This window comes from Microbacterium oleivorans (assembly GCF_001644225.1).
Taxonomy (GTDB): Bacteria; Actinomycetota; Actinomycetes; order Actinomycetales; family Microbacteriaceae; genus Microbacterium; species Microbacterium gawkjiense.
In genome coordinates this window covers 344,312-401,982 of record NZ_LSTV01000005.1, presented here as the reverse complement: position 1 = coordinate 401,982, position 57,671 = coordinate 344,312, and the positions used below count along the sequence as shown (strand labels likewise).

Below are 57,671 nucleotides of genomic sequence, written 5' to 3'. Positions count from 1 at the left end.
CCGCTGCCCCAACCGCGGGAGGTGACGGGACCCTCGCGCTACCCCGCGTCGGACGACCTCGACGACTGGGGTCTGCTGCCCACCGCACCGGACTGGGCGCAGGGCCTGCGCGACACGTGGGAGCCGGGCGAGCCGGCGGCCCGCCGCCGCCTGCGCGAGTTCCTCGACGAGGACCTCGGCCACTACGGCGACGCCCGCGACCGCCCCGCCGCCGGGGCGACCTCGATGCTCTCGCCGCGCCTGCGGTGGGGCGAGCTGAGCCCGCACACCGTCTGGCACGCCGCGGTCGAGGCGACCGGCGCCTCGCAGTTCCTGTCCGAGATCGGCTGGCGCGAGTTTGCCTGGCACACGCTGTACCACTTCCCCGACCTCGCGACGAAGAACCTCCGGCGGGAGTTCGATGCGTTCCCCTGGCCGCGCCTGAAGCCCTCCGCACTCGAGGCCTGGCAGAAGGGGCGCACCGGCTACGCGATGGTGGATGCCGGGATGCGGGAGCTCTGGGAGACCGGCTACATGCACAACCGCGTGCGGATGATCACGGCATCCTTCGTCATCAAGAACCTGCTCATCGACTGGCGCCGCGGCGAGGAGTGGTTCTGGGACTGCCTCGTCGACGCCGACGGGGCGAGCAACCCGTTCAACTGGCAGTGGGTCGCCGGGTCGGGCGCCGACGCCGCACCGTACTTCCGCGTCTTCAACCCGGAGCTGCAGGCCGACAAGTTCGACAAGAACCGCGAGTACGTCGGGCGGTGGGCTCCGGAGTACCGGGATGCCGACGGACAGCCGCCCCTGCCGATCGTCGACCTGAAGGCGACCCGGCAGAACGCGCTCGACGCCTACGAGAAGGTCAAGCAGGCCTCGCGCGAGTCCTGACCGAACGCGGCCGCGCCGCGGGTCGGAGCCCGGAGGCCCGACCCGCGGCGCGGATGCGTGGTGTCAGCGAGCCATCACTCGGAGACGGGGATGGACTGCGCCTTGAGGGCGTCGACCGTCTTGGTCTGCGCCGCCTCGAGCGCCTCGAACAGCGTGCCCTGGCCGGTGGCGGCCTTCTGGAAGCCGTCCGACACGTCGGCGTAGGTCTGCGTCATGGTCGGGCCCCAGACGAAGTCGGGGTTGACCTGCGCGGCGGCCTCGGCGAAGACGTCGTAGATCTTCTGCCCGCCGTAGAACTCGACACCCTCCTGCAGCGACGGCAGGGTCAGACCCTCGGTCGTGGCAGGGTAGATGTTCGCCGACTCGTTGAGGGCGGTGAGGGCCTCGTCGGACGTGTTCAGCCACAGCGCGAACTTCGCGGCCTCGTACGGGTGGTCGGTGCCCTTGAAGACGGCGATCGACGATCCGCCCCAGTTGCCGGCGGCCTTCTCGCCCGCCTTCCACTGCGGCGACGGCGCAACCGACCACTTGCCGGCGGTGTCAGGAGCACCGGACGAGATGGAGTTGGCACCCCACACGGCCGAGTTCCAGGTCCAGACCTCACCCGAGTTGTAGGCGTTGTTCCACTCCTCGGTCCAGGCCGGGTAGGTGGAGACGAGGTCCTCGTCGATGAGCTCCTGCCAGTAGTCCGCGACCGTCTTGGACTGGTCGCCGGTCAGGTTGACCTTCCAGGAGCTGCCGTCGTTGGAGAACCAGTCGCCACCGGTCTGCCAGACGAAGCCGGCGAACTGGTTGATGTCGGCGGTCGAGAAGTTGGTGATGTACCCACCGGCCTCGCGCACCTTCTTGGCGGCCTCCTTGTACTCGTCCCACGTGGTGGGGACGTCGATGCCGTTCTGCTCGAACAGGTCGGAGCGGTAGAACAGCGCCATGGGGCCGGAGTCCTGCGGGATGCCGTAGACGCCGTCGGTGCCGAGCGTGACCTGGTTCCAGGTCCATGGGATGAACTCGTCCTTGGCGGCGGCGACGTCCTCGCACGCGGCCAGGTCCTCGAGACCGTCCTGCACGCGGAAGCTCGACAGCGCGTCGTACTCGATCTGGCCGAGGTCGGGCGCGTTGCCGGCCTCGAGCTGGCTGAAGAAGCTCGAGTAGGTGCCGGAGTTGCCGTTGGGGCCAGTCTGGACCTTGACCTGGATGTCGGGGTTCTCGTCGTTCCACATCTTCACGACGTCCTCGATGCCGGGGATCCACGAGGTGAAGTCGAGGGTGACCTTGCCGTCCGACGGGGCGCAGGCCGCGGGGTCGGCTGCGCCGCCGCCGCCGTTGCCGGTGCCGCCATTGCCGCCGGCGCAGCCGGCCAGGGTGAACGCCGTGAGCAGTGCGACGCCGGCGACGACTGCCTTCTTGGTGTGCTGCATGGGATTTCCAATCTGATCATTGATCGGGTGTGACAGGAACGGGTACTGCAGGGATGCCGCGGGGTCCGCCCGCGGCGGGAACTCACTTCACGGAACCGGTGCCGAGTCCGTTGCGCCAGAAGCGCTGAAGCAAGAGGAAAGCGACGATGAGCGGCACGATCGACAGGAACGCGCCGACCAGCACGTAGGTCCGCAGCTCGGGGATCTGGTTGAGCTGCGTGTTCCACGTGTAGAGGCCGTACGTGACCGGGAACAGCTCCTGGCTGCGCAGCATGATCAGCGGCAGGAAGAAGTTGTTCCAGATCGAGACGAACTGGAAGAGGAAGATCGTCACGAGCGCCGGCGCCATGAGACGTGTCGACACCGTGAAGAACGTGCGCACCTCGCCCGAGCCGTCCAGGCGCGCCGCCTCGATGAGCTCGTCGGGCACCGACGACGACGCGTAGATGCGGGCCAGGTAGACGCCGAACGGGCTGACGATGCTGGGGAGCAGCACCGACCAGAATGTGTTCGTCAGGTTCACCTGGCTGAACAGCAGGAACAGCGGCAGGGCGAGGGCGGTCGCAGGGACCAGCACGCCGCCGAGGACGATGTTGAAGAACGCCTCGCGGCCGCGGAAGTTGTACTTGCCCAGCGCGTAGCCCGCCATGCCGGCGAAGACGGTCGCGAGCAGCGCCCCGAGGCCGGCGTAGGCGAGGCTGTTGAGCAGCCAGCGGAAGTAGATGCCGTTGTTGTACGAGACGAGGTCGCCGATGTTGGCGAACAGGTTCCAGTCGGCGAACCACAGCGCGTTGGTGGTCAGGAGCTGGCCGCGGTCCTTCGTCGAGGCGATGAACAGCCACCAGATCGGCACGAGGAAGTAGAGCGTGAACACGCCCATGACCAGCAGGGCGGCGGTGCGCGACAGGATGCTCTCGCGCGGTCCGCGGGTCTTCGGCAGGTCGGTCGCCAGGGCGCCGTTCGTACGGGTCAGGAGGCTCATTGCTCGGCCTTCCGCTGGGTGAGCTTCAAGAACGCGAACGACAGGACGCAGGTGGCCAGGGCCAGCACGACCGAGAAGGCCGCCGCGAGGTACGGGTTCGGCACGGCGCTCGTGGCGTAGATCGTCATGTTCGGGGTGTACGTCGAGGAGACCGCCGAGCTGAACGAGCGGAACACCTGCGGCTCGGCGAGCAGCTGCAGCGTGCCGATGATCGAGAACACGGCCGTGAGGATGATCGCGGGCGCGACCATCGGGATCTTGATCGACCAGGCGATGCGGATCTGACCGGCGCCGTCGAGGCGTGCCGCCTCGTACACCTCGGCGGGGATCGCGAGCAGCGCGGAGTAGATGATCAGCATGTTGTAGCCGACGAAGACCCACGTCACGACGTTCGCGATCGACCACAGCACCATCTCGGGCGAGAGGAAGTCGACCGTGCGGGTGACGTCGGTGAAGGGCGACAGGTTGGGCGAGTACAGGAAGCCCCACATGATCGCGGCGATGACGCCGGGTACGGCGTAGGGCGCGAAGAAGGCGAGGCGGAAGAACCGCTTGCCCTTCAGGACCGGCGAGTCCAGCAGCAGCGCGAACAGCAGTGCGAGCCCGAGCATGACCGGAACCTGCACGACGCCGAACAACAGCACGCGCCCGACCGACTCCCAGAACGGCGCGTTCTGGAACACCTGGATGTACTGGGTGAGCCCGCCGAACACCTCGGTCGGCTCGCCGTACAGCCCGTCGCGCTGGACGACCAGGAGGGACTGCCAGATCGCGTACCCGATGGGGATCAGGTAGAAGAGCAGAAAGAGGATGCCGAACGGTCCGGTGAAGACCGCGATCGCCCCCTTGTGCGGGGTCTTGGCCCGCGGGATCCGCTTCGCGCGCGGCGGCTTCGCCGACGAACGCGTCACGAGGACTTCCGTGGCGGTCATGCGGCCGCCTCCTCTCTGATGATGCGCACCGCTCCCGCAGGAACGGTGACGTGGCCGGCGACGGATGCGCCGGTCACGAGGTCGACGCCGTCGGAGTCGACGTGGACCTCGGTCTCGCCGTGGTTGATCACGAAGAGATACGACGCCCCCTCGCCGCGTCGGCGGACGATCTCGAGATCGCCGGTGCCGGGCTGGGCGTGGGCGGCGGGGGCGATCCCCGCCTCGGCGGCGAGGCGCGCCGCCAGGTCACGGTAGTCGGCGTCGCTGAGAAGCGTCGCGAGATAGTGCGCCGTCCCGTCACCCCACGCGTTGCGGGTGACGGCCGGCATCCCCTGGGCGGGTCCGTCGGTGAAGGACGCCTCGACCCGGGCCGTCGTCGGGCGCGAACGCTCGGACCACAGCCGCGCGGTGGACCCGTCGCTCAGTGTGAGCGCGGCGTCGGGGGCGACGGGAGCGAACTCCTCGATGTGGAGGCCGAGCGCCTCGCGCAGCGGACCGGCGTACCCGCCGGTGTAGACGCGGTCGTTCTCGTCGACGATGGCGGTCGAGAAGGTGATGAGCGCGGTGCCGCCCGCCGCGATCCACGCGGTGAGGACCCCGGCATCCGCTTCGGTCATGAGGTGCAGACCCGGCACGACGACGAACCGGTAGGCCGACAGGTCGGCGCCGGGGGCGACGACGTCGACGGTGAGACCGTTCGCGTGGAGCGCCCGGTAGGCGGCGTGGACCTGGTCGAGGTAGCCGAGCGACTGGCTCGGACGGGTCTCGCTCTGGCTCGCCCACCAGGACTCCCACGAGAAGAGGAGGGCGACGTCGGTCTCGACGCGCGAGCCGGCGACCTCGCCGAGGCGGTCGACGATGCCGCCGAGCTCGACGACCTCGCGCCAGACGGCCGAGTCGGTGCCGGCGTGCGGCAGCATCGCGGAGTGGAACTTCTCGCTGCCCTGCACCGACGCCCGCCACTGGAAGAAGCAGACGCCGTCGGCGCCGCGGGCGACGTGGGTGAGAGAGTTGCGGATCATCTCGCCCGGCGCCTTGGGCTTGTTGAGCGGCTGCCAGTTGACGGCGCCGGTCGAGTGCTCCATGAGGATCCACGGGGCGCCCTGCGCGAGGCCGCGCGAGAGGTCGGCAGCGAAGGCGAGCTCGGACCGGGGGTCGCCGAGGCGGTGGTCGAGGTAGTGGTCGTTCGCGATGACGTCCATCTCGCCCGCCCACGACCAGTAGTCGAGGTTCTCGATGTGCGCCGTGACCATGAAGTTGGTCGTGACCGGCACGTCGCTGTGCGCGCGGATGGCCTCGGCCTCGGCGCGGTAGTGCTCGAGCAGCGCGTCGCTGCTGAAGCGGTGGAAGTCGAGGACCTGACCCGGGTTGCGGCTGGAGAGCGTGGCCTTCGGGGTGAGGATCTCGTCCCACTCGTAGTAGGTCTGGCTCCAGAAGGCGGTGCCCCATGCGCGGTTCACCTCGGCGACCGTGCCGTAGCGGGCCTGCAGCCAGGTGCGGAAGGCGGCGGCGCTCTCGTCGCAGTGGCACAGCGCGTTGTGGCATCCGAGCTCGTTCGAGACGTGCCAGAGCGCGACGGCCGGGTGCGCGCCGTAGCGGGCGGCGACGGCGTCGACGAGGGCGAGGGCGGCCTCGCGGTAGACGGGCGAGCTCGGGCACCACGCCTGGCGTCCGCCGGGGTAGCGACGGGTGCCGTCGTCGACGACGGGGAGGATCTCGGGGTGCGCCGTCGTCAGCCATGCGGGCGTCGACGCGGTGCCGGTGCCGAGGTTCACCCGGATGCCGGCGGCGTGCAGCCGGGCGATGATGTCGTCGAGGCGGGCGAAGTCGTACTGCCCCGCGCGCGGCTCGAGGTGGGCCCACCCGAAGATGTTGATCGCGACGAGGTCGACGCCGGCCTCGCGCATGAGCGCGATGTCCTCGTCCCAGACGTCCGGCGTCCACTGTTCGGGGTTGTAATCGCACCCGAACGCGATGCCGTCGTGCTCGAAGGGGCGGGCGGGGACCGACATGTTCTCCTCTGGATCCTGTGAACGTGCACAGGTCCGAGCGGTGTTCCTCCGCGTTGAGGCTCTGTGAACGTGTACAGAGTAGAACGGCCCGCGATGGCTGTCAACACTGGTCGAGAACCTCGGTGCGCGGTGTGTGCGTGCACATACGATGAACGCGTGAGCAGCGATCGCACGGATGTCATGGGCCGCCGCCGTCGCGCGACCGTCAAGGACGTGGCCACGGAAGCCGGCGTCTCGCGGGGCACCGTCAGCCGGGTGCTCAACGGGCAGCCTTACGTCTCGGACGAGGCACGCGAGGCCATCGAGGCCGCCATCGCCAAGGTCGGCTTCGTCCCGAACCGCGCCGCCCGGAGCCTCGTCATGCAGAGCTCGCAGGCGATCGGCCTCATTGTCCACGAGCCGCACTCGCTCTTCGTCGAGGACCCGAACATCGGCTCGATCCTCCTCGGGGCCAACGCCGCCCTGTCGGAGGCGGACTACCAGCTGACGTTCATGATCGCCGACACGACCCGCGACATCGAGCGCCTCGCCCGCTATCTGAGCGGTGGCCTCATCGACGGCGTCATCATCGTCTCGGCCCGCGTCGGCGACCCCATCACCCGCGCCGTCGCCGACCTCGGCCTGCCCGCCGCGTTCGTCGGACACCCGCGCGACATCGGCGACGCCGCCTTTGTCGCCATCGACAACCGCGGCGCGGCGCGCGAGATCACGAACCGGCTCGCCGCGACGGGCCGCCGCCGGATCGGCATGATCGCCTCCGCTCTCGACCGCGACTCGGGATCGGACCGCCTCGCGGGATTCGTCGACGCCCTCGGCAACCGCTTCGACCCCCAGTTGGTCGAACGCGTTCCGCTGTACTCCTACTCCGACGGGCAGGAGGGCATGCGCGCCCTGCTCGAACGTGCACCCGACATCGACGGCGTCTTCGCGTCGAGCGACGCCGTCGCCGCGGGCGCCATGGACGTGCTGCAGTCCGCCGGCCGGGTCGTCCCCGACGACGTCGGCGTCGTCGGATTCGACGACAGTTCGTGGGCGCTGCGCTGCGATCCCCCGCTGTCGACCGTGCATCAGCCGGCCGATCGACTGGGCCGTGCGGCGGCGGAGTCCGTGCTGCGACAGCTCCGCGGCGAGGCCCCCGACGCAGGCGGGCACGTCCTCGAATGCCCCGTCGTCTGGCGCGGCTCCGCCTGACGCGTGCACATATGCGCAGGTCCCGCCCCGCGCATTGACATCCCCGACGCCGCGATGCGACTCTCTGCGTGCACGTTCACAGGCGACTCATCACCGAATCCGTGAACGTGCACAGCCACACCGGGCATCGACGCCCGGCACCCCACGAGGAAGTAGGAATCCGTGCCGCATCACGTCCCCCGACGGCGTCTGGTCGCCGTCTCCGCAGTGGCCGCCCTCGCGGCATCCCTCTGCATCGCCACCCCCGCCCTGGCCGCGCCCCCAGCGCCGACCGCTGCCACGGCGACCGCTGCCGCGGCGGAGGCCGCGAGCGTCTCCCTCGACCTGGAGGGCACCTGGAAGTTCGCGAAGGGCGATGACCCGTCCTACGCCTCGCCGGAGTTCGACGACTCCGCGTGGCAGGACATCGAGGTCCCGGGCGACGGCACCCCGTTCGCCGACTACGACGGCTTCGGCTGGTACCGCCTGACCTTCACGCTGCCGGCCGAGGCCGCCGGGACGAACCTCGTCGCCTCGCTCGGCTTCCTCGACGACGTCGACGAGGCTTTCCTCAACGGCACGCGCATCGGCGGCTCGGGCACGATGCCGCCCGCCGCCAGCAGCCAGTGGTTCGAGAAGCGGCTCTACCCCGTGCCCGCCGACGCGCCGAACTTCGGCGGCGAGAACACCCTCGCCGTCCGCCTCTACGACATGAACGGCGGCGGCGGCTGGTACGAGGGACCCGTCGGGATCTATTCGAAGGATGCCGTCCGCGCGAACGTCTACGGCATCATCGGTCCGCGCGCCTCGGCCGCGCAGTCCGCGGCCGTCGCCACGGTGCTCGAGAAGCAGCGTGCCGCTCTCGCCGCCGGCGACGTCGACGCCTACCTGAAGACCCTCGACAAGGGCTACTTCCACGACGGCCGCTCGAAGGAGCGCCGCGCCCGCGAGCTCCGCCAGTGGATGAAGGAGTCCGGCACCCTGACCCTCACCGACGGCGAGGTCGAGGTCGTCACCGGTGACGACGGCGCGCTCATCGTCGACACCAACCGGGAGATCACCGGCACCCGCGACGGCACGGCGTACACCTTCCAGCCCCCATCCCAGCAGTTCCTGCACATCGACGCCGCGACGCTGCGCGAGACCGGCAACGACTCGCGGTTCTTCCGCGAGACGGTGGACTCCGAGCTCGAAGGGCAGCCGCGCGAGTTCGCGACCTACCTGCCGCCGTCGTACCTGAGCCAGCCGAAGCGCGAGTACCCGGTCGTCTACCTGCTGCACGGCATCAACGGCGGCAGCCGCGAGTGGGAGCCGCGCGACATCGACGATGTCCTCGACGGACTGTGGCAGCAGGGCCTCGCCGAGTCGATCGTCATCATGCCCGACGGCGAGTCGCTCTGGTACTCCGACCAGCCCGACGGCGGCACGCCGTGGCGCAGCATGTTCCTCACCGAGATGGTGCCCCTTGTCGACAAGGAGTACCGCACCCTCGAGGGCCGTGACTTCCGTGCGCTCACCGGTGTCTCGATGGGCGGCTTCGGCGCGTGGTCGCTGGGACTGTCGAACCCCGGCATGTTCTCCTCGATCGCCTCGCACATCGGCTCACTGAGCTACTCGGGCTCGGCCCTGCCCACGCCGCTGAAGCAGGCGGGCGACATGACGGCGAAGCAGCTGAAGAAGTTCGACCTGTACTTCGACGCGTGCGAGTTCGACGAGTACCGCTTCGACGACGCCGCCCGCTCGATGGACACGATCCTCACCGGAAAGGGTGTGCCGCACACCTGGGCCGTGTACCCCGAGGGTCGCCATAACGACGCCTGCTGGATGCCGCACCTGAAGGACTCGTTCGGCATGCACTCGACGCACTTCCGCGACGCCGGCCTGCGCGAGGACTTCGTGAAGCCTGAGATCAGCGTGCCGGCATCCACCTCGGTCCGCTTCGGCGCGACGTTCGACGCCCTCGCCGGGGTGAGCGCCCGCGACGCCGTCGACGGGGACGTCACCGCCGACCTGAAGGTGCGCGGCACGGTGGACACGCGCAAGCTCGGCACCTACACGCTGACGTACACGGTGACGGATGCCGCCGGCAACCGCGCGCGCGTCGACCGGGTCGTCACGGTGGTGGCCGCCACGCTGACGGTCGGGACGCCCACCGTCACGGGCACGGCCGCCGTCGGCCGCACCCTGACGGCGAAGCCGGGCACGTGGACGAAGGGCACCGCCTTCGCCTACCAGTGGATGCGGGACGGCGCGCCCATCCGCGGTGCCGTCACCGCGACGCACCGCCTCACGGCATCCGATCTCGGCGCCCGACTCTCGGTCCGCGTGACGGGAACCCTCACCGGACACGTGACCGCCGCGAAGACGTCGGCGGCCACGGCGAAGGTGGCGAAGGGGGCGCTGAGCGCGTCGACCCCGAAGATCACGGGCTCGGCGAAGGTCGGGAAGACCCTGACCGCGCGCGCCGGCACCTGGACCGAGGGGACGCGACTGTCGTACCAGTGGCTGAACGGTGGGAAGGCGATCAGCGGTGCGACGAAGGCGACCTACACGGTCACCCGCACCGACCGCGGGGACCGCCTCACGGTGCGCGTCACCGGCAGCCTCGCCGGCTACGACACGACGAGCCGCACCTCGAGCGCCGTCCGCATCGCGCGCTGACCCGCGCGCGGCGCGGAATGCGCCGCCACCGGCCGGGGTTGCAGTGTTCGTTATGAGCATTGCGACCCCGGCCCTCTCCGTTCTCGACCTCGTCCCCGTCCGCACGGGGCAGACCAGCAGCCAGGCGATCGCCGCCTCGCTCTCCCTCGCGCAGCGCGCCGACGAGCTCGGCTACCGGCGCTACTGGTTCGCGGAGCACCACAACATGCCGGCCGTCGCCTCGACCACTCCCCCGGTGCTGATCGCCGCGGCGGCGGCGCGGACCCGCCGCATCCGCGTCGGCTCCGGCGGCGTCATGCTGCCGAACCACTCGCCGCTCGTCGTGGCCGAGCAGTTCGCCGCCCTCGAAGCCCTCGCCCCGGGCCGCATCGACCTCGGCATCGGCCGCGCCCCCGGCTCGGACCCCGTCATCACGCAGCTGCTGCGCCAGTCGGGCACCACGAGCGACGTCGAGCGGTTCCCGAACCACGTCACCGACATCCGTTCTCTCGTCTCGGCCGAGGGCGCGACGCTGCGGTTCACCTCGGGCGGCACGTACGACGTGCGGGCGACGCCCGCGTCGACCAGCACCCCCGAGGTGTGGCTGCTCGGCTCGAGCGACTACTCGGCCCAGCTCGCCGCGGGGATGGGCCTGCCGTACGTGTTCGCGAACCACTTCTCGGGCGACGGTCTCGAGCGTGCGCTTGACCTCTACCGCGGGCAGTTCCAGCCGTCCGAGACGCTCGCCGAGCCCCGCACCTTCGTCACGGCCAACGCCGTCGTCGCCGACACCGACGCGCAGGCCCGCGCCGCCGCGCTGCCCCAGGCGCGCATGATGGCGCGTCTGCGCGGGGGCAAGCCCCTCACGGCGCTTGAGACCGTCGAGCAGGCCGCGGCGGCGGAGGCCTCGGACGGGCTCGCCGCCCCCGTGTTCGACGCGATGATGTCGCGCTGGTTCGTCGGGACCGGACCCGAGGTCCGCAGCCGGCTCGCGGAGTTCGCCGCCCGCCACGGCGTCGACGAGGTCATGGTGTCGCCCGTGTCCGCCGCGACCGAGGACGAGCCGATGGATGCCGCACCCTCGCGCATCCGCACGCTCGAGCTGCTCGCGGCCTGAGCCGCGCGCGGGCGGCGACAACCGAGGAGATCCGTCACCGAGACGCGGTGGTAACCGGTTCCACCCGCCGCGCAGCGGCACATCTCCGTGGTTGGTGCCGCGCAGGCGGGCGGGTCAGGCCTCGGGCTCGCCCGAGACGAGGCCGCGCAGCCAGTCGCGCGCCTCGACGAACACCTCGTCGGAGTACCGCTCGGGGTAGCGCACGATCGCGCGGTCGGCCCGCGGGTACGAGCCGAGGTAGAGCACCCGCGGCGAGAAGCGGCGCAGGCCCAGCAACGCGTCGGCCATGCGCTCGTCCTCGATGTGCCCGTCGGCGTCGATGACGAAGCGGTACCGGCCGAGCTCGTCGCCGATCGGGCGCGAGGCGAGCAGCGACAGGTTGATGCCCCGGGTCGCGAACTGCTCGAGCAGCTCGAGGAGGGCACCGGGATGGTCCTCGGGCAGCTCGACGATGAGCGACGTCTTGTCGGCCCCCGTCGGCGCGGGCGGCGGAGCCGTGCGGCTCACCAGCACGAACCGCGTCACGGCGTGCGGGTTGTCGCCGATCTTCTCGGCCAGCAGGTCGAGGTCGTAGAGCTTGAGGATGCCGGGCGGGGCGATCGCGGCATCCGCGGAGATCCCGCCGTCGACGAGTCCCACGGCGGCGGCGACGTTGCTCGTGGCGGGGATGTGCGAGTGCTCGGGCAGCGCGGCCGTCAGCCACGTGAGGCACTGCGCGTAGGCGACGGGGTGGGCTGCGACGACCGAGACGTCCTCGAGCCGCACGCCGGGCCGGGCGACCAGCACGAACTCGACCGGCACGAGGTACTCCCCCACGATGCGGAGTCCCGGCACGGTCGCCAGGGCGTCCTGCGTCGTCGAGACGCCGCCGTCGACGGAGTTCTCGATCGCGATCATCGCGGCATCCGACCGGCCCTCGATGACGTCGGCGAGCGCCTCGCCGACGTTGCGGACGGGGCGCCAGGTCTGGTCGCGTGCTTCGGGGACCTGCGCGAGGGCGGCTTCGGTGAAGGTGCCGGCGGGGCCGAGGAAGCTGTACGTGCGACGGGTGGGGGAAGCCGGGGGCTCGGATGTCACGCGGACAGCCTAGTGGGCACCCCCATGAGCCCCACCGCCTGCGGCATCGGCTGTCGACGACGGATGCCGCTGACCAGCACGCCCGCGACGAGAACCGCGCCGCCGACCACCTCTCCGACGCTCGGAGCCTCGCCGCGCAGCAGCGCGGCCGAGGCCATCGCGACGACGGGCGCGAGCAGGATCCACGGCACGACGGCCGCAGACGGGTTGCGGCCGAGCAGTCCGTTGAAGACGGCGTACGCGAACAGGGTGCACAGGCCCGCGGTGTAGAGGGTCGAGACGACGGCCTGGGGTCCGATGGCGGCGAGCCCCGCGCCGATCGCCGCAGGACCGTCGATGACGAACGACAGGGCCAGGGCGGGGATCGGCACGACCAGCGACGACCAGACCGTCAGTGACAGCGTGCCGCCACGGCCGATCCCGGTGACGACGCCCGCGCGGCGCGAGATCACGTTGCCGACGGCCCACGACAGCGCAGCCGCGAGCGCGAGGCAGACCGCGAGCACGGGAGCGTCGCCGCCGCGGAAGAGCGCCACGATCACGAGACCGACGACGCCGAGGCCGACACCGATGACCTGCAGCGCGGAAGGGCGCTCGCGCAGGGCGATCGCCGCGATCACGATCGTGAAGACCGCCTGCGCCTGCATGAGGAGCGCGGCGAGGCCCGGGCTCAGCCCCAGCGCGAGCGACGTGTAGAGGAGCGCGAACTGGCCGAGGCTCATGAACAGGCCGACTCCGACGATCACGCGCCACCCGGTCTGCGGCCGCGGCACCACGAGGACGGCGAGTGCGACGACGGCGAACCGGATCGCCGCGAACAGCAGGGGCGGGATGCCGCTCATCCCCCAATCGATGACGACGAAGTTCAGGCCCCACAGCGAGGCGACGAGGGCGGCGAGGAGCATGTCACGGCGGGTCACGGGACCAGTCCACCCGCGGCATCCGTGAAGGACAAGCGATCATTGCGCGACGTGAATCGGTAGCATCGCTTCATGATCGATCTCGAGGCCGTCGTGTCCCTGCGCGCCGTGGCCACGGAAGGGAGCGTCGCCGCCGCGGCGACCGCTCTCGGCTTCACCCCCTCGGCAGTGTCGCAGCAGATCAAGCGCCTCGAGCGCGACACCGGCCTGACGCTACTCGAGCGGGTGGGGCGCGGGGTCGTGCTCACCGAGTCCGCGACGCGCCTCGTCGTCTCGGCGACGCCGATCCTCGCCGACCTCGAGCGCGTTCGCGCCGACCTCCACGGGGGCGGCGAGCCCGACCGGGTCGCCGGTGAGATCCGGATCGGGGCGTTCTCGACGGTGGTGCGCGGGGTCATGGTGCCCCTCATCGCGGACCTCGGCCGGCGGCATCCGGACCTGCGACTGCCGCTGCGCGAGAGCGAACCGTGGGAGACGGTCGCCCTCGTCGCGTCGGGCCAGCGGGACCTGGGACTCGTGCACCGCTGGGGCAACGTCGCGCTCGCGATCCCCGACCACCTCGTCGAGACCCCGCTGTTCACCGACGTCGCCGACATCATCCTGCGCCGCGACCACCCGCTCGCCGGCCGCACCGAACTGCGCCCCGAGGACCTCGGCGGCGAGCCGTGGGTCGCGACGTTCGAGTCGACGATCTGCCGGCAATGGCTGCGGCGGCTGTTCGACGGTGTCGGCGGCGCCCCGCGGATCGTGCATGAGTCGATGGAGTTCGAGAACCACCTCGAGATCGCCCGCGCGGGCATCGCCGTCGCGCTGGTGCCGCGCCTGGGCCGCCCGCCGCTCGGCCCCGACCTGGTCGCGATCCCGACCGTGTCGCCGGAGTCCATCCGCGAGGTGTCGGCGATACACCGCCGGACCATGTCGGACTCGCCGGCCCTGCGGACCGTGCTCGACGCCCTGTCGGAACGGGCGGCGGCGATGGTCACCGAGGCGGGCCGCCTTCCGGCGTGAGCTCGCTGCGGATCCGCGACACGCAGGCGCTCCCGTCCGACTTCCCTGGCAGACTGGGCGAATGAGCCGCGCAGGACAGCCAGCCGAAGCCTCTGACCTCGTCGACGTGGACGCCCTCATCGGCGCCTACTACGACCTGAAGCCCGACCCGTCGGTCGCCGCGCAGCGGGTCGCGTTCGGGACGAGCGGCCACCGCGGCTCGTCGCTGTCACGCAGCTTCAACGAGGACCACATCCTCGCCACCACCCAGGCGATCGTCGACTACCGTGCAGCGCAGGGCATCACCGGCCCGCTGTTCCTGGGCCGCGACACGCACGGACTCTCGCTCCCCGCCGAGCACACCGCCATCGAGGTCCTCGTCGCGAACGGCGTCGACGTCCGCGTCGACAGCCGCGACTCGTGGGTGCCGACACCCGCCCTCAGCCACGCGATCCTCACCTACAACAAGGGCCGGGACGAATCGGATGCCGGTCGCGCCGACGGCATCGTCGTCACCCCGTCGCACAACCCGCCGCGCGACGGCGGCTTCAAGTACAACCCGCCCCACGGCGGACCGGCCGACACCGACGCGACCGGCTGGATCGCCGACCGCGCGAACGCGCTCATCGAGGCGGGCCTGGAGGGCGTCCGACGCATCCGCCACGCGGACATCGACGACGCGACCCTCGGCCAGTACGACTTCCGCGAGGGGTACGTCGCCGACCTGGCATCCATCATCGACGTCGAGGCGATCGCGCGCTCGGGCGTGCGGATCGGCGCGGACCCGCTCGGTGGCGCCTCGGTCGAGTACTGGGCCCTCATCGGCGAGCGCTACGGCCTCGACCTCACGGTCGTGAACCCCGAGGTCGACCCGACGTGGCGGTTCATGACGCTCGACTGGGACGAGAAGATCCGCATGGATCCCTCCTCCCCCTCGGCGATGGCCGCCCTCGTCGCCCGGCGCGACGAGTTCGACATCCTCACCGGCAACGACGCCGACGCCGACCGTCACGGCATCGTGACGCCCGATGCCGGGCTCATGAACCCGAACCACTTCCTCGCCGTCGCGATCGACTACCTCTACCGCCACCGCGAGGGCTGGCCGCAGGATGCCGCGATCGGCAAGACCCTCGTGTCGTCGATGATCATCGACCGCGTCGCCGCTTCTCTCGGCCGCACCCTCCTCGAGGTCCCCGTCGGGTTCAAGTGGTTCGTCCCGGGTCTGCTCGACGGCTCCGTCGCGTTCGGCGGCGAGGAATCGGCCGGTGCGTCGTTCCTGCGCAAGGACGGCACCGTCTGGACGACGGACAAGGACGGCATCCTCCTCTGCCTGCTCGCCGCCGAGATCCTCGCCGTGACCGGCAAGACCCCCTCGCAGCGGTACGCCGAGCTCGAGGCCGAGTTCGGGGCATCCGCGTATCAGCGCGTCGACGCGCCCGCCTCGCCCGAGCAGAAGGCGGCCCTGTCGAAGCTCTCGGGCGACGCCGTCTCGGCGAGCGAGCTGGCCGGCGACCCCGTCACCGCGAAGCTCTCGCACGCGCCCGGCAACGGTGCGGCGATCGGCGGGCTCAAGGTGCAGACGGAGTATGCGTGGTTCGCGGCTCGCCCGTCGGGCACCGAGGACGTCTACAAGCTGTATGCCGAGAGCCTCAAGGGTCCCGAGCACCTCGCGCAGGTGCAGGAGGAGGCGCGCAAGGTCGTCGCTGCGGCCCTGGGTTCCTAGAGCTGCGCGCGTCGGGAGCGTCCGTCCCGCGCCAGTAGGCTCGGGACCATGAGTTGGCTCGTCACCGGAGGCGCCGGGTACATCGGCGCGCACATCGTCCGCGCTCTCGCCGAGGCGGGTCTCGACCCGATCGTCCTCGACAACCTCTCCAGCGGACACGCCGCGTTCGTGCCCACGGGGGTCCCCTTCGTGCAGGGCACGATCCTCGACCAGCAGCTCGTCGCCGACACCCTGCGCACGCACGGCGTCGAGGGCGTCATCCACGTCGCCGGGTTCAAGTACGCGGGCGTCTCGGTGCAGCGCCCCCTCCACACGTACGAGCAGAACGTCGAGGGCACCCGCGTGGTGCTCGCGGCGATGGCGGATGCCGGGGTCACGAACATCGTGTTCTCCTCCAGCGCCGCCGTGTACGGCACCCCCGACGTGCCCCTCGTGACCGAGGACCTGCCCAAGCGTCCCGCCTCGCCGTACGGCGAATCGAAGCTCATCGGCGAGTGGCTGATCGCGGCGCAGGGCGTCGCGACGGCGGCATCCGATGCACCCCTGCGTCACACCTCGCTGCGGTACTTCAACGTCGTCGGCTCGGGCGACCCGTCGGTCTACGACACGAGCCCCCACAACCTGTTCCCCATCGTCTTCGAGATGCTGCTGAAGGGTGAGACGCCGCGCATCAACGGCGACGACTACGACACCCCCGACGGCACGAACGTGCGCGACTACGTGCACGTCGCCGACATCGCCGCCGCGCACGTCGTCGCGGCGCAGCGCCTGCGCGCGGGCGAACCGGTCGAGCCCGCCTACAACCTCGGTTCGCAGAACGGGCTGTCGGTGCGCGAGATCATGGATGCCGTCGCCCGGGTCACCGGCATCCCGTTCACCCCCGAGATCGCCCCGCGCCGCGCCGGCGATCCCGACCGCATCGTCGCCACCGGCGAGCTCGCCGCCCGCGACCTCGACTGGAAGATGCGGTACACAGTCGACGAGATGGTCCGCACCGGTTGGGACGCCCGCCGCACCGCCGGCTGAGAGCCCCCGGTCACGCGCGAGAGCGCGCGTCCGTGCCGACAGCGCCCCCTGCTGCCGCGCTCGGACGGGCGCTCTCGGCAGCAGGGGGCGCTTTCGCGCGAGCAACCGCGAGCGCGAGGGCGCGTCAGCCCGACGCGCGGGCGATGAGCGTTGTCGGGACGACCGTCCGTGTCGCGGGCGCGCCGTCGAGCGTCGCCGCGAGGGCGGCGACGGCGGCCTCGCCGAGGGCGTCGAAGTCCTGCCGCACGGTGGTCAGCGGCGGGCGGTAGTCCGCGGCATCCGCCACGTCGTCGAACCCGATGACGGCGACGTCCTCCCGTCCCGCCTCGGCGAGCGCGCGCAGCACGCCGAGCGCCATCTGGTCGTTCGCGGCGAACACCGCGTCGACGCCCGGGTCGGCGGCGAGGACGACTCCCGCCGCGTGACCGGATGCCGCGCCCCAGTCCCCCCGCAGCGGTTCCCGGGGCGGCGGCCCGTCGTGCGCCGAGCGCCAGCCGCGCTCGCGCTCGGCCGCCGCGAACGACCCGGCGGGCCCGGCGACGTGCGCGATAGCGCGACGCCCGGCATCCGTCAGCCTGCGTGTGGCCGCCTCGGCGCCGCCGGCGTGGTCGGACTGGACCGTCGCGAATGCCCCGCCGGGCGAGTCGACTGCGACCAGCGCGAGACCCGCGGGCGGCGCGACGCCCTCCACGATGGCCGTCGCCTCGTTGAGGACGATCGCGCCGTCGACGCCGAGGTCGTGCAGGCGGTCGAAGGCGTCGGCGATGCCCGTCCGCTCGGCGAGGGAGATGAGGGTGACCGCCAGGTCGCGCCGGGCCGCAGCGGATGCCACGGCCTCGAGCATCCGCGAGTTGCCGACGGTCGCGAGGGTCGCGACGATGACGCCGATCGTGCCGGAGCGGCCCGTGCGCAGGGCCCGGGCGGCGCGGTGCGGGCGGTAGCCGAGGTCTGCCATCGCCGCCTCGATGCGCGCGCGGGTCTCGGGGTCGACGCGCGGGCTGCCGTTGACGACGCGCGAGACGGTCTGGCCGGACACCCCCGCCGCCGCGGCCACGTCGGCCATCGAGACGCGTCGCTGCACGGCATCCTCCCCGCCCCGGATCCTGCCCCGCGAATACGTGCGCAACTCCGGAGACTTGCGTGATGTTGACGATAACACAGCCTTCGGCTACCGTGTTGACGTGAACACACCGGAGAACGGCATGCACGCGCCTGCCGAGACGAACGACCTCGGCGCCGGCGTCGTCAAGCGCAGCACCCGCCTCGCCGACGGCCGCGAGCTGATCTATTTCGACGACCCCGGCACGACCCTCGGCGCAGAGCGCGCCGTCGACACCCGCGACCTCGACGCCCGCCCCGAGACCGCCACGATGCGGCAGGACGTCCTCACCGGCGACTGGGTCTCCGTCGCCGCCAACCGGCAGAACCGCGCGTTCCTGCCGCCCGCCGAGCTCGACCCGCTCGCGCCGCAGACCCCGACGAACCCGTCCGAGATCCCGTCGCTCTACGACGTCGCCGTCTTCGAGAACAAGTCGCCCTCGTTCGGTCCCGCCCTGGCCCAGGCGACCGACGACGTCCCCGCCGCGGTCGACCCGCCGCGCGGGCTCGACGACCTCGCCCACCTCGGGCTCGGCCGCACCCGCACGAGCGTCGGCCGCACCGAGGTCGTCTGCTTCTCGCCCGAGCGCACCGGCTCGTTCGGCACGCAGACCGTCACCCGCGCCCGCACCGTCATCGAGGCGTGGGCCGACCGCACCGCCGCCCTGTCCGCCCTCCCCGGCATCGAGCAGGTGTTCCCCTTCGAGAATCGCGGCGAAGCGATCGGCGTCACGCTGCAGCATCCGCACGGCCAGATCTACGCCTACCCGTACGTCACTCCGCGGACGACCCGCCTGCTCGACTCGATCGACCGCACCGCCCCCGACCTGTTCCAGCGCATCCTCGAGTTCGAGCAGGCCGGGCCCCGCGTCCTGCTGCACGGCGAGCACTGGACCGCGTTCGTGCCGTTCGCCGCCCGCTGGCCGCTGGAGATCCACCTGCTCCCGCACCGTCACGTCGCCGACTTCGCGGGCCTGACCGACGAGGAGAAGGACGAGCTCGCCCCGTTCTACCTTCGCCTGCTGCGCGGCGTCGACGCCCTCTACGAGTCCGAGACTCCCTACATCGCCGCCTGGCACCAGGCGCCGGTCCACGTCGGTCGCGACACCGTGCGCCTGAGCCTGCAGCTCACGAGCCCGCGCCGCGCCGCCGACAAGCTCAAGTTCCTCGCCGGATCCGAGGCCGCCATGGGCGCCTGGATCGGCGACGTCCCCCCGGAGGACGCCGCCGCGCGCCTCCGCACCGCCATCGAAGGAGTCACCCTGTGACCGCTGCCGGCGAGGCCCACGGCCTCTTCTCCACCCTCACCGGCAACGAGCCGGTCGGCCTCTGGTCCGCGCCCGGTCGCGTCAACCTGATCGGCGAGCACACCGACTACAACGACGGCTTCGTCTTCCCGTTCGCGACGCCGCACCGCACGCACGTTGCGCTCGGCCGACGGTCGGACGGCCGCATCCGCGTCGTCTCGACCTTCGACGAGTCGCCGGTCGAGGTGGCGCTCGCGGACCTCGACGCGCTCTTCCCCGAGCGACGCGACGAGGTCGTCGAGTGGGCCCGGTACCCGCTCGGTGTCGCGTGGGCGCTGCTGCAGGCGACCGGGACGGATGCCGCATCCGTCACCGGTGTCGACCTCGCGTTCGCCTCGGACGTCCCCGTCGGCGCCGGGCTCTCGTCGTCGGCGGCCATCGAGGGTGCGACCGGCTCGGCGCTCAACGACGTGTGGGGGCTCGGCCTCGACCGCGTCGCACTCGCGCAGGCGGGACGCCGCGCCGAGAACGAGGCCGTCGGCGCCCCGACAGGGATCATGGACCAGATGGCGTCGATGCTCGGTGAGACGGATGCCGGCACCTTCCTCGACTGCCGCAGCCTCGACGCGCAGGTGGTCGCCCTCGGCTTCGACGCCGCCGGGCTCGAGCTCATGGTCATCGACACGCGTGTCGCCCACGCACACTCGACCGGCGGCTACGGCGAGCGGCGCGCCGCGTGCGAGCGCGGTGCGGAGGCGATGGGCGTCCCGGCCCTGCGCGACGTGCGCGTCGACCAGCTGCCGCAGGTCGAGCAGCTCGTCGACGAGGTGACCTATCGGCGGGTGCGTCACGTCGTCACCGAGAACCAGCGCGTGCTCGACACCGTGCGTACGCTGCGCGAACATGGCCCCCGCGCCATCGGCGACCTGCTCTACGCCTCGCACGCCTCGATGCGCGACGACTTCGAGATCTCGGTGCCCGAGCTCGACCTCGCCGTCGAGACCGCCCGCGAGAACGGCGCGGTCGGGGCGCGGATGACGGGCGGCGGATTCGGCGGGTCGGCGATCGCGCTCATCGACCGCGCCGCCGTCCCGGCCGTGCGGGGCGCGGTTCTGGCAGCCTTCGCCGCGGCGGGGCACACCGAGCCGCACGTCTTCACGGTGCGACCGTCCGAGGGTGCCCGCCGCGACGGCTGATCCCGTTACGGCTCGGTAAAGCCGGCGATCCGCCCGTGCGCCCGCGGCGGGCGGAGGGCAGGATGGACCCATGCCCTTCGCCACCACCCCCGCCGCCGGCACGCCCCTCCTGCAGGTGCGCGACCTCGCCGTCGAGTTCCAGACCATCGACGGATCGGTGCGCGCCGTGGAGGGCGTCGACCTCGACCTCGCCGCGGGTGAGACGGTCGCGATCGTGGGCGAGTCGGGCTCGGGCAAGTCGACGACCGCGATGGCCGTGATCGGCCTGCTGGCCGGCAACGGACGCATCGCCGACGGCAGCATCCGCCTCGACGGACAGGAGCTCGTCGGGGCCTCCGAGGCGACGATGCGCGGCATCCGCGGGGCGCAGATCGGACTCGTGCCGCAGGACCCGATGTCGAACCTCAACCCGACGTCGAAGATCGGCACGCAGGTCGCCGAGACCCTGCTCGCGCACGGGCTCGCGACGAAGAAGGACGTCGACCGGAAGGTCGTCGAGACCCTCGCGGCGGCCGGCCTGCCGAACGCCGAGGAGCGCGCGAAGCAGTACCCGCACGAGTTCTCAGGCGGCATGCGCCAGCGCGCGCTCATCGCGATCGGTCTGGCCTGCAACCCGCGCCTGCTCATCGCCGACGAGCCGACGAGCGCGCTCGACGTGACGGTCCAGAAGACGATCCTCGACCAGCTCGGCCGCATGACGACCGAGCTCGGCACGTCCGTCCTCCTGATCACGCACGACCTGGGTCTCGCGGCCGAGCGCGCCGCCCGGGTCGTCGTCATGCACCGGGGCCGCATCGTCGAGCAGGGCCCCGCGCGGCAAATCCTCGAGGACCCGCAGCATCCCTACACCCAGTCCCTCGTGCAGGCGGCACCCTCGGTCGCCGTCGCACGGTTGCGTCCCGAGGCGTTCACGACTCCGACACCGGATGCCGCGCCGAAGCCGGTCGACAACATCGTCGAGGTCGAGGGGCTCACCAAGCTGTACAAGGTCCGCGGGCAGAAGGAGGACTTCGCCGCCGTCCGCGACGTCTCGTTCTCGATCCCCCGCGGGGAGACGGTCGCGATCGTCGGCGAATCCGGCTCGGGCAAGACGACGACGGCACGGATGCTGCTGAAGGTCGTCGACCCGACGGAGGGTGTCATCCGCTACGACGGTGCGGACGTGGCATCCCTCAAGGGACGGCAGCTGCGCGAGTTCCGACAGAAGGTGCAGCCGATCTTCCAGGACCCGTACTCGTCGCTGAACCCCATGTTCACGATCGAGCGGATCGTGCAGGAACCGCTCGACTTCTACAACCGCGGCTCCGCGAAGGACCGTGCCGCGCGGGTGCGCAAGCTGCTCGACGACGTCGCCTTGCCCGAGTCGATGCTGCGGCGCTACCCGTCGGAGCTGTCCGGCGGTCAGCGTCAGCGCGTCGCGATCGCACGGGCCCTTGCCCTGTCGCCCGAACTGATCGTCTGCGACGAGCCGGTGTCGGCGCTCGACGTTCTCGTGCAGGATCAGATCCTGTCGCTGCTGAGCGACCTGCAGAACGAGTACGGCCTGAGCTACCTGTTCATCTCGCACGACCTCGCCGTCGTGCGGCTGATCAGCGACTACGTCTGCGTCATGAAGGACGGCGCACTCGTCGAGGCCGCCTCGAGCGAGGAGATCTTCACGAACCCGCGCGACCCCTACACGCGCAACCTCCTCGCCTCGATCCCCGGCAACGAGCTCGACATCGCCGTCTGACCCTCGCCGCCCGCGGCGCGGCGCGGCATCCCTCGCCTGTCACAAACTGCCGCCTCGCACGGCACATTGCGACAGGCGAGCGCAGGATGCCGCACCCCCGCATCCCTCCCCTGTCACAACACGCCGCCCCACACCGCACAACGCGACAGGCGAACAGCGGATGCCGCACCCCCGCAACCCTCCCCTGTCACATAACGCCGCCCCACACGGCACAACGCGACAGGCGAACGGCCCCTGCACGCACGGGCAGCGAAGCGATCCCGGTGGGCCGGACAGTCGGGGAAGGGGCCCTGTTGTCCGACCCGCCGGGATCGCGCAGCGGTACCAGCCGACCCGCCGGGATCGCGCAGCGGTACCGTCCGACCCGCCGGGATCGCGCAGCGGTACCAGCCGACCCACCGGGATCGCGCAGCGGTGCCCCGGCGAGTATCCCGGCGGGACTACGGCACGACCGCGTTGCCGAGCCCACCGAGCGTGTACAGCACGACCAGCCCCACGACGACGACGGCCGCCAGCCCGACGACGACGAGCAGCGCCCGCCGGCTCACGATCAGCGCCCGCGCGTCCGGGGGTCCATGGCTTCGCGCAGCGCCTCGCCGAACAGGGTGAAGCCGAGGGCGGTGATCGCGATGCAGATGCCGGGGAGGAACGCGAGCCACGGCGCGATGGCGAGTTCCGCCTGCGCGTAGGTGAGCATGCGTCCCCACTCCGCGGTCTCGGGGCGTCCGCCACCGAGGCCGAGGAACGACAGCGCCGCGGCGTCGATGACGGCGGTCGCGAGCGACAGGGTGCCCTGCACGATGACCGGTCCGACCGCGTTCGGCAGGACGTGGGTCATCGTGATGCGCCCGCGCCCGAGGCCGAGGGTCTGCGCCGAGAGGACGTAGTCGGCCGACCGCTGTTGCAGCATCGAGGCGCGGAGCAGGCGCGCGAAGATGGGCACCTGCGCGACACCGATGGCGATCATGACCGAGTTCTGGTTCTGACCGAGGATCGCTGCGATCGAGACGGCGAGCAGCAGGCTCGGCACCGAGAGCAGGATGTCGACGAGTCGCATGATGACGTTGTCGACCCAGCCGCCGAACGTGCCCGCGATGAGGCCCAGCAGCATCCCGCCGACGAGTCCGTAGGCGGTCGAGATGACGCCGATGAGCAGCGACGACTGCGCTCCCCAGATGAGCTTGGACAGCACGTCGCCGCCGAATCGGTCGAGGCCGAGCGGGAACGCGGCGATCTCGCCGGGGCCGGGGATGTAGGTCGGGGTGATCTCGCGCGCACCCGGGAGGTCCGTCTCGGGGTACGGGGCGAGCAGCGGTGCGAGGATCGCGACCAGCACGAACAGCAGCACGATGACGAGGCCGGTCCACGCGACGGGGCTGCGCCGCAGGCGACGGAAGACGTCGTGCCAGAAGCCGCCGCGCGGCGCTCCGCCGCTGCCGGCCTTCAGGTCGACGGCCGTGGCGTCCTCGGCGGGGCTTCCGCCGGCGGCGGGGGGAAGGACGGTGCTCATGAGACCCTCACTCTCGGGTCGATCAGGCTGTACGAGACGTCGACGAGCAGGTTGATCAGCGCGTAGACGATCGCGATGAAGATGATGAAGCCCTGCAGGACCGGGAAGTCGCGGTTGAAGATGGCGCCGGCGAGGAACGAGCCGATGCCGGGGAAGGCGAACACCGTCTCGGTGAGGATCGCTCCCGACAGCAGCAGACCCGCCTGCAGGCCGATCGTCGTGATCACCGGCAGCATGGCATTGCGGAGGATGAAGCGGTTGCGCAGCAGCGCTCCGGGCACGCCCTTGGCCTTGCCGGTGCGCACGTAGTCCGCGTTCTGGACCTCGAGGACGGATGCCCGGGTGATGCGCACGATGATCGCGAGGGGGATCGTGCCGAGCGCCACCGCCGGCAGGATCAGGTGGAGGACGGCATCCCATGCCGCGTCGAACTCCCCTGTGATGAGGCCGTCGAGGACGTAGAAGTTCGTGTAGTGCGTCGCGTCGATCCGGGGGCTCTGGCGACCGTCCGAGGGCAGCCATCCCAGCTGCACGGCGAAGACGTACTTGAGGATGAAGGCCAGGAAGAACACCGGCACGACGATGCCGAGCAGGCTGAAGACGACAGCGGCGCTGTCGGCCGCCTTGCCGTGGCGGCGGGCGGCCCAGTATCCGAGGGGGACGCCGACGCCGACGGCGATGATGAGCGCGGCGAGCGAGAGCTCGATCGTCGCGGGGAAGCGGCGCAGGAACTCGTCGAGCACGGGGCGGCTCGTCTGCAGCGAGCTGCCGAAATCGCCCGAGAGGAGCCTGCCGATCCACGTGAAGTACTGCTCGAGGAGCGGGCGGTCGAAGCCGTAGAGCTCGTTGATGCGGGCGACCGCTTCGGGGGTGGACTTCTCGCCGAGCAGAGCCTGGGCGGGCCCACCGGGAAGGGTTCTCACCCACCAGAAGAGCAGGATGCTCAGTCCGAGGAGGGTGGGGATCAGCAGCAGGAGCCTTTTGCCGATGGTTCGCAGCACGGGTGTCGCTTTCGTGGAGGTCGGTGCGGGGCGGGAGGGTGTCCCGCCCCGCACCGGTCAGGCGGCTGGAGCCGCCTCGATCGGCTTACTTCGTGAGGACGATCTCGCTGAACACCTCATCGTTCACGGGGCTCGCCGGGTAGCTCTCGACGCGGGGGTCGAAGGCCAGGGTGGGAGCCGGGTGGGCGAGCGGAACACCGGGGATGAACTCGGCGACCTGCTCGTTGATGTCGGAGTAGACCTGCGTCTGCTCGTCGAGGTCCGCGATGCCGCGGGCGTCGGTCAGCGCGGAGAACAGCTCGGGGTTGTCGAAGCCCCACTCCGCTGACTTCTGACCGAAGAAGACGCCGAGGAAGTTGTCGGTGTCGTTGTAGTCACCGGTCCAACCGAGCAGGTGGATGCCGTGATCCGTGCCGCCGGTGATGAGGTCGAGGTACTCGCCCCACTCGTTCGACTTCGGCGTGGTCTCGATGCCGACCTCGTTCAGCTGCTTCGACAGCACCGTGAAGATCTGCTCGGGGTCCGGCATGTACGGACGCGAGACGTTGACCGGGTAGTTGAAGGTCAGCGCCAGCGGGTTGGCCTCGTCGTAGCCGGCCTCGGCGAGCAGCTGCTTCGCCTTCTCGGGGTCGTAGTCGTACGTCGTGACGTCGGCGTTCCAGCCGTTGACGGTCGGCGGCATGAACTGCGTCGCCTTCTCGGTGCCCTCGGGGAGGACCTGCGAGATGAGCGCGTCCTTGTCGACGGCGTACGAGAGAGCCTCTCGGACCTTCGGGTCCTGCAGCTCCGGGACCGCCTGGTTGAAGGCGAGGTAGAGGATCGTGAAGGGCGGACGCGACACCATCTTGTAGCCGTCCTCCTCGAGAGCGGCCGTATCGGCGGGGCCGACGAGGTCGTACCCGTCGATGGAGCCCGACTCGAGCGCCTGGCGGCGGGCGGTCGGGTCGTCGATCACGCGGAAGATGATCTCGTCGATCTGGCCGGCGTCGCCCCAGTAGTCCTCGTACGAGCTCAGCGTCAGCTGCTCGCCCGGCGACCACTCATCGAACTTGTAGGGACCGGTGCCGACGGGGTGACCCATCGCGTACTCGCTGAGGGTCGGGGCCTCGGCGGTGCCGCCGACCTCGTCGGCCTTGTACTCCTCGAGGGCGGTCGGCGACTGCATCCCGAAGGCGGGGAGCGACAGCGCCGCCACGAAGCCGGCGAAGGGCTTCTTCAGCGCGATGGTGACCGAGTCGTCGCCGTCGGGCGTGCAGGAGTCGTAGACCGCGGTGTCGGGGCTCGACGCGTAGCCCTTGAAAAGCTTGTTGTAGTAGTAGCCGAGCGCCTCGCTGGCGGCCAGGCCCTCCCAGTTGTACCAACGGTCGAAGTTGACGCAGACGGCCTCCGCGTTGAACGGGGTGCCGTCGTGGAACGTGACGTCCTTCTTGAGGGCGAACGTGTAGCTCAGCGAGTCGTCCGAGACCTCCCACGACTCGGCGAGGAGCGGCGCCGGGTCGGCGGTGCCGGGCTTGGTGCCGACGAGACCCTCGAAGATCTGACGCGAGACGCGGAACGTCTCGCCGTCCTGGGCGAAGGCGGGGTCGAGGCTGGCCGGGTCGGCCGAGGCGCCGAAGACGAACGTGCCGTCGACGTCGGCCGAGCCTTCGCCTTCGGTCTCGCCGCCGCGCTGACTGGCGCACGCGCTGAGCGCGAGCGCACCGATGACGAGGGCCGCGGCGCCCGCGACCACCCGCTTCCTGGACATGGGGAGCATTGCTGTGCACCTTCCGATGAGGCTCGTCGGCGACGCGCCTGGAGGGCGGCGTTGCCGAAGGGATGCCGCTGACGCTACCTGCCGCACTGCGGGCAAGCGGTTACATCTGCATCTCGATCGTGTTTCTTCCTGCGGGCTACCGTAGACGAATGGCCCGCTCCCGCGACCCGATCGACCCGCCTGTCGCGAGACTGTCCGACGGCCGGCAGGCGCGCATCGTGCCGGGTCGTTTCGCCGGCGGCTGGGAACTGATCGTCGACACGACCCCCCAGTCGCACGTGGACCTCGACGATCCGTCGCACCTCCACTTCGAGTACGTCGCCCGGATGGGTGCGGTGATCGACCAGATCGGGATGCCGGGCGAACCCCTCACGGCCGTGCACCTCGGTGCGGGCGCCCTGACCCTGCCGCGGTACGTCGAGCACACCCGGCCGGGGTCGCGGCAGCAGGTGATCGAGCTGGAGCAGGCGCTCGTCGACCTCGTCCGCGCGCACCTGCCGCTCCCCCGCACGGGACAGCTCCGGGTGCGCATCGGCGACGCGCGCGACGTCGCCGCACGCCTGCCCGCGGGGCTCGTCGGCAACGTCGACCTCGTCGTCTCCGACGTGTTCGCGGGTGCCCAGACCCCCGCTCACATCACGAGCGTGGAGTACTACCGCATCCTCGCGGGGCTGCTCGCACCCACCGGCATCCTGCTCGTCAACATCGCCGACGGGAGCGGACTGGCCTTCGCGCGCCGCCAGGTTGCGACCGTGCGCTCGGTGCTCGAGCACGTCGTGATCCTCGCCGAGGTCGGCACGCTCAAGAGCGGTCGGTTCGGCAACATCGTCATCGCCGCCTCTCCCACTCCACTGCCGATGGACTGGCTGCCGCGGCTCATGGCGGCGGGGCCGCACCCCGCGAAGGTCGCCCACAGCGCCGAGCTCGAGGCGTTCGCGCGCGATGCGCGGATCATGACGGATGCCGACGCCACCCCGTCGCCGAAGCCCGCCGCATCCGTCTTCGATCGCTGAGGCCACGACGCGCGGCGCGCCCTCAGCCGATTCCGGGTCCCGCCCGGCGACACTGGAGGCACACGTCGCTGGGTGGGAAGGATTGGCCGTGGGCTTCATCAAGGGATACGACCCGGAGACACTCCGAGAGATCGTCGACCTCGACGAATGCCAGGCACGGCTCGTCGAGCTCGGCGAGCAGCGCAGCCTCGCGGCGATGCTCGAGAAGGTGTGGCTCCTCAAGGTGACCGGCCGTCTCGACGACGCGCTCGTGGTGTCGGAGGAGTCGGTCCGTCTCGCGCGGATGGCCGGGACCCGCAAGGACCTGCTGCGCGCACGGATGCTGCACGCCACCGTCCAGCAGTTCCGCGGCGCCTACGCGGCCGCGATCCACGAACTCAACACGTGCGTCGAAGAGGCCGAGGGCCAGGGCTGGGCGGCGGTGGCCGCGTTCGGCTGCCAGCACCGCGGCAAGGTGCACTTCGACGCCGGTGACGATGCGTCGGCGCGCGCGGACTTCAAGAAGGCGCTCTTCCTGCGGCAGGAGGCCGGAGCGCCCGAGGAGCAGCTGGAGTCGACGCTGCTCGCGATCGACGCCGTCGATCGGCGCCGCAACCGTTCCACGGTCGCCAGCTGAGCCGTTCCCGGCGAGTGTCGTACATCCGTTCTATCGTGCTGGCATGAGCGATCTGATCGACGTCCGCCGCGAGGCGGAGTCCCTGCTGCGGCAGCTGCTCGACGACTCGTGGAGCTTCGCGTTCGACAACGCCAAACGGCGCGCGGGCGCGTGCGACTACCTGCGCAAGCGCATCACGCTCTCGCGCTATCTCGCCGCGCGGTACGACGCCGAGACCAACCGGCAGACGATCCTGCACGAGATCGCCCACGCGATCGCGGGGGCCGCAGCCGGGCACGGCGCGGACTGGAAGCGCATCGCGGGCTCGCTCGGCTACACCGGCGGCGTGACGCACCGCGGTGAGACGGCGACCGAGCTCGCCCCCTGGGTCGGGGTCTGCCCCGCGGGGCATGTCGCCTACCGGCACCGCAAGGCCACCCGGGCGACGTCGTGCGCACGCTGCGCACCGACGTTCGATCCGCGCCACCTGATCACCTGGCGGCGGCGCGAGATCACCGCCGAGACACGGCGCGCCGCCCTCACTCCGCGCTGATCGTCTCGTACGCCCGCCACACGCCGCCGCGCAGGACCGGTACCGCGTCGTCGGCGTCGTGGGCCGCGGCGGCGAGCACCTCGGCGCGGCGGTCGGCCTCGAGCAGCTCCTGCCCCGAGCCGCTCGCCGTCAGCAGGTGACGGACGGCGGAGCGGAGCCCGCGGAAGGACTCGGATGCCGCCGCGGCCTCCGGCGACGAATGGTCGAGCCCGAGCGCCTCGAGGGCGGCGAACACCGCGCCCGCGCCCAGCTGGTCCTCGACGCTGAAGCGGAGGACCGCGGCATCCCCCTGCCCGGACAGCTCCCCCGCCGCGATGACGTTGACGCTCGTCCGCGCCGCGCGGCGGTTCTGCTCGGCCAGCACGGCGTGCGCGACCGCGGTCGCGTTGCGCAGGCACCCCAGGAAGACGACCGCGCCCGCGTCCGCGGCGGCCGAGGCGACGGCGGCGCCGTTGCGCGAAACGGCGTGGGCCGCGTCGTCGTGCGGCACGGTTTCGCCGCCCACGATCCGCGCCGACACGGTCGACGAGAACCGCAGGACGTCGACCACGACGACCACGTCCGCGGGGGCGAGGCGGCGCAGGCCCTCCTGCCCCCAGTCGAAACGCAGTTGGTAGCGGGACTGGTCGAACGGGCTCGCGGTCATCCCTCCAGCGTACGAGCGTCGACGACCGGCTTCAGCGCGAGCGCCAGGCCGAGGACGTTCCGCGCCGTGCGCTGCAGCTCACCGCGGGTGAGGCCGTCCGCGCGGGCGAGCGAGTCGAGGATCGACGTGTCGGCGTACGCCTGCGGCGCGCCGTCGCGCTTGACCCCGCCGGGCATGAGGACGTCCACCTGCGCGCGGACGCGGTAGGCGTTGTCCGCGAGGGCGGGGAAGTCGGGGTCGGCGGACTCCTCGATCCACCAGTCGGTGATGACCGTGCCCCCGTACCCCCACTCGCCCCGCAGGACGACCGTCACGAGGTCGTGGTGGTAGTGCGCCCACACCCCGTTGATCTGGTTGTACGACGTCATGATCACGCGGGGCGCGGCTTCGCGCACGCAGATCTCGAAGCCGCGCAGGTAGATCTCGCGCAGGGCGCGTTCGGAGACCCGCGAGTCGTTGCGGGTGCGGTTGGTCTCCTGGTTGTTCGCGGCGAAGTGCTTCGGGCAGGCGGCGAGTCCGGTGCTCTGCACGCCGCGCACGACGGCGGCGGCGATGCGTCCCGAGACGACCGGGTCCTCGCTGAAGTACTCGAAGTTGCGCCCGCACAGGGGGTCGCGGTGGATGTTCATGCCCGGGCTGAGCAGCACGTCCGAGCCCTTGCGCAGCATCTCCTGGCCGTGCAGCGCGGCGAGGTCCTCGATGAGCGGGACGTTCCAGGTCGAGGCGAACGCCGTCCCCGAGGGCAGCAGCGAGGCGTAGGCCGCGAGGCGGATGCCGCTCGGCCCGTCGGTCGTCGTGATCGGCGGCACGCCCTTGGCGCGCAGCGATTCGGACACCCCGCCCAGCACGCCCGCGTTGCCGGCGGCTCCCAGCGGGCTGTCCATCGTGACGTCGCCGCGGGCGAGGAGCGACAGTTCCTCATCGCTCAGCTGCGCGACGAAGTCGTCGAGGCATGCCGCACCCGCGGCGACGTCGGCGAGGTCGACACCCCTGTCGCCCGTGTGCGGGACCTCCGCGGGCAGGGTGGTGAGGATCCGGTCGGCCCGCGCGACGGTACGCGTCGGGACGGTCTCGTGGGCGACCACGGCCGAGCCGTTCGCCGCTCGCGCGAGCGTGAGTCGCTCGAAGGGCAGGACCGGGGCGGCGACCTCGGTGGCCGTGCGCACGACCCGCGTCTCGGGCACGTCGAACGCCGCCACGCGCGTCGCCGAGCGCACGTCGGTCCCCACGAACACGGGGTAATCCCCGGCTTCGAGGACCCAGGCGCTGCGGGTACCGGTCGCGCCGGCGTCGTCGTACGAGGCGAGGTCGTCGAGACGCACCGTGAGCCGGACCGTCTCGCTCGCCCCGGGCGCGAGCAGCCCGGTCTTGCCGAACGCCGCGAGCTGACGGGCGGGCTTGCCGAGGGCGCCGTCCGGAGCGCCGGTGTAGACCTGCACGACCTCCTTTCCGGCGACGGACCCCGTGTTGGTGACGACGACCTCGAGGGTCAGGGCACCGGCATCCGCCGTCACCGTCGTCGACAGCTCGAACGTCGTGTACGACAGGCCGTGCCCGAACGGGAACAGCACCCGGTCGGGGGCGAACGTCTCGAAGTAGCGGTAGCCGACGAAGACGTCCTCGGCGTAGACGTTGACGTCGAGGTGACCGAAGTTCGGCGCGCTGGGGTAGTCCTCGTAGCTGAGGGCGATCGTGTCCGTCAGCTTGCCGCTGGGGGCCGATTCGCCGGCGAGCACCCCCGCGACGGCGCGGGCACCCTCCATGCCGCCCTGCCAGGCCAGTAGCACGGCGCTGATCCGGTCGCCGTACGCGACGACCCACGACAGGTCCATCACGTTGCCCGCGTCCACGACGACCACCACACGCTCGAAGTGCGCGGTCACGGCGTCGAGGAGGACGCTCTCCTCCGGCGTCAGGTAGTAGCTGCCGGGCTCGAGGATGCTGTCGCGCGCCTCGCCCGCCGCGCGTCCGATGGCGACGACCGCGGTGTCGGCACGGGATGCCGCGGCCGCGACCTCGGCGTCGGCGATGGGCATCTCGGGGAAGTGGTGCGGCCACTGGCCCCAGTTGGCGGTGAACACCGGCCGGTTCTCCGCGGACCACGTCGAGTACCGGGTCGCGAGGTCGTCGTCGACGCGGACGCCCGCGTCGCGGAGCCCGGCGAGCAGGTTCCAGATGTAGGGCACCTTGACGTCGCCGCCCGAGCCGTAGCCGACGGCGAACCAGTCCACCTGCACGCGCCCGAAGACCGCGACGGTGCGCTCGCCGAGCGGCAGGGTGCCGTCGTTCGTCAGCAGCACGACACCCTCGGTGGCGGTCGCCCGCGCGATCTCGGCGAGGGCGGGATCGAGGGTCGGGTCGGTGTCGAGCAGCATCGACGAGATCTGCGCGACGGACTCGACGGGAGCGAGCGTGTGCGAGCGGTCGCCGGATTCGATGGCGGGTTCGAGGGGCATGGCGGTCTTTCGCAAGGGTCGCCGAGGCGACGGGAGGTATGGGAGCGCTCCCAACGTACCGACTCCCCCGCCGGAATGCGAGAGTGGAGGCATGCGGATCCTGCTGAAACTCGAACTCGACTGCACCGCGGATGCGGCGTGGCGCGCCCTGCACTCGCCGCGGGCGGTCACCGAGCTGTACGGACCGCTCCTCGACATGGCGCCGATGGCCGCCTCGCTCCCGACCTCGTTCGAGCCGGGCGCCGACGTGCCGGTCGAGATCCGCGCCCTCGGCCTCCTCCCCGTCGGTCAGCAGCTGATCCACGCGAGCGACCGCTACACCGAGGACGCGAACGGTCCGGTGCGGATCTTCCGCGACAGCGGCATCCCGCTCACCGGTCCCCTCGCGGCGCTCGACGTCTGGGACCACCAGATGGCGGTCAGCCCGCTGCCGGGTGATCCGTCCAAGACGCTGTGGCGCGATCGCCTCACGATCGGCGGGATCGCGGCGGTGCCGCTGTGGCCGATGCTGTGGGCGGCGTGGCAGTACCGCGGCATCCGCCTGCGGGCCCTCGCCCCGACCTGGTCGTACGACCCGCCCGCCGCGGAGACCGACTGACGGACGGGTGCCGCCCCTCCGTGCGACCCGGACAGGTCGCGCGGAGGGGCGACGGTCTCACTCGGACAGCGCCTCGACGGGAGCGGTGCGCGTCGCGATGCGCGTGGGGGCGACGGCTGCGCCGAGGGTGAGGGCCGCGGTGGCGACGATCACGATGGCCACCGGCAGGAGCGGGATGGCCGGGGCGACGAACGTCGGCGACATCCAGAGCGGCGGTACCGCGACCGAACCGAGCAGCGATTGCGCCGCGACCCAGCCGTAGAGGACGCCGAGAGTCAAGCCGAACAACAGCGCCGTGATCGTGACGTGTGCGGCCTCGATGAGCACCATCCGGCGGATCTGCGCCGACGTCAGTCCGAGAGCGCGCAGCAGGCCGAGCTCGCGTTTGCGCTGCACGATGCCGATCGTGAGGAGGTTGACGAGACCGACGGCGGCGATCACCGCGCTGACGGCGACGAGGCACATCATGACCGTCGAGAACACGTCCATCATCTCGTTGAACGCCGGGTCCGGCTCGCCGCCGCCCGACGCCGTGACGAGGGCCTTGGCGGACTCGGCGGCGACAGCGAACATCACGACGAGTGCCACGCCCATGACGACGCCGATGGCCATGCGGCTCGAACGCTCCGGATAGCGGACCGCGTTCTCCGCCGCCAGTCGCGCGGTGACGGACTTCCCGAAGAAGCGACCGGTGACCTTCAGGAGCGGCGGCATGATCGACACCGCGCTGAGCGAGACGGCGGTGAAGGAGAACAGACCGCCGAAGAAGGCGACCAGGACACCGATCGGGCTCAGGAGGCCCAGCAGCAGGCCTCCGACGAGCAGGACGGCGCCGATGACGCCGAGGACGATGGCGGCGGCCTTGCGTCCGCGACCCTCCGCGATCTCCTCACGCGACCGCTCGACCGAGCCGCCGAGGGCCTCGAGGGGCGTGACCGTGAGCACCCGACGCGATCCGGAGCAGGCCGCGATCCAGGTGGTGAGGGCGACGGCGACGGTCGGCACGAGAAGCGACGGCTGCACGGGCGACCAGGCGGCCGTCACGCCCAAAGCGCGGTCGAGGAACGGGACGGCGACGAGCATGAGGATCGTCGTCACGACGAGGCCGAGGACGGCGCCGATCGCGCCGACGATGAGACCCTGTCGGGCGACCTCGGTGCGCTGCGACCGGGCGGTCGCACCGATCAGACGCAGGAGCGCGATCCGGCGGGTGCGGCCGGCGATGATCGTCGAGAATGTGTTGGCGGTCACGATCGCAGCGACGTAGACGGCCACGGCGAGCAGGATGCCGCTGAGCAGCATCAGCACGAGGGTCATCGTGCCGGAGGCCCCGTACTCCGGGTTCGACCCGAGCGCGTTGGAGAGGTACCCGGTGGCCGAGAGCAGGATGACACCGAACGCGGTCGAGATGGCCGAGACGAGGATCGTGGCCCCCATCCCGCGTTCCCGCAGCCAAGCGAGTCGAGAGGTCCGAGCGGCCGCCGGCATGGCGGTGACGGGGGCGGCCGGAGCGGCGAGCGCGGTCACGCGGTCACCTCCGTGCTGAGCATGTGGGCCGAGATCTGCTCGGCGCTCTGACGCGGCTTGTCGGCGACGATGCGGCCGTCGCCGAGGAACAGCACGCGATCGGCGTACGACGCGGCGACCGGGTCGTGCGTGACCATGGCGATGGATTGGCCGTGCTCGGTGCTCGCGGCGGCGAGCAAGGAGAGCACCTCGCGCCCGCTGCGGGAGTCGAGGTTGCCGGTCGGCTCGTCGGCGAAGACGAGGTCGGGCGCCGTCGCGAGGGCACGGGCGATCGCGACGCGCTGCTGCTGCCCGCCCGAGAGCTGGTGGGGGCGGTGCCGCAGGCGCGGGCCGAGGCCCAGCGTCTCGACGAGTCCGTCGATGCGGGCGCGCTCCTGCGAGGTGGGCCGGCGACCGTCGAGGTCGAAGGGCAGCAGGATGTTGCCGATCGCATCGAGGGTCGGGACCAGGTTGAAGGACTGGAAGACGAAGCCGACGCGGCGGCGGCGCAGGATCGTCAGCTCGACGTCGGACAGGCCCGTGATGTCGGTGTCGCCGATCCAGACGCGGCCGGAGGCGGGGGCGTCGAGTCCCGCCATGATGTGCATGAGGGTGGACTTGCCCGAGCCCGACGGTCCCATGATCGCGGTGAACTCCCCGCGGCGGATGCCGACGGTCACGTCGTCGAGCGCGCGGACGATCGACTCGCCCCCGCCGTAGGTCTTGGTCAGGTGCTGGACGCGGGCGGCGAGGCCCAGGTCGGTGGTCGTGATCTCCATGCCTTCGACGCTACGGAGGAGGCCGTTCGCGCCGCGTCGGCCTGACGGCGCCTCCGCGTACATCGTGAGGATGATCCGGCATCCCCCGTCGCGACGGTGGTCAGGCCAGGCCGTGCTCGAACGCGAAGACGACGAGCTGCACGCGGTCGCGCAGGCTCAGCTTGGCGAGGATGCGGCTGACGTGCGTCTTCACGGTGGCCTCGGAGAGGAACTCGCGCGCGGCGATCTCGGCGTTGGACAGGCCCCGTGCCGCGAGCCCGAAGATCTCGCGCTCGCGCTCGGTGAGGGCGTCGAAGGCGGGCGGGACCGGACGGGTCGGCCCGCCGAGCGAGGCGAACAGGTCCCGGGTCGCGGCCGCGGCGATGACCGACGACCCGGCGTGGACCGTGCGGATCGCGGCGAGCAGGAACTCGGGGTCGGCGTCCTTCAGCAGGAACCCGCTGGCGCCGCGCTGGATCGCCCGCGCGGCGGCCTCGTCGAGGTCGAACGTCGTGAGCATGACGACCTTGGGCGGGTCGGGGTCGGCCAGCAGCGCCTCGGTCGCGGCGAGTCCGTCCATCACCGGCATCCGGATGTCCATCATCACGACGTCGGGCCGGGTCGCGCGGACGACCTCGATGGCCTGCGCGCCGTCGGAGGCCTCGCCGACGACCTCGAGGTCGGGCTGCGAGGCGACGACCATGCGGATGCCGGCGCGGAAGAGGGCCTGGTCGTCGACGAGGACGACGCGGATCGGGGTCATGCGGGGTCTCCAGTGGGGGTCATGCGGCGGGTGCGCCGATCGGCAGCGATCCCGACACGAGGAAGGACGAGCCGGCGGGGGCGGCGTCCAGGCGGCCGCCGATCAGCTGCGCCCGCTCGCGCATGCCGATGAGCCCGTGACCGGGGGCGCGCTTCTCACCCGCCGACACGTCGACGAGGTCGTTCCGCACCGACAGGTCGACGCGGTCGGGATGCCACGCGAGCGCGACGTCGACTCCGCCGGCGCCGCCGTGGCGGATCGCGTTGGTCAGGGCCTCCTGCAGGATCCGGTAGACGGCGAGCTGCACCGAGGCGGGCACCTCGACGGTGGGGGCGGGATCGACGTCGACGCGCAGCGGCGTGCCTGCCGCCCGGACCTGCGCGTACAGCTGCTCGAGGTCGGCGAGCGTCGGCTGCGGCCCCTCGGCCTGCGAGTGGCGCATCTGCGTGAGCAGCAGGCGCACGTCCGAGAGCGCGGCGCGGGCCGTCGACGAGATCGTGCCGAGGGCGTCGGACTGCGCCTTCGGATCGGATGCCGCGGCGTACCGGGCGCCGTCGGACTGCGCGATGATGACGGCCAGCGAGTGCGCGACGATGTCGTGCATGTCGCGGGCGATGCGGGTGCGCTCCTGCTCGGCCGCGGTCTCCTCCTCGGCCCGCGACTGCGCCGCGCGGTTCGCTCGCGCGCGGAGGGCGGTGCGGACGAGAGCGCCGGCGGTCCACGAGAGACCGAGAGCGAAGAGGGCGGCGAGCAGGACGAAGATCAGGGTCGGGATGTCGGACAGCGAGCCCGTGCCGAGGAACGCCCAGCGGAAGAGATAGGCCGTGATGGTTCCGGCGCCGAGCACGACGGAGGACAGTCCCAACCAGAAGACGCGGCGCGACCCGTAGGCCGCCGTCGCGTACAGGACGGCGAAGATCGCGATGTCGGCGAAGCTCGGCCCCCGGCCCAGACCCATCTGCACGACGGCGCCGACCCAGGCGACGGCGAGCGCGAGACCCGGCGAGAATCGTCGCAGGCCGAGGGCGCCCGCCAGGAGGAAGACGACCGGGACCGCCGACCACCCGCCGATGGGTGACGACATCGTGCCGGTGTTCAGCTCGTACGGCAGCGCCACCAGCGCGAACAGCACCGCGACGGCCGCATCGACGGCGGCCTGGTAGGGGCGGAGCTTGCGGAACACTCCCCCGACGCTACGCGGTCGGCGGCGGCGCGGCATCCGCCCCGGGATGTATCCCGCGCTCAGCCGTCGGCGGCGGGAAGGTAGACCCGCAGACCGTCCGCGACCGCGCGTACCCGCATCCGGAATCCGTCGGCGCCGACCTCTTCGAGCTCGCCGTCGTGCACCCAGATGTCCGGCGCGCTGCCGGCGGCCACCTCGAGTTCGAAGTCCTCGTCGAGGATCCGTTCCAGATCGGATGCCGGGGGCATCACCCGCAGCGCGCGGAGGACCTTGACGGTGTTCCTCCCGAAGGCGAGCGAGGCGATGGCCCGCAGCCGCGACCCGCGGGCGTGGTGGACGCGGACGTCGATGACGGCGTCGTGCAGGGTGGCCCGCTGCATCGTCGCGATGTGGTCGGGGTCGTTGCGCCCGACGCCCGCGAACACCGACCACACGCGGGCGCGCTTGCCGCCGCGGACGACGTCGACGGGGTGGGCGCCGTGGACCTCGCGCCAGGCGGCGACCGCGCCGCCCCACCACTTGCCGAGGCTCGTGCGGCGCTCGCGCTCGGCGAGGAACTCGGGGTACGCCCCGAGCGAGACCGCGTTGAGGACCGTGATCGGATCGCCGCCGTCGACCGAGACCTCAGCGACCGCGACCGGACGCACGTGCCCCGCCCTGTAGGCATCGAGCCCGGCGTCGACGTCGTCGATCCCCGCCGAGCGCGCAAAGTGGTTGAACGTGCCGTTCGGCAGCACCAGGAGGGTGAGGTCGTGGCGGCGAGCGAGGTGCGCGGCGCGCGAGACCGATCCGTCGCCGCCGAGGATCGCGAGGACCCGCGGCGGACTGTCGTCGGCCACGGCCGCCGTGACGACGTCGTCGAGGGTCTCGTCCTCACCCAGGCGGTGCACGGTGGCGCCCGGCATCCGTCGCTGCACGTCGGGGACGCGATCGGGTCGCCCGAGCGAGGCGCCCGAGCGGGCGTTGGCGACGACGAGGACCTCGGAACCGATCGGGGTGTCGCTCATGCTGCCACGGTAGGCGGCCTCGGGGTCCGTCGCCTCCCCTTGACACCCTCACGCGGTTCGCCGACGCGCACCGCCCGGCGCCGAATCACCGCCCCTGTGCCGAATCACCACCAAATCGGCGACATCGCGATGGTGATTCGGCAACCGAGTGGTGACTCGGCGGTGAGGGGCGGGGGCGGGTCAGGCCGGCGAGAGCGGACGGTGCTCGAAGAAGGTCTGCAGCACGACGGTCGTGCGGGTGTTCACCGAGGCGGCCGAGCGGATGTCGCGGATCAGCCGCTCGAGGTCGCGCGGGGTGGCCACGCGCACGAACAGCATGTACGCCGCGTCGCCGGCGATCGAGTGGCACGCCTCGATCTCATCGAGGTGCGCGATGAGCTCGGGGGCGTTGTCGGGCTGCCCGGGGTCGAGCGGGGTGATCTCGACGAACGCGGCGAGCGGCTTGCCCGCGACCTCGGGGTCGATGACGGCGCGGTACCCCGAGATGAGCCCGCGCGCTTCGAGCCGGCGCACGCGCGCCTGCGTCGCCGAGACCGAGAGCCCGGCGACCGCGGACAGCTCGTTGAGCGTCGCGCGCGCGTTGGCCGAGAGGGCGGCGATGATCGCGGTGTCGGCGGTGTCGGTCTCGTCTGCGGCCACGCTCCGACCGTACCGCAGGCGGGTTGCACACGAGATCCTTACGGCCTTACCCTGAAATGACCGGAAATCTTCCCGCATCAGCGCGAGGAAACCGTGAGGAACCGATAGGAGGTCCACCATGAGCACCGTCACCACTGCGCCGACGATCATCGGGATGCCCGAGGTCGTCGAGGACGCCCGCACGGCCGAGACCTCCGCGGCGTGGGCGATGCTGCGGGATGCCGCGACCGCCCTGCAGGAACTGCAAACCACCGACGGCTCGGTGCCCGACGCCGCCGACCACGACGCCGCCCGCCGCCACGTCGAGGCGATCACCGCCGGCATCCGCTCGCTCTCCCCCGCCTTCCCGCACGACGCCGCCTACCTCGAAGCGAGCGTCGCGGACTTCGACCGCTGGGTCTCGGAGGGCTTCGGCGTCCCGGACTTCCTCGACTCGCTCGTCGCCTTCCAGCCGCAGGAGCACCGCATCGACGGGCTCCGCCACCTCGTCGTGTTCCCGATGTACACGCAGAACGGCACCCGCGACCGCAAGGTCGAGGCCGTCCTCGTCGACACGATCTGGCCCGAGTTCATCGCCGAGCTCGAGCAGACCTACACGAACCGCCTGTTCGTGTCGTTCCGCCTGCTCGACTTCACGCCCGGCTACGACACGAACTCGGCCGTGCTCTTCCCCGAGACCGTCGCGATGCGCGAGATCCCGACCTTCACGTGGGGCGCGATCTTCCAGGACCGCGAGGCGGCCCGCTACCGCCGCGTCGTGCGCGCCGCCGCGGACATCACGCGGCTCGACCTGCCCGACGCCGCCGCGCGGCTGCTCGACGACCAGCGCCTCGCCGAGAAGACGTTCGTCATGTGGGACCTCATCCACGACCGCACGCACATGCGCGGGGACCTGCCGTTCGACCCGTTCATGATTAAGCAGCGGATGCCGTTCTTCCTGTACTCGCTCGAGGAGCTGCGCTGCGACCTCACCGCCTTCCGCGAGTGCGTCGCCATCGAGAAGGACCTGTCGGCGAAGGCGCAGCTGACGGATGCCGAGACCGAGATGCTCGAGCACGCCGGACTCGTCCAGTACGCCGTCATCTTCGACCGCATCTTCCGCTTCGCTATCACCGGCACGCGCGTGCGCAACTACGACGGGCTCGGCGGGCAACTGCTGTTCGCGTGGCTGCACCAGCGCGGCGTGCTGCACTGGACCGACACCTCGCTGGCGTTCGAATGGGACCGTGTCGCCGACGCCGTCATCGCCCTGAGCGACGCGATCGACCGGCTCTACTGGGAGTCGATCGACCGCCCGAAGGTCGCGCACTGGCTCGCCGCCTACGACCTGGTCCGCCAGACGGTCACCCCCCACCCCGCCTCGCAGTGGGCGCGCGGCCTCTCTGACGAGATCCTGGCCGGGCCCCCGAAGGGCTACACCGACGCCGTGATGGACGACGAGTTCCCGCTGTCGATGTTCTTCGAGGCCCTCGAGAAGAAGATGCGTCCCGTGATCGCCGGCGTGGCCGGCATCCGGGCCACCGACGCCTGATCCGCGGCGGCCGGCTCCGGGGGGATGCCGGCCGCCGCGGTTCAGTGCGCGCACGGTCACTCACCCGCGACGCCGCCCGCGGCTTCGCGTGACGACGACGGGATGCCGGGAGCCGCCGCATCCGCTTCGGTCGTCTGGGGCGCCTCGCGGTACTCGGCCGAGAGCGTCCGGTAGGAGCGGGTGAGGAAGGCGGCGAGCGCCGCGGCCACCATGACCAGTCCGCCGACGAGGAAGATGAGCGCGATCCCGCGCATCTCGCCCTCGCCGAGCAGCCACGACCAGGTGCGGCGACCCTCGTCGGTGCGGAGGGCCGGGATGATCCAGAACTCGGCGATCGGGGCGATCGCGAACGACGTGATCGGCCCCGTCGACACCTCGAGGGCCGTCGCGGCGCCGAACACCCGCCCCTGGCGCTCGAACGGCACGACCTTCTGGATGACGGTCTGCTCGGCGGACTCGATCACGGGGACGAGCGTCATGTACGCCCAGATACCCAGGGCGTAGAGCCACCACCACTCCCGCAGGGTGAAGACCGCGCCGAGCAGTCCCATCGCCGCCACCGCAAGCAGAAGCGTGCGGATCGGGTTCGCGCCGAGGCCCTTCGCGGCGACGATGCCGCCGCCGATCAGGAAGCCGGTCGCGGTCACCGCCAGGACGACACCCCAGATCTTCACGTCGAAGAGTTCGAGACCGTAGGGGTCCATCAGCGCCATGTAGAGGCCGCCGATGAGGTTGTTGAAGGTGGAGAAGAGGATGAGCGCGAACAGCCCGGGGACGGCGCGGATGGCCGCCGCCGCGCCCCGGACGTCGAGGATCTTCGAGCCCGGGTCGGGCGTCGGCGCCTCCTCGGGGATGCGGACGAACAACAGGTGGACGAGGGGGACCGCGGTGAAGGCGATCGCGACGGCGAGCGTGCCACCCATGCCGACGAAGCCGACAGCGAGACCCGACAGGGCGCTCGTCACGATGAACGCGATGCCCTGCACGGTGCCGACGAGACCGTTCGCGTTGGCGTGGCGCTCGGTGGGGACCAGAAGCGTCACGGTCGTCGACAGGGCGATGTTGCGGAGGTTCTCGACCACCGCCCCGATGAGGATGATGCCCGAGAAGAGCCAGAACCAGGGGCCGCCGAGGTCGAGGATCGTCGACTCGGGCTGCGCGAGGTAGATCGCACCGGCGGCGAGGAAGGCGGCGAGGGTGAAGACCCCGGAGAACACCATGACGGCGTGCTTGCGGAACCGGTCGACGAGGGTGCCGAAGACCATGCCGAAGATCGCGAGCAGCAGCATGTAGGCGCCGCCGATGATGCCCGTCGCGAGCACGGACTCGGTCTCGAGGTACACCCAGAAGGTCAAGGCGAACCACAGGAAGCTCGTCGTGACGTTCGCGACGGCCGTGTTCACCAGCACGTGCAGGAACGTGCGCATGCCGCCGGGCGGGACGGTGCGGGATGCCGGCGTCGCGTCGCTCATGCCGCGAGGGTATCGCCGGCCTCCGACACGGGAAAGAGGGTCCGCGCGCGACCTAGGCTGGAAGGGTGACGACGCTCCACGACCCGACGATCCGTTCCTTCGCCAGCGACAACTACTCAGGGGTGCACCCCGAGGTGCTGGCGGCCCTCGCCGCAGCGAACGACGGACACCAGATCGCCTACGGCGAGGACCTCTACACCGAGCGCCTGCAGCACGTCTTCGCCCGCCACTTCGGCGACGACGCGCAGGCGTTCCCCGTCTTCAACGGCACCGGGGCGAACGTCACCGGCCTGCAGTCGATGCTCCCGCGCTGGGGCGCCGTGGTCGCGGCATCCACCGCCCACATCAACGTCGACGAGGGCGGCGCCCCCGAGAAGGTCGCGGGCATCAAGATCCTGAACGTGCCCACCGACGACGGCAAGCTCACCCCCGAGCTCGTCGACCGCGAGGCGTGGGGCTGGGGCGACGAGCACCGCGCGCAGCCGCTCGTCGTCTCGATCACCCAGTCGACCGAGCTCGGCACCCTCTACACGCCCGACGAGATCCGGGCCCTCGCTGACCACGCGCACGCGCGCGGCATGCGACTGCACCTCGACGGCGCACGGCTCTCGAACGCGGCAGCGGCCCTCGACCTGCCGATCCGCGCGTTCACGCTCGACGCGGGCGTCGACGTCGTCAGCGCCGGCGGCACGAAGAACGGCGCGCTCGCGGCCGAGGCGATCGTCGTGCTCGACCCCGCGGCATCCGCGGGGCTTCCCTTCCTGCGCAAGCTCAACATGCAGCTCTCGTCGAAGATGCGCTTCGTGTCGGCGCAGCTGATCGCGCTGTACGAGGACGACCTCTACCTGCGCAACGCCCGCCACGCCAACGCGATGGCCGCACGCCTGCGCTCCGCCGTCGAGGGCGGGCTCGCGGACGGGTCGATCGTCGGGGTGCGGTTCAGCCAGCCGACGCAGGCCAACGGCGTGTTCGCGATCCTGCCCGACGGCGTCGCCGACCGGCTGCGCGAGTCGTTCCGCTTCTACGACTGGGATGCCTCGAAGAACGAGGTGCGCTGGATGTGCTCGTTTGACACGACCGAGTCGGACGTCGACGCCTTCGTCGCCGAGCTCTCGCGCCTGACGCGCGGCTGAGGCTCAGCGCAGGGCGCCGACTCCGCGGCCGCGCCTGCGCGTCCCCCGTCGCCGAGTCACCGCCGGAATGCCGAAACACCACTCGAATGCCGACATTTCGGTGGTGATTCGGCAGGTGGATGGTGATTCGGCGTCAGACGCGAGGCGCACGGCTCAGCGCAGGGCGCCGACCGAGGCCAGCGCCTGCCGCACGAGCGTCGAGCGGCCGCCCTCCATCTCGGCCGCGAGGGCGTCGGATGCCGCCTCCTCGGGCGACATCCACGTCACCTCGAGGGCGTCCTGACGCGGCTCGCACGTTCCCGTCACCGGCACGACGAAGGCGAGAGACACCGCGTGCTGCCGGTCGTCGTGGAACGCGCTGACGCCCGGGATCGGGAAGTACTCCGCGACGGTGAACGGTGCGGGCTGCGGCGGCAGCAGCGGGAAGGCCATCGGGCCGAGGTCGTTCTCGAGGTGACGGAACAGCGCGTCGCGCACCGTTTCGCCATACCGCACGCGGCCCGACACGATCGTGCGGGAGATCTCGCCCATCGGTGTCGCGCGCAGCAGGATGCCGACCTCGGTCACCGCACCCATGCCGTCCAGGCGCACCGGCACCGCCTCGACGTAGAGCATCGGCAGACGCCGACGCGCCTCCGCGAGCTCGACGTCGCTCAGCCAGGCCGGGTTGCCCGCCGAGCCGGGGCGCCCCATCGACGAGCCGAGCCCCCGCAGCGGATCGCGCGCGGCCCCCTCGTCGTCGCGCTCGTTCGGGTCGGGGTCGGGAGTGCGGACGGCCATGCCTCCATGTATACCCGAGCGGATGCCGCGCCGCCCCGCTCGTGCACGGGTGCCGCCGGAGCGGTGTCGGCGCCCTGGTGCAGGATGGACGCATGGCCGCCGCCTCCCCGCTCGATCCCGACGTCGTCCTGTGGTCCGCGCCCGCCGAGGAGCGCGGCGACCGCCCGCTGCTCGTGCTGCTGCACGGGTACGGCTCGCATGAGGGCGACCTGTTCGGGCTCGTGCCTCACCTGCCCTCCGCGTTCGTCGTCGCCGCCGTGCGGGCCCCGCTCGCCCCCCGGTTCCCGATGCCCGGGTACTCGTGGTTCACAATCGACGGCGTCGAGAGCCGCGACCACGGCGAGGTCCTCGCCTCGACCGAGGCGGTCTGGGACTGGGTCGACGAGGTGCGGGGGGACGCGGCATCCGTCGGTCTCCTCGGCTTCTCGCAGGGTGGCGTGATCGCGCTGCAGATGCTGCGGATGCGGCCGCAGAGTGCGGCGTTCGCCGTGAACCTCGCCGGCTACGCGTTCCCCGAGCCGCACCCCGGCGACGCCGAGCTCGCCGAGGTGCGCCCGCCGGTGTTCTGGGGGCGCGGCGCGCGCGACGAGGTCATCCCGCCGCGGTTCGTCGACCACACGGCGCAGTGGCTGCCGGGCCACGTCGAACTCAGCGGACGCGTGTACCCGAACCTGGCGCACAGCGTCTCGGAGGAGGAGCTCGGCGACGTGCGGGTGTTCCTCGAGAAGCAGCTCGCCGCACCGGCGAGCTGAGGGACCCCTGGCATCCGCTCGTCGTCGCGGCTACCATGGTCCGGTCCCCGTCCCGAGTGTGAGGAAGAGCCGTTGAAGGCAATCGACGCGATCGCGCTGTGATCCCGCGCTGACCCGTCGACCCTCCTCGAGGACGATTCCGACGGTCCGCCCGGTGATCGATTCACCGACCGGCGCGGACCGTCCCTCTTCGACCGCAGCACCTCGTGCTGCCCGGCTGCATGAAGCGCTGCATCCGGACCGTCGACGCCGGCGTCCGCGCACCCCGCTCACAGGGAGGCGCTCATGCCCACCACTCTCACCTCCGCGGTCACCCTCGACCGCGTCACCTACGCCTGGCCCGACGGCACCGTCGCGCTGAGCGACGTGTCCGGCGCCTTCGGCGGCGGCCGCACCGGCCTCGTCGGCCGCAACGGCAGCGGCAAGTCGACACTGCTGAAACTCATCGCGGGGACCCTCGTCCCGGCATCCGGATCCATCTCGACGGCCGGACGCGTGGACCTGCTGCCGCAGCAGCTCACGCTCGACACTGGACGCCGCGTCGCCGATGTGCTCGGGATCGCGCCGGTGCTCGACGCCGTCCGTGCGATCGAGCGCGGCGACGTCGACGAGCGGCACTTCGACACCGTCGGCGACGACTGGGACGTCGAGGCGCGCGCGACGGCGGCCCTCGCCGAGGTCGGCCTGCCCGACGGGGCGCTCGACCGCCGTGTCGGCGAACTGTCGGGCGGCGAGGCGGTGCTCGCCGCGCTCGTCGGCGTGCGGCTGAGCGGCGCCGAGATTGCGCTGCTCGACGAGCCGACGAACAACCTCGACCGCGACGCGCGGGCGCGGGTGCACGAGCTCGTGCGCACCTGGCGCGGCACGCTGATCGTGGTCAGCCACGACGTCGCGTTGCTCGAGGAGCTCGACGACACCGCCGAACTCTACGAGCACGAGCTCTCGGTGTTCGGCGGCCCGTACTCCGCGTGGAAGGCGTGGCTCGACACCGAGCAGGCCGCGGCCGTGCAGGCCGAGACCGCCGCGCGGCAGCTGCTCCGGCGCGAGAAGCGCGACCGGCAGCAGGTCGAGTCGGCGATCGCCATGCGGAACGCGCACGGCAAGAAGCTCGCCGCGAAGAAGGCGGCGCCGAAGATCGTGCTGGGCGCCATGAAGCGCTCCGCCGAGGTCACTGCCGGCAAGCTCCGCGTCGAGGCCAACGAGAAGGTCGAGGCCGCCCGGGCCGCCGTCGACACCGCCGGCCGGCGCGTGCGCGACGACGACACCGTGCACATCGACCTGCCCGACCCCGGCGTCGGCACCGGTCGGCGCATCGCGACGATCGGCGACGGCGAGCGCTCCTGGACCATCCAGGGGCCCGAGCGCGTGGCGCTCGTCGGACCGAACGGCGCAGGCAAGACGACCCTGCTCGAGCGGCTCGTCGCCTCGGCGGGGGCCCGGGACGTGCCGTATTCAGTCTCCGTGGACGCGACGCGCGTTGAGGGCGCCGATACGGCGGGAACCGCGGGCGATGCCGGGGCGGCGGGACTGAATTCGGAACGCGGGGTGGCGGCGACCGCGGTGCCGAATGCAGGTTCAGCCGGCGGCGACGGGGGCGAAACGGGGTCGGATGCAGCTTCGGCCCTGCACTCGGCACATCACGACGTCACGGCCGAGGCGCACACCGACCGGATCGGATACCTGTCGCAGCGGGTCGACGGCCTCGACGAGGCCGCGTCGGTACTCGCGAACGTGCGCGCCGGGGCGCCGGGGGTCGGGGACGTCGAGCTGCGGAACCGGCTCGCCCGGTTCCTCATCCGCGGCGACACGGTCCTGCGGCCGGTGTCGGCGCTGTCGGGCGGCGAACGGTTCCGCGTCGCACTCGCCCGGCTGCTGCTCGCCGACCCGGCGCCGCACCTCGTGGTGCTGGACGAGCCGACGAACAACCTCGACCTCGACACGGTCGACCAGCTCGTCGACGCCGTCTCGGCGTATCGGGGCGCCGTGCTCGTGGTCAGCCACGACGACGCGTTCCTCGAGCGGATCGGTCCCGACCTCACGCTGGAACTGCGGGACGGCCGGATGACGGAGCTCTGACGCGCGGGCCGGGGCGCAAGCCCCGGCCCGATGTCGGTGGTCCGCGTGATGATAGGAGCATGGCGGACGTGCTCGAGCGCTTCAGTCCTGCGACGCAGGACTGGTTCCGCGGTGCCTTCCACGCCCCGACCGCGGCGCAGGCCGGCGCCTGGCAGGCGATCTCGGCGGGCAAGCACGCCCTCGTCGTCGCGCCCACCGGCTCGGGCAAGACGCTGTCGGCGTTCCTGTGGGCACTCGACCGCATCTTCCGCGACCGTGTCGCCGAGGCGCCGACGCAGGACGCGAAGCCGACCAAGAAGCGAGCGGATGCCGCATCCCCCCGTACGCGCGTCCTCTACGTCTCCCCGCTCAAGGCCCTCGGCGTCGACGTCGAGCGCAACCTCCGCTCCCCGCTGGTGGGCATCGGCCAGTCGGCCCGGCGGCTGGGGATGCCGGCGCCCGACGTCACGGTCGGCGTCCGATCCGGCGACACGCCCTCCGCCGACCGACGCCGTCTGCTCGCGGATCCGCCGGACATCCTCATCACGACGCCCGAGTCGCTGTACCTGATGCTGACCTCGCAGGCGGCCGAGACGCTGCGCGGCATCCACACCGTCATCGTGGACGAGGTCCACGCCGTCGCCGCGACCAAGCGCGGGGCCCACCTCGCCGTCAGCCTCGAGCGGCTCGACACCCTGCTCGACACCCCCGCCCAGCGCATCGGGCTGTCGGCGACGGTGCGTCCGATCGACGAGGTCGCGCGCTTCCTCGGCGGCGCGGCTCCGGTGGACATCGTCGCGCCGAAGGCGAGCAAGGCCTTCGACCTCTCGGTGGTCGTCCCGATCGACGACCTCACGAACCCGCCCCCGCCGCCGGGTGCGCCCGAGGAGGAGGCGCCCGTCGCGACCGATGACGACGATGACGGCGACGGCGGCAACTGGTACACGCCGCCGCAGTCGTCCGAGATGACGGGGTCGGTCTGGCCGCACGTCGAAGAGGCGATCGTCGACCGCATCCTCGCGCACCGCTCGACGATCGTGTTCTCGAACTCGCGCCGGCTCGCCGAGCGGCTGACCGGCCGGCTGAACGAGATCTACGCCGAGCGCGTCGGCATCGACGTGCCAGACCAGACGGTGCCCGCGGCAATGATGGCGCAGGCGGGCTCGTCGGCGGGCGTCGAGGCGATCCTCGCGAAGGCGCACCACGGTTCGGTGTCGAAGGAGCAGCGTGCGCAGGTCGAGGACGAGCTGAAGTCCGGCGCCCTCCGCTGCGTCGTGGCGACGAGTAGCCTCGAGCTCGGCATCGACATGGGCGCCGTCGACCTCGTCATCCAGGTCGAGGCGCCGCCGTCCGCGGCCTCCGGTCTGCAACGCGTCGGCCGCGCGGGCCACCAGGTCGGCGAGGTCAGCCGCGCCGCGCTCTTCCCCAAGCACCGGGGCGACGTGCTGCACACCGCGGTCGTGACCGAGCGGATGCTGGCGGGCCAGATCGAGGCGATCTCGGTGCCGCAGAACCCGCTCGACATCCTCGCGCAGCAGACGATCGCCGCCTCGGCCGTGGCCGTCCTCGACGTCGAGGGCTGGTTCGAGACGGTCAAGCGGTCGGCCCCGTTCCGCTCGCTGCCGCGCTCGGCGTACGAGGCGACGCTCGACCTGCTCGCGGGGCGTTATCCGTCCGACGCGTTCGCCGAACTGCGCCCCCGCGTCGTGTGGGATCGGGATGCCGGCACCATCACCGGGCGGCCCGGTGCGCAGCGCATTGCGGTGACGAGCGGTGGCACGATCCCCGATCGCGGACTGTTCGGCGTCTTCATCTCGGGCGAGGCCCGCAACGCGCGCGTCGGAGAACTCGACGAGGAGATGGTCTACGAATCGCGCGTCGGCGACGTCTTCACCCTCGGCACGACGAGCTGGCGCATCGTCGAGATCACCCACGACCGCGTCAACGTTCTGCCCGCGTACGGGCAGCCGGGCAAGCTGCCGTTCTGGCACGGCGACGGCCTCGGCCGCCCCGCCGAGCTCGGCGAAGCACTCGGCAAGTTCTCGCGCGAACTGTCGACGGCGAAGCCCGAGAAGGCGACCGAGCGACTGCGCGAGTCGGGCCTCGACGACAACGCGATCGGCAACCTGCTGGCCTACATCGGCGAGCAGCGCGAGGCGACCGGCAGCCTGCCCACCGACAAGACACTGACCGTCGAGCGGTCCCGCGACGAGGTCGGCGACTGGCGCGTCATCCTCCATTCCCCGTACGGCATGCACGTGCACGCCCCGTGGGCTCTGGCCGTCAACGCCCGCATCCGCGAGCGTCTCGGTGTCGAGGGCGCCGCCGTCGCCAGCGACGATGGGATCATCGCGCGCGTGCCAGACACCGACGCCGAGCCGCCGGGCGCAGAACTCTTCGTCTTCGACGCCGACGAGCTCGAGCAGCTCGTGACCTCCGAGGTCGGCGGCTCCGCGCTGTTCGCCTCGCGCTTCCGCGAGTGCGCCGCACGGGCCCTCCTCCTGCCGCGCCTCAACCCGAACAAGCGATCGCCTCTCTGGCAGCAGCGCCAGCGCTCCGCGCAACTGCTCGAGGTCGCGAAGGAGCACCCGACCTTCCCGATCATCCTCGAGACCCTGCGCGAGGTGCTGCAGGACGTCTACGACCTGCCCGCCCTGCTGCGCATCGCGCGGAGCATCGCGGACCGCCGCATCCGCCTCGTCGAGACGACGACGAGCTCACCTTCGCCGTACGCACGCGACCTGCTCTTCGGATATGTCGGGGCGTTCATGTACGAGGGCGATTCTCCCCTCGCCGAGCGTCGCGCGGCCGCGCTCTCGGTCGATCCGGCGCTGCTGAGCGAGCTGCTCGGCAAGATCGAGATGCGCGAACTGCTCGACCCGGGGGTCATCGAGCAGTACGAGCGCGAACTGCAGCGGCTCGACCCGACGCGGCGGGTGCGCGGCGTCGAGGGGGTCGCCGACTTGCTGCGTCTGCTCGGGCCGCTCTCGCCCGCCGAGGTCGCCGAGCGGCTTGAGGGCGCATCCGTCGATCCCGACGCGCCGGCGCCGGCCGCGACCGAAGCGGATGCCGCGGCCCTCCTCGACGAGCTCGTCGAGGCACGCCGGGCGATCCGCGTCACGTTCGGCGGCGTCGCACGCGTCGCGGGCATCGAGGACGCGGGCCGCCTGCGCGACGCCCTCGGGGCGGCGCTGCCCGTCGGCATCCCGACCGCCTTCCTCGAACCGGTCGCCGATCCGCTCGCCGACCTCGTCGCCCGGTACGCCCGCACACACGGCCCGTTCCGCACCTCCGACGTCGCGACCCGCCTCGGCGTCGGCGGTGCGGTCGCGCGCCAGACGCTGCAGCGACTCGAGGCGCAGGGGCGCCTGGCGAGCGGATTCTTCCTGCCCGCCGACTCCGCGCACACCGACGACCTGGAATGGTGCGACAGCGAGGTGCTGCGCCGGATCCGGATGCGGTCGCTCGCCGCGATCCGCGGCAGCGTCGAACCCGTCGCCCCCGACGCGCTCGGCCGCTTCCTGCCGGTCTGGCAGCATCTGACGCGTCCGCTCGAGGGGGTCGACGGGGTGCTCGCCGTCGTCGAGCAGCTGGCGGGTGTGCCGCTGCCGGCGAGCGCGTGGGAGTCCCTCATCCTCCCCTCGCGCGTCCGCGACTACTCCCCCGCACTGCTCGACGAGCTCACCGCGACCGGCGAGGTGCTGTGGTCGGGTCACGGCTCGCTGCCCGGTCGGGACGGCTGGGTCGCCCTGCACCCCGCCGATGCGGCATCCCTCACCCTGCAGGTGCCCGAGGACGAGCCCACGCCGTTCGAGCAGTCGATCCTCGACGCGCTCAGCGCGGGCGGCGCGTACTTCGCGTCGCAGCTCGCCGGGATGGTCGAGGCCCCGAACGAGCAGTCCGTCATCGACGCGCTGTGGAATCTCACCTGGTCGAGGCGAGTCACGAACGATACATTCGCCCCGGTCCGCGGCCTGCTCGGCGGCGGGTCACAGGCCCACCGCGTGACCCGACGCACGCCGCGCACGCGCATGTTCCGCGGCACGCCGATCGCGGCCGCCGCACGTCCCGCACCGCAGCGTCCCGCGATGGTGGGCGGGCGATGGTCGCTGCTGCCGACGCCCGACTCCGACGCGACGCTGCGGGCGACGGCGACGGCCGGTCTGCTGCTCGAGCGCTACGGCGTCGTCACGCGCGGCTCGGTGCAGTCCGAGGGCGTGCCCGGCGGGTTCGCGCAGGTCTACCGGATCCTCGCCGGATTCGAGGATGCCGGGCACTGCCGCCGCGGCTACTTCGTCGAGAAGCTGGGCGCCGCCCAGTTCGCGACGTCCGCCACCGTCGACCGGTTGCGCGAGTTCGCGTCGGTGCCCGAGCCCGCGCCGCTCACGGCACGGACCCTCGCGGCGACCGACCCGGCGAACCCATACGGTGCGGCGCTCAACTGGCCCGCGCTCGAGGGTGTGAACCACCGGCCCGGGCGCAAGGCGGGCGGGCTCGTCGTTCTCGTGGACGGCGCCCTCGTGCTGTACCTCGAGCGCGGCGGGCGCACGGCGCTGGCCTTCACCGACGACGAGGAGGTCCTCGCCGCCGCCGCCCGCAGCCTCGTCGACACCGCCCGCGCGCGGAAGCTCGACACCCTCACGATCGAGCAGGTCAGCGGCGCATTCGTCTACACAACCGCCGCTGGCCGCGCCCTGCGCGACGCCGGGTTCGTCGAATCGCCGAAGGGCCTCACGCTGCGGCGCGGGGCTCGCGAGCCGCAGCGAGCGTAGGGAGGCCGGATGCCCGAGGGCGACACCGTCTTCCGCGCCGCGCGGAAGCTGCACGAGGCACTCGCCGGCCACGAGGTGACCCGTTTCGAGGTGCGGGTGCCGCGCAGCGCGACCGTCGACCTGCGCGGCGAGACCGTGCGCGAGGTCGTCCCCCGCGGCAAGCACCTCCTCATGCGCATCGGCGCGCAGACCCTGCACTCGCACCTCAAGATGGAGGGTCGCTGGCACGTCTACCGGCCCGGGCAGAAATGGCGCGCGCCCGCGTTCCAGGCGCGTGCGATCGTCGGGACGAGACCCGCGGATGCCGTCGGTTTCGAGCTCGCCATGGTCGAGGTCCTGCCGACCGCCGACGAGGGCCGCGTCGTCGGGCACCTGGGGCCTGATCCGCTCGCCGCCGACTGGGATGCCGCAGAGGCGGTGCGCCGGGTCGCCGCCGACGAACGGGCGATCCACGTCGCACTGCTCGACCAGCGGAACGTGGCCGGGTTCGGCAACGAGTACGCCAACGAGCTGCTGTTCGTGCGCGGCATCCGTCCTACCGCCCTCGCGCGGGACGTCGACGTGGCGGGACTCATCGACACCGGGGTGCGGATGATCCGCGCGAACCGCGACCGGCAGGGGCGGACGTTCACGGGCGACAACCGCCCCGGCAAGCAGACGTGGGTCTACGGGCGCGGCGGCAAGCCGTGCCGCCGGTGCGGCACCCTCATCCAGGGGTCCGAGCTCGGGGCGCGCGCGACGAGCGAGCGGATCGTCTTCTGGTGCCCCGTCTGCCAGCCGTGACGGGGGCTCACTCCTCGGGTGGCAACCCTTCGATGCGGTAGCGACGTTCGATGCCCGCCGTCGCGCGGCCCCACTCGCTCTCCGCCGTGCGACGCTGGTGCGCGCGGAACGCCTGCGCGTCGGTGAAGAGCTCCTCGACCGACCATGCGCGACCCCCGCCAAGCGGCGTGATCTCGAACAGCAGGCACCCGGGCTCGGCCCGCGTGCGCTCGATGTGCGCGTCGAGGTGGCGACGCACGGCATCCGCTTCTTCCTGCGTGTGGCAGATCATGCGGCCCGACAGACGGACACCTCCGATGTCGACCATCAGTGACCGATGTACCGGCCGGGCCGGTGGTTGAGGGCGAGCACGAGGTTCAGCACGACCGCGCCCGCCGCGCTGAGCAGGACGTTCGGCCACGGGACCACGAGGAGGGCGAGCAGGATGACGAGGACATCGAAGACCATCATGGTCCACCCGACGCGGATGCCGGTCGCATCCTGGATGATCAGTGCCACGACGTTGACGCCGCCGAGGCTCGCGCCGTGGCGGAAGACGATGAGCAGCCCGATGCCGGCGAGGAGGTTCCCGGCGACGGTGCCGAAGATCGGGTCGATGCGCTCGACGACGAAGAAGTGCTCGATGAGCACCGAGAACCCCGAGACGGCGCCGATGCAGACGAAGGTGCGGAGCGCGAAGTCCCAACCGCGCTTCCAGACGGCCAGGATGCCGAAGGGCAGGTTGACGACCGCGAACAACGCCCAGAAGGGCCATTCCACGGCGTAGTTCAGCAACAGGGAGAGCCCGGCGGTGCCGCCGGTGACGGCCGTGCTGAGGTGCAGCAGGAACAGTCCGAGCGACACGGTGAAGGTGCCCGTGGCGAGCCCGACGACATCGTCCAGCCACGAATGCGGGGCGGCCTTCTGCTCGAACACGAGCGACGGACCGGTCTCGGGAGCGGCGGAGTCGATCGGGTGTGCGGGCGCGGTCACCGAATCAGGTTACCCAGCCCAGGTCAACCCCATGATTTCGGTGGTCGCAGGGGAATGAAATGCCTTGTGGGACGTTGTATCCGTCAAGGAGGACCCGTGGGCAAGAACTACATCGACATCGAGAACGACCGAGGCGAGACGCTGCGCTACCGCAAGCACGCCAACGGACGTGGCTTGATCGCGAACGGCGCCAAGGTGCACCCGAGCGCGGTCGTCGAAGCGGGCGCCTACGTCGAACCGGGAGCGCAGATTGCGGCCGGGGCACGGATCGGACGCGGCGTCTGGATCGAACCCGATGCCATGATCGGCCCGAACGCCGAGATCGCACCGCACGCGCACATCGGCCCGGGCGCCGTGATCGGCGCGGGCGCGAAAATCGGCGTGCGCTGCTTCGTCGGGGCGGGCGCCCGTGTGGCGAACGAGTCGCTGATCGGCGACGACGAGAGCATCGGCGACGGCGAGCGTGTCGCGACCGACCGTCGCGGGCTGCGACTGGCGGCCTGACCTGATCGGACGACCCGACCCTCACCCGGTCGGGCCGTTGTCCGTGCCGCGGGTTAGCCTCGGCGGGTGAGTACTCCCCGGTCGCGTCGTGTCGTCCTCGCGGCCGTGATCGGGTTGCTGGTGGTCGCCGGGGTATGGGTGGCGTGGTTCGCTGTGCCCCGGCCCGCTGGTGTCCCCGAGCCCGCTGGTGTTCCCGAGGACGCGGTTGCCTACACGGTTGAACGGGTCGTCGACGGCGACACCCTCGTCGCGCGAGGGCCGGACGGCGAGGTGCGTGTGCGCCTCATCGGCATCGACACCCCCGAGGCGCGACCCGAACCGGAGTGCGGAGCGGATGCCGCGACCGCCCGGCTGCGCGAACTCGCCCCCGACGGGAGCCGCGTCTGGGCGACCGCCGACCGGGAGCCGGTCGACCGGTACGACCGGGCGCTGCGCTACCTCTGGACGCCCGACGGGGTGTTCGTCAACAAGACGCTCGTCGCCGAGGGCCACGCCGAGACCCTTCGCATCCCGCCGAACACGCGCTATGCGACGCGGTTCGCCGACGCGCAGCGCACCGCCGAGGCGGAGGGCATCGGCCGGTGGGGGTCGTGCTGAGACCCGCGCGGCTACGCTGACAGGCATGGCGACACGCGGCGGACCCCACCGCAAGGCCGGCCGCCCCGGCCCGGGGAAGGCGTCGGCCAAGCCGAAGTCGCCGGCGAAGCCGCGCCCGAAGGCCGTGCCGGAGCCGGCGACCGTCGCGGCACCTCCCGCGGGACCGTTCCGGCTGGGCGCCGTGCCCGGCGCGACGCCCGGCAAGTGGATCGACACCTGGAAGACGCGGATGCCGCGCACGCCGCTCGAGCTCGTCCCCCTGCTCGTCGCGGAGCAGCGCACCGCGTTCATCCGAGGCGAGGTCGACGCCGCGATCGTGCGGTTGCCGATCGACCGGGACGGGCTGCACGTCATCCCTCTGTACGAGGAGACGACGGTCGTCGTGTGCGCCGCGGACTCGCACCTGACCGCCGCCGATGAGCTGACCGTCGAGGACCTCGCCGGCGAGGTGCGGATCGTCCCGCGCGACGATGTGCTCGGCGTCGACCTGCCGGGAACCGAGGCGCCCCGCTTCGCCGCACCTGCGACGACGGGCGAGGCGATCGAGACCGTCGCCGCCGGCGTCGGTATCGTCATCGTGCCGATGTCCCTCGCACGGCTGCATCACCGCAAGGACGTGACGTTCCGCCCGCTCGCGGGGGCCCCGGCATCCGCTGTCGCCCTGGCGTGGCCGGCGGACGGGACGACCGAGCTGGTCGATGCGTTCGTGGGCATCGTGCGGGGCCGCACCGCCAACTCGTCCCGCTGACACACGGCGTTCGGCCTCCGACCGGGCATTTAGACTGGACGGATGGCCCCGCTCGTCTACCTCTGCGTGCGCCCGCAGGTGGATGCCGCGGACGGCGAGTACGCGTCGTTTCAGCACGCGATGGGCGTGGACGAGACCGGGCTCGAGCGGTGGAACCTCGTCGAGGACGACCTGCCCGCCGACGCGTTCACCCGGTGGCGCGGGTTCGTCGTGGGCGGGAGCCCGTACAACACGACCGATCCCGCCGACACGAAGCCGGTGGAGCAGCGGCGGATCGAGGCGGGCCTCGGTGAGGTCGCGGAGGCTGCCGCGGCGGGCCGGACGACCGCGCTGTTCACGTGCTTCGGGATCGGGGTCGCCTCGCGCGCGTTGGGCGGCGAGGTGACGCGGGACTATCCGGAGGGGACGGGGCCCACCGGCATCCGTCTCACCGACGATGGTCGTCGCGATCCGCTGTTCGGCGACCTGGCGCCGGAGTTCAGCGCGCTGACGGCGCACAAGGAGGGCACCGCGCGGTTGCCCGGGGGTGCCGTGCTGCTCGCCACGAACGACGACTGCCCGGTGCAGGCGTATCGGCTGGGCGAGCGGCTGTACGCGACGCAGTTCCACCCCGAGCCGACCGGGGTCGCTTTCACGGAGCGGATGACGATCTACCGCAACCACGGCTACTTCGACGCGGACGAGTACGACGCCGTCGCGGCGCACGTGCTGTCGGCCGACCTCGCAGAGCCGCAGCGCCTGTTGCGCCGTTTCGCCGCGATGTTCTGACCCGGTCGCGGGGCACCTGCACGACGCGTGGGGCGGGTGTGCACGCGCGACCCGCGTGAGGCGACACCGGCCTCAGCGCCCGTGCGGACGTCAGGCGCGGGCGAGGGCGAGTTCGCCGCGGCGTCCGCGGATCCAGAGCGCGATCGGGACGAGCACGACGACGGCGGCCGCGATGAACGCCGCGATGGCGATCGGGGTCGACTGGGGCTCGCTGACGGTGCGGCCGACGCCGATCCAGAGCAGGCCCCACGCCGAGGCGAGGGCCGGGGCGAGGCGGCCGCCCGTGCCGATCGCGCTGGCCGCGGCGATGAGGGCGACGACGATGAGGACGGCGACGCCCCACGCGTTCGCGGCCTGACCCCACGACTCGGGGGCGACCTCGGTCGTGAGCCAGGCTGTCGTGTTGGCGACCGTTGCCAGCGTCACCCACCCCAGGTGGAGCCCCACGGTGACGTCCGTGAAGAACGTCTCGGCCACCGTCCGCGGCGGGTTCAGGACGAGCAGACGCATGGTCCAGCCGAGCGCGACGAGGAGCGCGACGATCGTCACGACGGTCAGCAGGAGCGTCGTGTACTGGGCCGCGAGCAGCCACAGACCGTTGAGGACGGCCGTCAGGGCGATCGGGTAGCCGACGCGACGCTGACGATCGCTGCCGCGCTGCGAGGGCAGCGCCTGCCACACCGTGTACGCGATCATGAACGTGTAGATGACGCTCCAGATCGAGAACGCGGAGCTCGCCGGCGCGAGCACGGTCGAGGTCGCGGAGAGCGCACCGTCCTGCAGATCCTGCACCGGGGTACCGCCGAAGACGCCCGAGCCGAACAGCGCGGCGATGATCATGAACGACACCGCCGAGATGACGACGATCTGACGCGTCAGGTCGGAGGAGCGGGATGCGGTGGAGCTCATCATGCCGCCACGGTACGTCGCGACGACGCGGCGCAGCGAGCTCTTGACAGTCGGATGCCGGGGCGCAGGCGCCGCAGCATCACTCCCCGATGACGACCGCGGAGTCCGGCGCGACGACGAGTCGATCGCCCTCGCGACCGGGGTCGGTCGACGCGATCCAGACGTCGCCGCCCGGCACGTCCCAGGGCTCGCTCGACAGGTTCACGACCACGCGCGCACCGCCGCGTTGGAGCACGTACCGGTGGCCCGACGCCGTCGGCAGCACCTCGGCATCCCGCCCACCCGGACCGGGATGCGTCAGCTCGGGGCGCGAACGCCGCAGCTCGGCCAGCCGCCGGTACAGATCCAGCAGCCGCGAGTGATCGCCGACCTCGAGCTCCGACCAGTCCAGCTTCGACCGCTCGAACGTCGCCGGCTCGTTCGGATGCGGCACGATGCTCTCGTCCCAGCCCATCTTGACGAACTCCTCGATGCGTCCCTTCGCGGTCGCCTCGGCGAGCTCCGGCTCGGGGTGCGACGTGAAGAACTGCCACGGCGTCGACGCCCCCCACTCCTCCCCCATGAACAGCATCGGCGTGCCAGGAGCCGTCAGCGTCAGCACCGCCGCCACCGCCAGCCGATCCGTCGACAGCGTCGCCGTCAACCGGTCGCCCGCCGCACGGTTGCCGATCTGGTCGTGATCCTGCGCGTAGGTGACGAGCCGCCAGGATGCCGACTCCTCGGGCACCGGCTTGCCGTGATCGCGCTCCCGGAACGACGAGTACGTCCCGTCGTGGAAGAAGCCCTTCGTCCACACCTTCGGCAGCGCCTCCGGATCGGCGAAGTCCTCGTAGTAGCCCACCGTCTCGCCCGTCAGAGCGACGTGCACGGCGTGATGCCAGTCGTCCGACCACTGCGCCGTCAGACCGTACCCGTCGGCCTCGCGCGGCAGGAACATCACCGGATCGTTCATGTCGCTCTCTGCGATCAGCGTCAACGGACGCCCGACGTGCGCGCTCAGCGCATCGGTCCGCTCCGCGATCTCCTGCAGGATGTGCACCGGCTGCGCGCCCGACTCGTGCAGCGCGTGCACGGCGTCCAGACGCAGACCGTCGACGTGGAAGTCCCGCATCCACATCAGCGCGTTCTCCACGATGAATGACCGCACGGCCGCCTCATCCAGGTTCAGACTGTCGCCCCACGTGTTCCGCGACCCGTCCCGCAGGTACGGCCCGTACTCCGGCAGGTAGTTTCCGCTCGGACCCAGGTGGTTGTAGACGACGTCCTGGATGACCGCGAGACCCCCGGCGTGCGCGGCATCCACGAACCGCTGATAAGCGGCCGGCCCGCCGTAGGTCTCCTGCACGGCGTACCACAGCACACCGTCGTAGCCCCAGTTGTGGGTGCCGTTGAAGGCGTTCACGGGCAGCAGCTCGATGTGCGTCACCCCGATGTCGATCAGGTGGTCGAACCGGGCGATCGCGGCATCCAGCGTTCCCTCGGGTGTGAACGTCCCCAGGTGCAGCTCGTAGATCAGCCCGCCAGCGAGCTGACGCCCCGTCCACGCGTCATCCGTCCACGAGAAGGATGCCGCGTCGAACCACGCCGACGCCTCATGCACTCCGCGCGGCTGCCGCCGCGACCGGGGATCCGGCCGCAGGTCGTCGCCGTCGCCCAGCACGAAGCCGTACTCGTCGCCTTCCGCGAGCGCGACGTCGGCGCGCCACCAGCCGTCGCCGGCCGCGACCATCGCCACGTCGTCCTTCCCGGGACGGCGCAGCC

The 57,671-nt window shown here is 71.6% G+C and carries 48 protein-coding genes (2 of these 48 running past the window's edge); 24 read left to right on the top strand and 24 right to left on the bottom strand.

What is annotated here, in order from left to right; all coding sequences use genetic code 11:
* A protein-coding gene (locus tag AYL44_RS13420) for a cryptochrome/photolyase family protein (RefSeq protein WP_064003778.1) crosses the window boundary here: on the top strand, positions 1-873 show its 3' portion. It extends 492 nt beyond the left edge of the window; 873 of the gene's 1,365 nt are visible here — the last part of the coding sequence; its start codon lies beyond the left edge, outside the window; it ends in the stop codon at positions 871-873.
* 74 nt (positions 874-947) lie between these two features.
* Here the strand turns inward: AYL44_RS13420 and AYL44_RS13415 are convergent, their stop codons facing one another.
* The 4 genes from AYL44_RS13415 to AYL44_RS13400 form a co-directional block, all read right to left on the bottom strand.
* Positions 948-2,291, bottom strand: a complete 1,344-nt coding sequence (locus AYL44_RS13415; protein ID WP_064003777.1) for an extracellular solute-binding protein — start codon at positions 2,289-2,291, stop codon at positions 948-950.
* A gap of 82 nt (positions 2,292-2,373) precedes the next feature.
* Positions 2,374-3,273, bottom strand: coding sequence for a carbohydrate ABC transporter permease (locus AYL44_RS13410; RefSeq protein ID WP_064003776.1), 900 nt, complete (start codon positions 3,271-3,273; stop codon positions 2,374-2,376).
* Positions 3,270-4,205 (bottom strand): carbohydrate ABC transporter permease, encoded by a 936-nt coding sequence (locus AYL44_RS13405; protein WP_064003775.1) that lies wholly within the window; start codon positions 4,203-4,205, stop codon positions 3,270-3,272. Before AYL44_RS13405 ends, AYL44_RS13410 begins: the two co-directional genes overlap by 4 nt.
* The gene (locus AYL44_RS13400; protein ID WP_064003774.1) at positions 4,202-6,217 is read right to left on the bottom strand and encodes a beta-galactosidase; all 2,016 of its coding nucleotides are present in this window, start codon (positions 6,215-6,217) and stop codon (positions 4,202-4,204) included. The genes AYL44_RS13405 and AYL44_RS13400 overlap by 4 nt, the downstream gene beginning before the upstream one ends.
* 156 nt (positions 6,218-6,373) lie before the next feature.
* Between AYL44_RS13400 and AYL44_RS13395 the strand changes: the two genes are divergently transcribed.
* From AYL44_RS13395 to AYL44_RS13385, 3 genes are all read left to right on the top strand, one after another.
* Complete coding sequence (locus AYL44_RS13395; protein WP_064003773.1) at positions 6,374-7,408, top strand: LacI family DNA-binding transcriptional regulator; 1,035 nt, start codon at positions 6,374-6,376, stop codon at positions 7,406-7,408.
* A 162-nt stretch (positions 7,409-7,570) separates the two neighbouring features.
* On the top strand, positions 7,571-10,048 hold the full coding sequence (locus tag AYL44_RS13390; protein ID WP_064003772.1) for an alpha/beta hydrolase-fold protein: 2,478 nt from the start codon (positions 7,571-7,573) through the stop codon (positions 10,046-10,048).
* A gap of 52 nt (positions 10,049-10,100) precedes the next feature.
* The gene (locus tag AYL44_RS13385; protein ID WP_064003771.1) at positions 10,101-11,144 is read left to right on the top strand and encodes an LLM class flavin-dependent oxidoreductase; all 1,044 of its coding nucleotides are present in this window, start codon (positions 10,101-10,103) and stop codon (positions 11,142-11,144) included.
* 114 nt (positions 11,145-11,258) lie between these two features.
* Here AYL44_RS13385 and pheA read toward each other — a convergent pair whose 3' ends face one another.
* Together pheA and AYL44_RS13375 are read right to left on the bottom strand one after the other, a co-directional pair.
* Positions 11,259-12,221: a prephenate dehydratase gene (pheA, locus tag AYL44_RS13380; RefSeq protein ID WP_064003770.1), complete on the bottom strand. Its 963-nt coding sequence runs from the start codon at positions 12,219-12,221 to the stop codon at positions 11,259-11,261.
* Positions 12,218-13,141 (bottom strand): EamA family transporter, encoded by a 924-nt coding sequence (locus tag AYL44_RS13375; RefSeq protein ID WP_064003769.1) that lies wholly within the window; start codon positions 13,139-13,141, stop codon positions 12,218-12,220. The genes pheA and AYL44_RS13375 overlap by 4 nt, the downstream gene beginning before the upstream one ends.
* A 72-nt stretch (positions 13,142-13,213) precedes the next feature.
* Here AYL44_RS13375 and AYL44_RS13370 point away from each other — a divergent pair, with 72 nt between their 5' ends.
* The 3 genes from AYL44_RS13370 (at position 13,214) to galE (ending at position 16,877) form a co-directional block, all read left to right on the top strand.
* Positions 13,214-14,149 carry a LysR family transcriptional regulator gene (locus AYL44_RS13370; protein WP_064003768.1) on the top strand — a complete coding sequence of 312 codons (936 nt, stop codon included), beginning with the start codon at positions 13,214-13,216 and terminating at the stop codon, positions 14,147-14,149.
* A 61-nt stretch (positions 14,150-14,210) separates the two neighbouring features.
* Entirely contained in the window at positions 14,211-15,851 is a 1,641-nt protein-coding gene (gene pgm, locus AYL44_RS13365) for a phosphoglucomutase (alpha-D-glucose-1,6-bisphosphate-dependent) (protein ID WP_064003767.1), read from the top strand.
* Positions 15,852-15,899: 48 nt separating this feature from the next.
* Positions 15,900-16,877 carry a UDP-glucose 4-epimerase GalE gene (gene galE / locus AYL44_RS13360; RefSeq protein WP_064003766.1) on the top strand — a complete coding sequence of 326 codons (978 nt, stop codon included), beginning with the start codon at positions 15,900-15,902 and terminating at the stop codon, positions 16,875-16,877.
* Between the two features lie 124 nt (positions 16,878-17,001).
* Here galE and AYL44_RS13355 read toward each other — a convergent pair whose 3' ends face one another.
* Positions 17,002-17,940 (bottom strand): LacI family DNA-binding transcriptional regulator, encoded by a 939-nt coding sequence (locus tag AYL44_RS13355; RefSeq protein ID WP_064003975.1) that lies wholly within the window; start codon positions 17,938-17,940, stop codon positions 17,002-17,004.
* 139 nt (positions 17,941-18,079) lie between these two features.
* Here AYL44_RS13355 and galT point away from each other — a divergent pair, with 139 nt between their 5' ends.
* The 3 genes from galT (at position 18,080) to AYL44_RS13340 (ending at position 22,150) form a co-directional block, all read left to right on the top strand.
* Positions 18,080-19,243, top strand: a complete 1,164-nt coding sequence (gene galT, locus AYL44_RS13350) for a galactose-1-phosphate uridylyltransferase (protein ID WP_064003974.1) — start codon at positions 18,080-18,082, stop codon at positions 19,241-19,243.
* A complete protein-coding gene (gene galK / locus AYL44_RS13345) occupies positions 19,240-20,418 on the top strand; it encodes a galactokinase (RefSeq protein WP_064003765.1) in 1,179 nt (392 codons plus the stop codon). The genes galT and galK overlap by 4 nt, the downstream gene beginning before the upstream one ends.
* Positions 20,419-20,488: 70 nt before the next feature.
* Complete coding sequence (locus AYL44_RS13340) at positions 20,489-22,150, top strand: ABC transporter ATP-binding protein (RefSeq protein WP_064003764.1); 1,662 nt, start codon at positions 20,489-20,491, stop codon at positions 22,148-22,150.
* A gap of 550 nt (positions 22,151-22,700) precedes the next feature.
* On the opposite strand, the gene AYL44_RS13335 is transcribed toward AYL44_RS13340, so the two are convergent.
* The 3 genes from AYL44_RS13335 to AYL44_RS13325 form a co-directional block, all read right to left on the bottom strand.
* Positions 22,701-23,660, bottom strand: coding sequence for an ABC transporter permease (locus tag AYL44_RS13335; RefSeq protein WP_064003763.1), 960 nt, complete (start codon positions 23,658-23,660; stop codon positions 22,701-22,703).
* A complete protein-coding gene (locus AYL44_RS13330) occupies positions 23,657-24,661 on the bottom strand; it encodes an ABC transporter permease (RefSeq protein WP_064003762.1) in 1,005 nt (334 codons plus the stop codon). Before AYL44_RS13330 ends, AYL44_RS13335 begins: the two co-directional genes overlap by 4 nt.
* An 85-nt stretch (positions 24,662-24,746) precedes the next feature.
* Positions 24,747-26,417, bottom strand: coding sequence for an ABC transporter substrate-binding protein (locus AYL44_RS13325; protein ID WP_064003761.1), 1,671 nt, complete (start codon positions 26,415-26,417; stop codon positions 24,747-24,749).
* 149 nt (positions 26,418-26,566) lie between these two features.
* Between AYL44_RS13325 and AYL44_RS13320 the strand changes: the two genes are divergently transcribed.
* From AYL44_RS13320 to AYL44_RS13310, 3 genes are all read left to right on the top strand, one after another.
* Entirely contained in the window at positions 26,567-27,430 is an 864-nt protein-coding gene (locus AYL44_RS13320) for a spermidine synthase (protein WP_064003760.1), read from the top strand.
* Positions 27,431-27,518: 88 nt separating this feature from the next.
* The gene (locus tag AYL44_RS13315; protein WP_064003759.1) at positions 27,519-28,046 is read left to right on the top strand and encodes a hypothetical protein; all 528 of its coding nucleotides are present in this window, start codon (positions 27,519-27,521) and stop codon (positions 28,044-28,046) included.
* A gap of 43 nt (positions 28,047-28,089) precedes the next feature.
* Entirely contained in the window at positions 28,090-28,578 is a 489-nt protein-coding gene (locus AYL44_RS13310; RefSeq protein WP_064003758.1) for a SprT-like domain-containing protein, read from the top strand.
* On the opposite strand, the gene AYL44_RS13305 is transcribed toward AYL44_RS13310, so the two are convergent.
* Both AYL44_RS13305 and AYL44_RS13300 read right to left on the bottom strand, forming a co-directional pair.
* On the bottom strand, positions 28,565-29,224 hold the full coding sequence (locus tag AYL44_RS13305) for a 2-phosphosulfolactate phosphatase (protein ID WP_064003757.1): 660 nt from the start codon (positions 29,222-29,224) through the stop codon (positions 28,565-28,567). The genes AYL44_RS13310 and AYL44_RS13305 overlap by 14 nt on opposite strands.
* On the bottom strand, positions 29,221-31,680 hold the full coding sequence (locus AYL44_RS13300) for a beta-glucosidase (protein ID WP_064003756.1): 2,460 nt from the start codon (positions 31,678-31,680) through the stop codon (positions 29,221-29,223). Before AYL44_RS13300 ends, AYL44_RS13305 begins: the two co-directional genes overlap by 4 nt.
* A 91-nt stretch (positions 31,681-31,771) precedes the next feature.
* Here AYL44_RS13300 and AYL44_RS13295 point away from each other — a divergent pair, with 91 nt between their 5' ends.
* Positions 31,772-32,278, top strand: coding sequence for a hypothetical protein (locus AYL44_RS13295; RefSeq protein ID WP_064003755.1), 507 nt, complete (start codon positions 31,772-31,774; stop codon positions 32,276-32,278).
* 57 nt (positions 32,279-32,335) lie between these two features.
* Here AYL44_RS13295 and AYL44_RS13290 read toward each other — a convergent pair whose 3' ends face one another.
* From AYL44_RS13290 to AYL44_RS13265, 6 genes are all read right to left on the bottom strand, one after another.
* Positions 32,336-33,805, bottom strand: coding sequence for an ABC transporter permease (locus AYL44_RS13290; RefSeq protein WP_064003754.1), 1,470 nt, complete (start codon positions 33,803-33,805; stop codon positions 32,336-32,338).
* Complete coding sequence (locus tag AYL44_RS13285) at positions 33,802-34,563, bottom strand: ABC transporter ATP-binding protein (protein WP_064003753.1); 762 nt, start codon at positions 34,561-34,563, stop codon at positions 33,802-33,804. The genes AYL44_RS13290 and AYL44_RS13285 overlap by 4 nt, the downstream gene beginning before the upstream one ends.
* Positions 34,564-34,663: 100 nt before the next feature.
* On the bottom strand, positions 34,664-35,305 hold the full coding sequence (locus tag AYL44_RS13280; protein WP_064003752.1) for a response regulator: 642 nt from the start codon (positions 35,303-35,305) through the stop codon (positions 34,664-34,666).
* A 19-nt stretch (positions 35,306-35,324) separates the two neighbouring features.
* Complete coding sequence (locus AYL44_RS13275) at positions 35,325-36,488, bottom strand: sensor histidine kinase (RefSeq protein ID WP_064003751.1); 1,164 nt, start codon at positions 36,486-36,488, stop codon at positions 35,325-35,327.
* Between the two features lie 59 nt (positions 36,489-36,547).
* Complete coding sequence (locus tag AYL44_RS13270) at positions 36,548-37,495, bottom strand: diacylglycerol/lipid kinase family protein (protein ID WP_064003750.1); 948 nt, start codon at positions 37,493-37,495, stop codon at positions 36,548-36,550.
* A gap of 180 nt (positions 37,496-37,675) precedes the next feature.
* Positions 37,676-38,134 (bottom strand): Lrp/AsnC family transcriptional regulator, encoded by a 459-nt coding sequence (locus AYL44_RS13265; RefSeq protein WP_082886211.1) that lies wholly within the window; start codon positions 38,132-38,134, stop codon positions 37,676-37,678.
* 118 nt (positions 38,135-38,252) lie between these two features.
* Here AYL44_RS13265 and AYL44_RS13260 point away from each other — a divergent pair, with 118 nt between their 5' ends.
* The gene (locus AYL44_RS13260) at positions 38,253-39,665 is read left to right on the top strand and encodes a DUF6421 family protein (protein ID WP_064003749.1); all 1,413 of its coding nucleotides are present in this window, start codon (positions 38,253-38,255) and stop codon (positions 39,663-39,665) included.
* A gap of 56 nt (positions 39,666-39,721) precedes the next feature.
* Here the strand turns inward: AYL44_RS13260 and AYL44_RS13255 are convergent, their stop codons facing one another.
* Positions 39,722-41,137 carry an MFS transporter gene (locus tag AYL44_RS13255; protein ID WP_157532685.1) on the bottom strand — a complete coding sequence of 472 codons (1,416 nt, stop codon included), beginning with the start codon at positions 41,135-41,137 and terminating at the stop codon, positions 39,722-39,724.
* Positions 41,138-41,202: 65 nt separating this feature from the next.
* Here AYL44_RS13255 and AYL44_RS13250 point away from each other — a divergent pair, with 65 nt between their 5' ends.
* A complete protein-coding gene (locus tag AYL44_RS13250; protein ID WP_064003748.1) occupies positions 41,203-42,270 on the top strand; it encodes a threonine aldolase family protein in 1,068 nt (355 codons plus the stop codon).
* A gap of 153 nt (positions 42,271-42,423) precedes the next feature.
* On the opposite strand, the gene AYL44_RS13245 is transcribed toward AYL44_RS13250, so the two are convergent.
* Positions 42,424-43,050: an NUDIX hydrolase family protein gene (locus tag AYL44_RS13245; protein ID WP_064003747.1), complete on the bottom strand. Its 627-nt coding sequence runs from the start codon at positions 43,048-43,050 to the stop codon at positions 42,424-42,426.
* A gap of 92 nt (positions 43,051-43,142) precedes the next feature.
* Between AYL44_RS13245 and AYL44_RS13240 the strand changes: the two genes are divergently transcribed.
* From AYL44_RS13240 to AYL44_RS13225, 4 genes are all read left to right on the top strand, one after another.
* Positions 43,143-43,802, top strand: a complete 660-nt coding sequence (locus AYL44_RS13240; protein WP_064003746.1) for an alpha/beta hydrolase — start codon at positions 43,143-43,145, stop codon at positions 43,800-43,802.
* A gap of 285 nt (positions 43,803-44,087) precedes the next feature.
* Positions 44,088-45,878: an ABC-F family ATP-binding cassette domain-containing protein gene (locus AYL44_RS13235; protein ID WP_064003745.1), complete on the top strand. Its 1,791-nt coding sequence runs from the start codon at positions 44,088-44,090 to the stop codon at positions 45,876-45,878.
* Positions 45,879-45,937: 59 nt separating this feature from the next.
* Positions 45,938-50,629: an ATP-dependent helicase gene (locus tag AYL44_RS13230; protein WP_064003744.1), complete on the top strand. Its 4,692-nt coding sequence runs from the start codon at positions 45,938-45,940 to the stop codon at positions 50,627-50,629.
* A gap of 9 nt (positions 50,630-50,638) precedes the next feature.
* Positions 50,639-51,412, top strand: coding sequence for a DNA-formamidopyrimidine glycosylase family protein (locus tag AYL44_RS13225; protein WP_064003743.1), 774 nt, complete (start codon positions 50,639-50,641; stop codon positions 51,410-51,412).
* A 7-nt stretch (positions 51,413-51,419) separates the two neighbouring features.
* Here the strand turns inward: AYL44_RS13225 and AYL44_RS13220 are convergent, their stop codons facing one another.
* Positions 51,420-51,719 (bottom strand): putative quinol monooxygenase, encoded by a 300-nt coding sequence (locus AYL44_RS13220; protein WP_290440563.1) that lies wholly within the window; start codon positions 51,717-51,719, stop codon positions 51,420-51,422.
* Positions 51,719-52,384, bottom strand: a complete 666-nt coding sequence (locus AYL44_RS13215) for a YitT family protein (RefSeq protein WP_231872813.1) — start codon at positions 52,382-52,384, stop codon at positions 51,719-51,721. Before AYL44_RS13215 ends, AYL44_RS13220 begins: the two co-directional genes overlap by 1 nt.
* Before the next feature lie 96 nt (positions 52,385-52,480).
* Between AYL44_RS13215 and AYL44_RS13210 the strand changes: the two genes are divergently transcribed.
* The 4 genes from AYL44_RS13210 to AYL44_RS13195 all read left to right on the top strand — a co-directional run bounded on the left by AYL44_RS13210 (position 52,481) and on the right by AYL44_RS13195 (position 55,001).
* The gene (locus AYL44_RS13210; protein WP_064003742.1) at positions 52,481-52,888 is read left to right on the top strand and encodes a transferase; all 408 of its coding nucleotides are present in this window, start codon (positions 52,481-52,483) and stop codon (positions 52,886-52,888) included.
* 66 nt (positions 52,889-52,954) lie between these two features.
* Positions 52,955-53,485, top strand: coding sequence for a thermonuclease family protein (locus AYL44_RS13205; RefSeq protein WP_064003741.1), 531 nt, complete (start codon positions 52,955-52,957; stop codon positions 53,483-53,485).
* Between the two features lie 25 nt (positions 53,486-53,510).
* Positions 53,511-54,233, top strand: a complete 723-nt coding sequence (locus tag AYL44_RS13200; RefSeq protein WP_064003740.1) for a LysR family substrate-binding domain-containing protein — start codon at positions 53,511-53,513, stop codon at positions 54,231-54,233.
* A 42-nt stretch (positions 54,234-54,275) separates the two neighbouring features.
* Entirely contained in the window at positions 54,276-55,001 is a 726-nt protein-coding gene (locus tag AYL44_RS13195; protein WP_064003739.1) for a glutamine amidotransferase-related protein, read from the top strand.
* 90 nt (positions 55,002-55,091) lie between these two features.
* On the opposite strand, the gene AYL44_RS13190 is transcribed toward AYL44_RS13195, so the two are convergent.
* Positions 55,092-55,910 carry a tryptophan-rich sensory protein gene (locus AYL44_RS13190; RefSeq protein ID WP_064003969.1) on the bottom strand — a complete coding sequence of 273 codons (819 nt, stop codon included), beginning with the start codon at positions 55,908-55,910 and terminating at the stop codon, positions 55,092-55,094.
* 79 nt (positions 55,911-55,989) lie between these two features.
* Positions 55,990-57,671, bottom strand: partial view of a malto-oligosyltrehalose trehalohydrolase gene (treZ, locus tag AYL44_RS13185; RefSeq protein ID WP_064003738.1) — the 3' portion only. It continues 37 nt past the right edge of the window; 1,682 of the gene's 1,719 nt are visible here — the last part of the coding sequence; the start codon falls outside the window, past its right edge — the gene reads right to left on this strand; its stop codon occupies positions 55,990-55,992.

Coding starts and splice junctions, on each gene's coding strand:
- AYL44_RS13415 (WP_064003777.1), bottom strand. CDS start 2,291: ATGCAGCACACCAAGAAGGCAGTCGTCGCCGGCGTCGCACTGCTCACG.
- AYL44_RS13410 (WP_064003776.1), bottom strand. CDS start 3,273: ATGAGCCTCCTGACCCGTACGAACGGCGCCCTGGCGACCGACCTGCCG.
- AYL44_RS13405 (WP_064003775.1), bottom strand. CDS start 4,205: ATGACCGCCACGGAAGTCCTCGTGACGCGTTCGTCGGCGAAGCCGCCG.
- AYL44_RS13400 (WP_064003774.1), bottom strand. CDS start 6,217: ATGTCGGTCCCCGCCCGCCCCTTCGAGCACGACGGCATCGCGTTCGGG.
- AYL44_RS13385 (WP_064003771.1), top strand. CDS start 10,101: ATGAGCATTGCGACCCCGGCCCTCTCCGTTCTCGACCTCGTCCCCGTC.
- AYL44_RS13370 (WP_064003768.1), top strand. CDS start 13,214: ATGATCGATCTCGAGGCCGTCGTGTCCCTGCGCGCCGTGGCCACGGAA.
- pgm (WP_064003767.1), top strand. CDS start 14,211: ATGAGCCGCGCAGGACAGCCAGCCGAAGCCTCTGACCTCGTCGACGTG.
- galE (WP_064003766.1), top strand. CDS start 15,900: ATGAGTTGGCTCGTCACCGGAGGCGCCGGGTACATCGGCGCGCACATC.
- AYL44_RS13355 (WP_064003975.1), bottom strand. CDS start 17,940: ATGGCCGACGTGGCCGCGGCGGCGGGGGTGTCCGGCCAGACCGTCTCG.
- galT (WP_064003974.1), top strand. CDS start 18,080: ATGCACGCGCCTGCCGAGACGAACGACCTCGGCGCCGGCGTCGTCAAG.
- AYL44_RS13340 (WP_064003764.1), top strand. CDS start 20,489: ATGCCCTTCGCCACCACCCCCGCCGCCGGCACGCCCCTCCTGCAGGTG.
- AYL44_RS13335 (WP_064003763.1), bottom strand. CDS start 23,660: ATGAGCACCGTCCTTCCCCCCGCCGCCGGCGGAAGCCCCGCCGAGGAC.
- AYL44_RS13325 (WP_064003761.1), bottom strand. CDS start 26,417: ATGCTCCCCATGTCCAGGAAGCGGGTGGTCGCGGGCGCCGCGGCCCTC.
- AYL44_RS13320 (WP_064003760.1), top strand. CDS start 26,567: ATGGCCCGCTCCCGCGACCCGATCGACCCGCCTGTCGCGAGACTGTCC.
- AYL44_RS13310 (WP_064003758.1), top strand. CDS start 28,090: ATGAGCGATCTGATCGACGTCCGCCGCGAGGCGGAGTCCCTGCTGCGG.
- AYL44_RS13305 (WP_064003757.1), bottom strand. CDS start 29,224: ATGACCGCGAGCCCGTTCGACCAGTCCCGCTACCAACTGCGTTTCGAC.
- AYL44_RS13300 (WP_064003756.1), bottom strand. CDS start 31,680: ATGCCCCTCGAACCCGCCATCGAATCCGGCGACCGCTCGCACACGCTC.
- AYL44_RS13295 (WP_064003755.1), top strand. CDS start 31,772: ATGCGGATCCTGCTGAAACTCGAACTCGACTGCACCGCGGATGCGGCG.
- AYL44_RS13285 (WP_064003753.1), bottom strand. CDS start 34,563: ATGGAGATCACGACCACCGACCTGGGCCTCGCCGCCCGCGTCCAGCAC.
- AYL44_RS13280 (WP_064003752.1), bottom strand. CDS start 35,305: ATGACCCCGATCCGCGTCGTCCTCGTCGACGACCAGGCCCTCTTCCGC.
- AYL44_RS13270 (WP_064003750.1), bottom strand. CDS start 37,495: ATGAGCGACACCCCGATCGGTTCCGAGGTCCTCGTCGTCGCCAACGCC.
- AYL44_RS13260 (WP_064003749.1), top strand. CDS start 38,253: ATGAGCACCGTCACCACTGCGCCGACGATCATCGGGATGCCCGAGGTC.
- AYL44_RS13255 (WP_157532685.1), bottom strand. CDS start 41,137: ATGAGCGACGCGACGCCGGCATCCCGCACCGTCCCGCCCGGCGGCATG.
- AYL44_RS13245 (WP_064003747.1), bottom strand. CDS start 43,050: ATGGCCGTCCGCACTCCCGACCCCGACCCGAACGAGCGCGACGACGAG.
- AYL44_RS13240 (WP_064003746.1), top strand. CDS start 43,143: ATGGCCGCCGCCTCCCCGCTCGATCCCGACGTCGTCCTGTGGTCCGCG.
- AYL44_RS13235 (WP_064003745.1), top strand. CDS start 44,088: ATGCCCACCACTCTCACCTCCGCGGTCACCCTCGACCGCGTCACCTAC.
- AYL44_RS13230 (WP_064003744.1), top strand. CDS start 45,938: ATGGCGGACGTGCTCGAGCGCTTCAGTCCTGCGACGCAGGACTGGTTC.
- AYL44_RS13225 (WP_064003743.1), top strand. CDS start 50,639: ATGCCCGAGGGCGACACCGTCTTCCGCGCCGCGCGGAAGCTGCACGAG.
- AYL44_RS13220 (WP_290440563.1), bottom strand. CDS start 51,719: ATGGTCGACATCGGAGGTGTCCGTCTGTCGGGCCGCATGATCTGCCAC.
- AYL44_RS13200 (WP_064003740.1), top strand. CDS start 53,511: ATGGCGACACGCGGCGGACCCCACCGCAAGGCCGGCCGCCCCGGCCCG.
- AYL44_RS13195 (WP_064003739.1), top strand. CDS start 54,276: ATGGCCCCGCTCGTCTACCTCTGCGTGCGCCCGCAGGTGGATGCCGCG.
- AYL44_RS13190 (WP_064003969.1), bottom strand. CDS start 55,910: ATGAGCTCCACCGCATCCCGCTCCTCCGACCTGACGCGTCAGATCGTC.